We start from the raw sequence: 57,671 nt of genomic DNA on the forward strand, positions 1-57,671 counted from the left end.
AACTGCCCTTGATCGACAGACAGAGCGATCCTCTTGAGGATGTGGATGTCTTGGGACTCTCCTTTTATTTTGACATGAATGTTCTCTAGTTTGAGCACTTTATGAAGTGCGTGGTCTGTTGATCATCATGACGATCAGAATGGCGGTTATGAGGTTAGTATCTGAGGGTTGAAGGCTGATAGCATGGGCGTTGAGAGCGAAACCGACGCCAATGCGATATAAGATGGAACTGAGAACACAGCCGATCAGCGTCAGAAGCAAGTTATCTTTTCCACAGATCGCTTCTCCGATCATCACAGCGGCTGAGCCTACGACAATGATATCTGTTCCCATCGAGATGTGACTAAACCCTTGAGCGATGGCAAAACAACCTCCCGTAAAGTTTACAATCGCATTGCTGAGGCTTAAAGCAGTCTCTTGCATGGTCTCTAATTTGATCCCATAGGCAGGGCATACTTTAGGGTTGATGCCGATCGCTCTAATCGCGAGTCCGAAATTAGACAAAAAAAGCCAGTACAAGAAAAGAATCAAAAAGAGAACAGCACTTGCGCTCAAGGCGAGCTCTTGGGAGCCGGTCAGCAGATCCATGTCGATGCTCACATTGGGCTTCCCCATAATGCGCATATTGATGGAGTACAGTCCAGTCGTGACGAGGATACTGGCCATCAGGCCTGGAATTTTTGCCTTCACATGCAGCAAAGCAGTCATCAGCCCCGCGCAGCAACTAGCTAGTGTCGAAAGAAATAAGGCAAGGACAGGGTGGATCCCAGCGGCTAAGGTGACTGCAGTGACAGCTGCTCCCAACGTAAAAGTGCCGTCGACTGTTAAATCAGGGAACTGAATGACTCGCAGTGTGATCCAAGCTGCCAAGGAAACAAGAGCGTAGAATAGTCCTGTCTCGGTCGCTCCGAGTAGCTGGGCTCCATTCATGGAAGGGTTGCGTGCAGTTGGTTGAAGTCGAGACGAATTGAGGTAGAAGCGCTTCGTTGATCCTGAGGTCATCTGCAGGAGCACCTTGAATAGGAAGGGAGACTTCTTGCCCCTCGAGTTGATCCGCCAACATTCTACCTAGCATTTCTCTGCTTTTGAAATAGTTGCTTCCCAGCGCAAGCAATATCCCTTTATCGAGGTAGGTAGGATCGTTGCTGAAGACGGGGAGATGACTTGCTGCAGCGACTTGGAGCACAGCTTCGATGGAGAACACAATGAGATTATCCTGAGGAATATACAGTAATTCAGCTTCGGATACGATCTTTTGCACGGCTGTTTTAATGTTGCTACTGGTATCGGCTGCAGAGGGGATGACTGTAATCTGGTGTTGTTCAGCGATATTCTGGAGTCTTTCGCAAGTGTTAATACTATATACTATCCTGAATTGAAAATGATCCCGATTTTCTTCTTTGTGGGGAAAACTTTCTTGATGGTTTGAACCAATTTCTCCACAGGGGGATGATCCGCCACTCCTATTACATTGGCTACATCGGCTAGATGAGCTGCAGAAGGATTGGTCACTGCTGCAAAAGCGATGAGGGTTGTTTGTTTTTGCCTTGCTCTGAGGGTGGATTGAGCGGACGGTGTTGCAATCCCAATCATCGCAATCGGCTTAAGGCTCGCTTGATGTTTCGCGATGTGGAAGGTTGTGGTGGGGCTCCCTTGGGCTTCATGTCGCTGGATTTCGAGGTTTGGGTGGCACTCGCGCAGAACTTTGATGATTCCTTCGGAAGCTGCATTGAGAGCGGGATGGTTAGTAAATTGGTTGATAGTCACAATCTACTTAGAATGTGGTTGGGTATAAAAAACCAACATAAGTCCACATACCAATACAATAGACCCTATCACTCTAGTTTTCTGGTTCGTTACCAATCTCTTGATTGTCCTTCTTTCCCTTTTGTTGTATTATAGGTAGATATAATCCTAATTTTTACCAGACCAGAATTGTGAAAAACATTTAAATATCTGTTCATTTATTCAGAATGAAGTGGTTCTAGGCTGTGGTTTGCAAGGGGTTAAGAAAAGATGGACAAAGAATTTTTGATTTTTCGCTGGTAATGTGTTAAGGGAGAATCATTCATTATTCATGAGTTTGCCAAAGGTACCAGAGATTGTTCTCTTCATTCCTCTTGCTCATGTTGAGTTATCGTTGGTTCTCTAAGTATGTATTGTTTCTTCGAGGGTGATTTTTTTAATTCCTTTGGCTTTTATGTACTATGATAGAGGAATCAGTGTCTCCGGAGGGGTGCAAGACCTTTACTCTGAAGAAGCGCAGGATTTTGATCTTGATGTTGATAAAAAGCTATGGAGAATAAGTGCCCATTCTCCTCCTTTCTTCTCTAAATCCGTTGCCGATATGTCAAAGTGCCTGTATGGATCCGCAAGAGGCTCACGCTTCTATTGATCGGGGTGTATCAGGAGGAAGAACACCAGAAAGGTTTTCATTGCAGCGGATACTCTCTCAAGCTGCTAAATCAACAGTTATATAACAATGAAGCGGGAGGATGCGTCTTACCATCTGATCAGAGCTATACAAATCTACCGCTCTAGGAAGTGATGGATCTATTCTTTTTCCCCCACAATTGTGATAAAGGGGGTTTCGTCGTCGATGATCCCCGGGAACGCGATCTATTGATAGAGCGACTGAGGGCAGGATTTATGGTTGGGAAGCGGAGGGTGGGGTTTTTAGTCTCCTAGGAAGCAATCGATATATGCGTGCAGTGGTTGCTTTTTTTCAGGGAGATGGCCAATTTCGGATGGTCGACTCGGTGGATGGTTAAGTGATTCCAATGGAAGAGTTGGATGGGGCTCTGAAACAGGTCTGTATCTGTGATGGACAGGGGAAATACATTCGGTTCGTGGGAACTACGTCAATACGCATATTCATATTCAAAAAGGGGGCAATGAGTACATATTCTTTTCTTCGCTCTATATTTACCATATGGTTTAGCGAGGTCTGGATGCATTTGGATGGGTGAATGGTGTGTTTGTATAAGGTCGGCTGAAGCAGTTTGGGGACTATGGCAATACGGCAGGTGCTCTTTGGATTGACCAGATGGATACCTATGGTCCAGAGGTTTACGAAGATTTTATGAAACCTGGATATATTGTGCTGTAGGGAGCAATTTAGAAGTATGAGGATTGGAGACAGTTGTCCATAGCCACTTTATCTGGGGTTATAGATGAATATATAGACGAGGAGGGGGGCAGCGCTGGACGCATCCTATTTTTGAAAGACACGATGGAAACATTCCGTTATTGGATTGGACTGTTCGAAATTCAGGTGAACAGTCGTGGATCGAGGGCCAGATGGATCGATACAAATACTTGATCAAATAGCCTCCTTACTTTGGTCTCGTTCCTGTTGCAACGTGTGAATTTTGGGCTGCAGTGATGGATCGAATGGGGAAGCTGCCATGCCTTTTGGTGTTTCTACCAGAAGGCGAGATTACCCTTGCTTGCTCTTCGCCTAACATAACATATAGAGGACTTTGGTGACAGCGCGCAACAGACAACCGTCCTCATCTTTTGCTATCCCAATTTAGAATCGACTAGTCTTGCTTGGATGTCTACATCACAGTGCTTTTAAGGATGATTTTTCATTTTCTCCACAAATTTCCTCTGGAGAAGTCGCTGTAGTTGCTTAGTTAATCTACTGGTCGAGCTGTGTCAGATCGGTACATGCGGATATTCGAGCTGCTGCTGATTCTGAGACGTGTATCCCTCTCGCACGGAGTGTTGTGAGCAACGCTTCAGCTTTTCCCTTGGCGTTTCCTTTGTTAATCAGTCGTCTGGCCAATAGGCTTTTGATTTGGGCTGGAAACTGGAACTTAGCATGATGTGATGAAGCGCTTGCTGTAACAAAGCACAATAAACCACCAGTACGTCTTTGTCGAGGGTTGACAGTGTTGGATATAGCGCTTGGATAAAGGCATGTCCGTGTTTCGGGCGCTCGTGTGCAGGAACGGAAAGGGGAGCGAGCTCCAGATTTTGTTGGACTTGAGTTGGGTCTACAATCATGGGGATATGATTTGGCCCTGGTGTCCGTGGGTTGGGTGTGAAGCTGGGACAGATCTCGATAGGATAGGAGTTAGGACTGCACGACTTTTGCGAAAGGGATTATAACCAATAGTAAGACGGATGCTTTTTCTGAAAGAAGCGGCGTAGTTAGATAATGAAGTTAAGTGAATCGTTTGATTGGGTGATAATTGCGTTGGACTTCTACAATCATGCTGAGGATCGGTGGTGCAGTGGGACCTTGAGGGAAAAGATAGACTACAGCGTCTGCCCGTAATTCAGTCGGTGCAATGATTGTGAAGATAGATGAACCTAATTCCACACGGTGTTAAGAAGGGAGAGGGGAGGACAGTTGCTGATCTGCCAAAAAGGGTGCGAAGTCAGGGCCATTGGAGAACAGCTCGAGCAGTCCTTCATGGAGAAGAGAGGGCATGAGACTCTTTCCTTAATTGTGGATGGCTCTTCCTTCAATAGGTGGTGTTTTCTCAAACTTTCTTGGAAGGTTTGCTGTCCCTCCTTTGTCTCGAACCCCTGTCAGATCATAGCGAATTTGATCCAGGACCCTGTCAGCCTCTCTTTTTAACTGTTCCATGGAAGCAGTATTGCAAATTAAAAAATCCGCTGATGCGACCTTTGAAGAAGAAGGAGCTTGTGTGTAAATCCGCTGATGGGCTTGAAAAGGGGACAGGCCCCTCACATGACAGAGGCGTTGCACTTGAAGGGAAACTGGTGAGGTCACAACGACCAATGGACGGAATCGATCCTGGAGTCCAGTCTCTACGATCAGCGGGGATTCGTAACAGGCCAGAGGTACTCCTAGAGAAATCAGCCGTTCGATTTCTTTCTGGAGGAGGGTTGCAATCTGGGGATGGAGGAGCGTGTTGAGGAGGTGGCGCTGGTAGGGATCGCTGAAGATGATGTGTCCAAGAGCAGAGCGATCGAGTGTCCCCTGGGGGGTAAGTACGGAAGGGCCAAAGGTGGCAATGACTTTCTTAAGCCCTTCTGTTCCTGAAGCAACGGCGGCTCTGGCTAATTGATCTGCATTGATCACAGTGAGCCCTCGCGCTTGAAATCGGCTTGCTACCTCTGATTTTCCTGAAGCAATCCCCCCTGTAAGGCTAAAAAGATGCATGATTCAACGCATCAACGTAAAGGAGATCAGATGGATGTTCAAGCCTCTTGTGTTTTTTGTGCTATCCTCCCTTAGTGATGTCAACCGAGTTTATCCATTTGCATGTCCATTCCCAGTATTCTCTTCTCGATGGATCGCTGAAGATTAAAGACCTGATCCATCAAGTGGTGTCTCATTCGATGAAAGCTGTGGCGGTGACGGATCATGGGAATATGTTTGGAGCGATTTCCTTTTACAAGGTTGCGAAAGCATTGGGAGTACAGCCTATCTTAGGGTGTGAGCTTGAAATCGCAACCAAGGGGCGCAGTTGCCATCTTCCTGTATTGGCTGCGACCAATGAAGGATATGCAAATCTGGTGTGGTTGGTTTCAAGAGGGCACGTACAGCCTGACCCTGAGGGATCTCCGGGGCTCCCTTGTGTTTCTTTGAGCGATGTGGTTGCGCATAGCCGTGGACTCATTGCCCTCACAGGATGCATGGGGGGGCTTGTCCCCCAAGCCATTCTTGAAGAAGGGGAATTTGCAGGAGCAAAGATGCTCGCTCACTTAAAAGAGATATTTGAGCCGGGTTCACTTTATGTGGAGCTTCAGGATCATGGGTTTGTGGAGCAACCTGTGCTTAATCGAATGTTGGTCGAACTTGCTGCTAAATGTGAGCTCCCTCTTGTTGCAACAAATGATTGCCATTTTGGTTCGCGGGAAGATGCAGACACACATCTCTATCTTTCTTGTATTAAGAGCGGCTATACATATGAAGAAGGGAAAAAGAGACATCACGGTGCTTCGGAGATGTATCTCAAGAGTCCTGCTGAGATGGCTCAGCAATTTCAGCAGTTCCCTGAAGCGCTTAAAAATACGCTTGAAATTGCAGAAAAAACACAACTCAAGTTGGTTTTAGGAGAGCCAATTTGGCCTACGTTCCATGTCCCTGAAGGATATACCAGTGAAGAATATTTTCGTTATATCGCTCAGGAAGGACTGAAAGCGCGTTTTCGAGAATGGAGTGCGATCAATCGTTCATTTGATGCGGATGCCTATGAGCGTCGTCTCGCATCTGAGTTGGATGTAATTAGCTCCATGAAATATACTGATTATTTTTTGATTGTTTGGGATTTTATCCGTTTTGCCAGGGAACAGAGCATTCCGGTGGGACCAGGGCGGGGTTCGGGGGCTGGTTCTTTGGTTGCTTATGCAATGCAGATTACCGATATCGATCCATTAGAATATTCTCTTTTGTTTGAGCGTTTTCTGAATCCGGAACGCGTTTCCCTTCCCGATTTTGATATCGATTTTTGTATGGATCGCCGTGATCAGGTAATTGCCTATGTGCAGTCTAAGTATGGGGAGCAGAGCGTGGGGCATATCGCAACATTTGCAGAGTTGAAATCGAAGAGCGTTGTTAAAGATGTGGCGCGATGCATGGGGATTTCACCCTCGGAAGCCCAGGTCATCGCGAATTTAATCCCTCGCAGAACACCTGCAGAGACCTATTCGATTGTGGAGAGTCTTGACATTGAACCAAAGCTCAAAGCCCGTTACGAGCTGGAGCCGCAAACCAGACAGCTTTTGACGCAAGCGCAAAAGCTAGAGGGGTTAACACGTCATGCTGGTAAGCATGCAGCTGGGATTGTTGTCAGCCAAGGGCCGCTTTGGAATCATGTCCCGGTCTTTAAAGATGAAAAAACAGGGGCTTACATTACGCAGTACTATAAAGATGATGTAGAACTGGCAGGGCTGATTAAGTTTGATTTCCTTGGTCTCAAGACATTGACGGTGCTCGATGTAGCCCAACGTTTGATTAATGCTCGGCCGGACTATGTACAGCGTCATTACTCTCTGGATCTCGCAAAGATCCCTAAGGAAGATAAAGAGACATTTCGACTTCTTGCATCTGGGGAGACCAAAGGTGTTTTTCAGGTGGAATCGAGCGGGATGCAGCAGCTTTTTAAGGACCTGAAGGCGGATTCGTTCGAGGACATCATTGCTGCAGTGGCGCTGTATCGTCCTGGTCCTCTTGGGACGGGGATGGTTACAGATTTTATTAATCGCAAGCATGGACGCGTCTTTATCGGGCAGATGCATCCCTTGGTTGATTCTATTCTAGCGCCGACGTATGGAGTCATTGTCTATCAAGAGCAAGTGATGCAAATTGCCCAAGCGCTTGCGGGTTATTCTCTGGGAGAGGCTGATTTATTGCGGCGTGCGATGGGGAAGAAAAAGCCCGAGGAGATGGCCAAGCAAAAAGATGCTTTTGTGCAGGGAGCTATCAAAAGGGGGGTGGCGCATGCCGATGCAGAGCGCATCTTTGGCTTCCTCGAGTATTTTGCAGGGTATGGTTTCAACAAGAGCCATTCGGCGGCTTATGCATTGATTACCTATCAAACTGCTTATTTGAAGGCTCATTATCCTGTTGAGTTTTTGTGCGCTATCATGACGAGCGACAAAGATAAGATCGATAAAGTTGTCCGTACCATAGCAGAAGCTCGATCGATTGGGGTGACCGTGCTCCCCCCTGATATCAATGAGAGCGATACAGATTTTAAGGTTGTCTATACGCATCCGGCTGGGGATCGACCTATGGACCGCGCGACGAAAATCAAGGATCCTTTAGGCCCTCAGATCCGATTTGGTCTTGGAGCTGTTCGAGGGCTTGGTCAGGCGGCTTTGGAGGCTATCTTTGAAGCGCGTCAGGTTGGAGGACCTTTTATGGACATGTTCGATTTTGCGGCTCGTGTGGATGTGCAAAAGGTAAACAAGGTAGTTTTTGAAGCGTTGATTCAATGTGGTGCATTTGGTGCTCTCTTGGACCCGCTCGGTGTCTCGAGGGCCTCTGCATTCGCGTCGATCGATATTGCGTTGGAACGATCTCGTGCGGCTACGCGTGATAGGAGAATCGGACAGACCAATTTGTTCGGTCTTTTAGATGCGCCGATGGCTTCAGCGAAGGTCCCCTTTACGTGGAGTGCAGGAGATTATGTGGCCTGCGAACCGTGGGATAGGCGGGAGACGCTCCTTCGGGAAAAACAATCGCTTGGGTTTTATATTTCGGGTCATCCACTGGAGAGGTATTTGCGAGGGGAGCGAGCCCTTGCTCAATTGAATACGATTTCTATTGCGGATTGCGCTCAGAGAGAGGATTGGGAGATTGTGCGCCTTGTAGGGATGGTGGAAGGGTATCGGGAAAAGGTCTTCAGAGACCGTGGTGGGCGGGTTGCTTTCTTTGAACTTGAGGATTTAACCGGTCGGATTAGTGTTAAGGTTCGTCCCCCTCAGATAGAGGCGTGTGCTGCTCTGCTGACTTCGGAAGAGCCAATTCTTGTGACGGGACGAGTCAGTTTCCCTCGTCGAGAGGAAGACTCGACGGAAGAAGGGGTAGAAAACAATCGAGAGCCCACGTTGACCCTGAATCAAGTACAGCTTCTTTCAGACGTTTTACAAGGGAACACACGCCATGTCATAATTTGCTTGCGAGAAGATGAAGTGAATCCGGTAAAAATTGATGAGTTGTATCGGATCCTTCAGAATTCCGAGGGGAACTGTCCTGTTTTTTTTAATGTTTTTCTTCGAGATGGGACGGAAGTGGTGCTTTCTCTTGGAAAAGAGTCAGGAGTGGAAATAGGCGATCGCTTTCTTGCTGATTTGGAAAGGGCGTTTGGTTATCAGATTGCGGAATTAGGATAGGGGAAAAGGGGCAGTAGGGCCCTTACCTTACTTAGTGCAGAGACTCGAAGGGGACAGGAAGCGGAGAAGGGGAGCGAGCGCGTGCGATCTCGTAAAGGGCAATTGCTAATGCGACGGAGACGTTGAGAGAAGCGAGTGGGCCTTGCATCGTTAAATAGGCTGTTTTGCTACAGGCCCGCTTGACGCTTTTGCGAAGTCCTTTCCCTTCTGCCCCAGCGACTACTGCAATAGGATTTCTGGATGTGGGGAGCGCACGCTCTAGCGGCAATTCTCCATGGGTATCTAGTCCTATCACAGTGATCCCTTGTGCTTGTAGTTGAGTCAGTGCATGCGGCAGGTTAGGGACTCGACAAAGTCGGGCATGTTCAATAGCTCCCGCTGAAGCTCGAAATGTAGTTGGAGAAAGAGGTGCTGAGTAGTGTTCTGGCCAAATGACGGTGGGGGAGCCGAGAGCTACAGCGGAGCGAATGGCAGCTCCGAAATTTTGAGGATCTTCTAATTCATCTAAAATGACCAGAGGAGTTGTCAAAAGTGAATCGATCGCCTCCAAAGAGAGGAAAGAAAACGGAGGGGCGTAGGCAATCACACCCTGGGTCTGGATCCCTTTTCCCATCTGATCCATCCGAGAACGAGGGATCTGTTCAATAGGGATTCCGTGAGAAACGGCGAGGGAGACAAGCTCTTTGAGCTTGGGGGAGAGCATGTGCTTGTGTTCGACAAAGAGCTTGCGGATTTTTTGTGTGTGGGCACGAATGGCTTCTCGCACGGGCTGGTATCCGCATACAAGACGGGAGTCAGTTGAGGGGGTAGCTTCTGGGCGTGACGAGGGGCGAGTCAAGGAGTAAGCGTGTCGTTTTGGTGCTGAGTGGCAATTGCTTGGGAAAGCTCGTGGGCAAACCGTTGAGCAGCAGATTGTGGATCAGGTGCGTGAGAGATTGGCCGTCCTATCACAAACCAATTCGCTCCTTGGAGAAATGCCCTCTCAAGCGTTGCAGTTCGCTTTTGATCTTCCTGTCTGTTTGCTTGAGAAGGAAGAGCATTGCGGATGCCTGGGGTGATTAAAGTGACATCAGGACCAAATTCTTTTCGCAATAGACTGGCCTCTTCAGGAGAACACACAAAGGCTCGGATCCCCTCTTGGCGAGCAAGACGGGTCAGATGAAGAACAAGTTGTTGCGGATTGGAATGGGCAAAGCCGAGTTGTTGGAGATCGTCACTTTCCATAGAGGTTAGGACTGTGACTGCTGCAAGAAGAATAGATGATCCCTCTCTTTCAACTTGTTTTACAGCTTGTTGAAGCATGCGCGCTCCCCCTGCTGCGTGTAGCGTTAAGAGGGAGGCTCCTAGGTGAGAAGCCTGAGCTACAGTCCGTTCGATCTGATGGGGGATATCGTGGAGTTTAAGATCCAGAAAGACAGGAAGTTGAAATTCCTGTCCGAGTTTAATAGCTTCTGGGCCGACACGGGTAAAGAGAGACAACCCCACTTTGAGCAGTCCGATCGATTCACGTACTTGAGCAGTCAGGCGATGGGCAGCAGTGAGATCTTCTTGGTCTAGAGCCAGCGCGATCCCGTAAGGGGGGAGGGGGACTACAGGCATGAGCATAGCGGATCACCGGGTGGACAGTTGCAGCTGCGGGAGCCTTCTTTTCCTGAAGAAGCCCCTTTTTTATGAGGTGGATGAGCATTGGCTGCAGGAGCTTGTTTGGGAGCACCTGCTTTCGTCGGAGAGGATGGGAGAATGGTTTTCTTGTTTGCGGAAGCTGTTGGGGAAGGAGCTGCTTTCTCAGGAATGATCGGTATATTTTGCTTGGTTGACAGATGAGCGCCTGTCTCTTGGACTGGGTGGGATTGTGGTTCTGCTTTTAGCTCTGATGTGGCAAGTGGAACAGCTGCTTTTGAAGGAGAGGCCGATTGACCATCGGCTTTAGATGGAGATCCTTTCAGGAAGAGTCCACCAATTGCTAGAAGTCCTACGAGCGCAGCTCCCATTGCAATTACACCCCCTTTCCTTTTTTTCTTAAAAGGAGACTGTACGCTGAGAGGAGTTGTTTGCCATGGTATTGGTTGTTGGATAGAAACGGGGAGCTCAGGAACGGGCATCTCTTTCTCCTTCTCCGTGATGTCTCGTTCTGCATATTCCGATGGAGGAGGTACCTGGCTAGTATCACTGTTTCTCCTTCCATGGATCGGTTGTTGGATTGGAAGAGGTGGAGCGGATGGAAGAGGGATGGGAGGGAGACGAGGAGGTTTCCTTGGAGTAGGGGCAAACGATTCCTCTTCCATGGAGCAAGAAGTAGCCTCTTTGAAATTTTGTTCGCCGAATTCACTGTCTTCTTGATAGCTTATCAGTTCATTGAGTGAAGTGATGACAGAGCTTTCTTTTTGATTGCCCATGTTCTCCCTTTCTGAGCACTTTTAATATGTTGGAACTCATTCGATTTTGATGAAACGACAAAACCGACCTAGCTAATAATAAAGTATGACTCTTTCTTTCACAATTTGCAAACGTGTTTCCTGTTTGGTTTTGAAGTTGGGTTATACTTGTAAACCGGTTGAGCGTTGCAGTGAATTCGGCTAGGGAAACAGCATGAAGGCAGAAGTTTATGCACCTATTACAGGAACCGTATGGAAAGTACATGTTCAAGAAGGGGAGCTTGTAGAACAAGGACAAACCTGTATCACTCTGGAATCGATGAAGATGGAAATCCCTGTTGATGCCCCTCATCGGGGCCAGATCACTACCATTCTTCATACTTATGGAGCATTTGTATCGCAGGGGGATGTTCTTTTTACATTATTTTTGGAATAATTCATGCTTGATAGGATGAAAATGACAAAATTGTTTCAAGATGATTTTTATCGAGAGGGTCTCTTTTTATTTGAAGTCGTATAAAATCAAAGTACAATTTAAAAAGTAACAGTTCTTTGTGTTTATATTTGAGAAAAAAACCTTACTGAAATCATCAGTTTACTTGGTTGTGCAAATCGAATGTTTTCACCTTTACATCGAAAGTGTAAGTGAAAAACGGAGAGTTGCAGTGACACAAAAAAGATAGATAATAGTGCTGTTATACGATTTGGGTGGAAGGTTCATACCGTTTGAAGGTTACTTCCATCTTCTTTTAGGGTTCGTAGTGATAGTGGAAGTAACCGGCAGTATTCTTCGTAAATACAATGCTGTTTGGCATGCCTTAACAAGCCTGTTGATTGTTCAATTATAGAAAGGGCACGCGAGTGTTCGCGTGGGACTAATCTTTATCTTGTCGACTCCATTTACAAACGCTATTTCTATATTAAATGATCGAGTGATCCGCCGTCTTTTGGGTGCTCGTTCCTTTTTGCGTGGCTACAATTATGTGCGAAGACGAGCAGTTAGCCAAATCAAAATTGAGGGGGCTTCAGCTCACGCTTTCGTGTGCGGATCGCAGACGGAGCCCTATGCGGTTCAAATTCGATTGACCTCTGCGGGGATTTCCTCCGAGTGTAGTTGCCCTGCGTCATCTAAAATTCAGGGTCATTGTAAACATGTGGCTGCATTGCTGATCGCTTTGCGCGATCAGGTGTGGAGTACAGGGGCAGGATGTCAGACTCCACCCTTTGCAGAACACAGTTCTGGTGCTGTTGCTGGAAGTCCTCAAAATGGTCATGGTTTTTTAGTGGAATCTCACGCTTCTTCTTCGTTGGCCCATGCGAAGAGAAATAAACGCTCCCGTTTGCGAACATCGCGGGGAGCAAGTTCAAATGGGGGGAGAAGTGGTCGCGCAAGAACAGAAGGTATTTTGTCCTCTTCCACACCCTGTCCTTCTGGGGTGCATGTGTGGCTTCCTCATCAGGGAGTTGTGTTGCCGCAATCTATCGAATACCGCCTGCAAGTCAAGCCTGGTGTATTGACTGTGACTCTCTTGGATCCAAGTGCGCGCACCCGGCTTCTTCCCAGTACGTTGTTGGTTGCTCAGGATGAAACTCCCACGCCTGATCGAGATGCGATTCGGCTTCTGGCTCGCCTTGAAAACTCAGGGTCCCGTCGCATCGGGATTGAAGTGCGAGGGGAGGATGCCAGTGAGCTGTTGTCCCTGCTCAAAGGACGGAAAGTCATTCTAGAGCCTGCTATGATGGAGTTGCGTTTTGGTGAGGAACCTCTTAAGGCCCGTTTTGATTTAGACCTTTCAGAAAATGGTGCTCATGTTTTTGTCAAAGTCAGCTTTGCGAGGTCAGATGATTCACGTCGCTTTACGCTTACTCAAGGGGCTTGGTTTGAAGGGGATCCGGGTTGGCATGTTGATCCGCAGGAAGGGGTAGCGCGTCCTATTGAACGCCGTGTATCGCCTGCAACCATGCGGCGACTATTGAGGACGCCTGTATTGCAAGCACCGATGGAAAATCTCTCCGCGTTGATTGCGGAAGGACTTCCTCGTGTTGTTCTTCAAGTGGGTGCGGAATTGCCAGAACTCTCTCAGGTTGCCGATGTTGTGGATGTTGTTCTTACATTTCGCGTGTGGGCGACGGGGACTTTGACAGATGCTCGTGTTTTTTTGCGTGCTGCTTATGAGGACATGGAAGTTGATGTGAGGGCGGACGGTATGACGCCTCCTGTCATGGTAAAGCCTCCGGATACTGCATCTCCAACCAGGAGGGCCCGTTGTATTCGATGTGATATTGCTGCTCAGCAGGAGGCTGTTGAAAAGTTGCGCGAGCTGGGGCTCACTCCTGATGAGGAAGGGAATGGGTTTATGGCATCAGGAGACGATGCTGTGCGGTTCTGGACGGAGGGGATCAGCACTCTTCCTGAAGAGTGGGATCTTTTTATTCCTGACGATTTGGTTGATGTCCATGTTAGGACAGAGGTGTTGGGGGCTCATGCCCGTGTCTTTAGCGGGGTGGATTGGCTCTCTTTACGTCTCTCCTTTGAGGCGGAAGGGGTTGCGGTTACACAAGAAGAGTTGGCTCGCTGTTTGGCTGAGGGGCGTCGGTACGTTCGCTTGTCTGAAGGCTCATACGCCCGTGTTGATATTCAAAAGGTGCGCGAAGTGCTGCAACGTCAGGCTGAAATTCTGGCTACTAGCAATGCTTCGAATGGTCGACTCCCCCTGTCGCAGGCGGGACGCCTGCAGGATCTGCTTGCCTGTGTGAATCATTCCACTGTAAGCGATGAGACCCGTGAGCTTTTTCATAAATTGAAGCATATTGAAGAGATTCGAGGAACACGCAAGCCGCGTAATCTCAAAGCCTCTCTTCGCCCTTACCAAGAAGCAGGATTTCATTGGCTTTGGTTTCTACATGAAATTGGTTCAGGGGGAGTGTTGGCTGATGACATGGGGCTTGGTAAGACCCTGCAGACGATTGCTCTTTTATTGGCCGTCAAGAATGCGGATGAGAAGGAAGCGTCAGTTTCCAAGCCGTTCAAGGCGCTTATTGTAGCCCCTACCAGTGTTGTGACGAACTGGATGAGAGAAATCGATCGTTTTGCCCCCTCGCTTCGGCATGCGGTATGGCATGGAATTGATCGGAAAGAGCGTACGGATGAATTGGAAAATGCTGAAGTGGTCATTACCAGTTACGCTTTGTTGCGGCGTGATGAGGGGCTACTTTCAGGTATCTCATGGCGGTATGTCGTGCTTGATGAAGCTCAGAATATTAAAAATCCACTTTCAGCGACAGCTCGTGCTGCTAAGTGCTTGCCTGCTGATCGACGTTTGGCTCTGACAGGTACTCCTATAGAGAATCGGCTCTCTGAAATATGGTCTATCTTTGATTTTGTGAGTCCAGAGCTATTAGGTTGTCTCGACCGTTTTGAAGAAAAGTACTCCAGGCCTATTGAAGCGGGTGATACAAAGATGGCAGAGCGGTTAAGGGCTGCTATCCATCCCTTTATCCTGCGCCGTACGAAGGGGGAGGTTGCCAAGGATCTGCCTGAGAAGATTGAGGCTGATCAATTCTGTGAGCTGACGGGAGAGCAAGCTGCTCTCTATGCGGCTGTACTTAGGGAGGTGCGGGCTCAGGTGATGGGGGAAGTGGAGCGGGTTGGTGTTGCGAGGAGCCATCTCCAGATTTTGTCAGGGCTCACGCGGCTTCGCCAGGCTGCTTGTGATCCTCGTTTGTTGGGGCTTCCACGTGATTTTACAGATGAGGATTCTGGAAAAATTATGGCTTTGCGTGAGTTGATTCAAACCTGTGTAGCGGGGGGACATCGGGTACTGGTGTTCAGTCAGTTTGTATCGATGCTTCAGATTATTTGTCGTCTGATGGAGCAGGAACAAGTCCTGTATGAATATCTGGATGGTGCTACCAAAGATAGGCTGGCGCGTGTAGAAAATTTTCAGAGGGAAGATGGCCCTCCTGTCTTTTTGATTTCGCTCAAGGCAGGGGGCAGTGGTCTCAATTTAACTGCTGCAGATACTGTTATTCACTTTGACCCTTGGTGGAATCCTGCTGTTGAAGACCAGGCTACAGATCGGGTGTATCGATTGGGACAGACTAAGGTGGTGACGGCTTACCGTTTGATTGCGAAAGGGACGATTGAAGAGAAGATCCTAGAGCTTGGGGGGAAAAAGCGGGAGCTTGTGGGGACTGTGCTTAGTGAGGATGTGGGAGGTGCGAAAAAATTGACAAAGGGTGATTTGGAGGAGCTGTTCCGATTCGATGGGTGAAGGATTCCTTTTGGGTTAATATGGGTAGCTCTTCTCGTCGAGTTTGCTTTGGCTTGAGCAAGGCTGTAGTGGTGGGTGCTCTGAAGGGTAATAGGGTATGAAGGGGAAGGGGGTAAAGCATGGAGGAAGGGAGGAGGAAGAGAAATAGGAAACATCCGTCAGAGAGGACGAGGGCCCTTCCCCCAGTTTGCTTCGCTCAAGCATGGTTCCCTCCCGTCCTCTCTGACGGATGTTTCCTATTTCTCTTCCTCCTCCCTTCCTCCATGCTTTACCCCCTTCCCCTTCATATATTACCTTTTTTCTCTACGCTCTTTTTTGGGGCTGGTTCACCAACCATAAAGAGAACAAGCGTGCTGACGGAAAGTAAAAAGTGTTTGATGTTTCGCTATGACTTATAATCATTGCTTTTGTTTTTACCTGTTTGGAAGAAAACTTATCTATGATCAGATCACGAAAATCAGTATCTTATGGTTTATTCAGCTCTTTTTTGATTGGCTCCATGTCTTTATTGAGCGCCTGTGGAAGTAGCAGAGTTGATACATCCCCTTCTTCAGAGGGTGTTATTAAGGGTGGAGGTTATCAGGAAGGTGGGAGTGATGGTGGACCTCAAGTGGAGTGAACAAATTACGTAAGTTGTGAGAGCAGTTATTGTGTTGCTGTAACCCATGCCTGTGCTTCAGTTCTTTTTGTTACGAAAACAATAGGAGGAGCCAAAGCTACAGTGGCTACAGGTAAAGAGGATGACTCTAATCCTTGTGTAAAGGGAGGGTAGAGATATTAAGGATGCAACAGGTAACTCCCTCAAATTCAAACCTCCTATGTCTATGGATACTTTAAATGTGAAGGATATGCTCCTCAACTATAAGGGTCCTGTTTATCTCGCTGATTTGCAAACGAAAATTTTTGACAGTACGGGTGATAGTGCTGGTGGGATGCTTGCTCCAAGTAGTAAACCAACTGAGTCCAGTTTTTAGATAAATCACAGTTATATGCAGGATTTGATGTGTGAACTGGCAGTCACAGAGACGGTACAAAACACACGACGTGTGCTCATTTGACTTCTGAGCAATAATGTCTATGGTACTTATGTTGGTTTGAAGGGGCGATCCGGGAGGGTGGATGTACGTTGGCGTGGGTATCGAACAAATTATAAGGCAGCTGTTTATTTCATCTCAACCAAATAGATGGTTGCTCTTGTTAGAGAACGAGGACCTGAGTGAGCAGAGTAGTGGGGGCAGGTTTCAATGAGGAACGACCTTCTGCTTGCTCTAGATATAGGTTGTCTGGGTGCGTGCCTGCGAAGTGAAGAGGGGAAATAATAGGGGATCAGCGGCATCTGACTAAATTGTGTGTCCAGAATTTTGGATGGATTGGCTCAAATGCATGGGGCAGTAGCGAGGGCCACACATGGAGCAGAAGTGTGCAGTTTTAGCCCCTTTGCCGGGGAGGGTTTCATCGTGGTAGGCTCGGGCGGTGTCTGGGTCGAGGGAGAGATTGAATTGATCATCCCAACGGAACTCAAAACGTGCGCGTGAGAGGGCGTCATCACGATTGCGGGCTCCTGGATGTCCTTTGGCTAGATCAGCAGCATGTGCTGCAATTTTATAAGCGATAAGCCCTTGCTTCACATCTTCGCGTGCAGGGAGCCCGAGGTGCTCTTTGGGTGTTACATAGCAGAGCATGGAGGTGCCATGCCAGCCGATGAGGGCGGCCCCGATGGCACTTGTTATGTGGTCGTAGCCAGGTGCAATGTCTGTGGCAAGAGGGCCTAGGGTGTAAAAGGGTGCTTGTTCGCAGTGTTTTTCTTCGAGCCGCACATTTTCTTCGATCAGATGCATGGGGATATGTCCAGGCCCTTCGATCATCACTTGTACATCGTGGTTCCAGGCGATTTTGGTTAATTCTCCAAGCGTTTTAAGTTCCGAGAATTGAGCTTGGTCATTGGCATCTGCAATGGAGCCTGGACGCAGGCCGTCCCCTAGTGAGAGACTGACGTCATATGACCTGAGGATATCGCAGATTTCTTCAAAATGAGTGTAAAGGAAATTTTCTTCCTGATGCGCTAGGCACCACGTGGCCATGAGCGCCCCACCTCTTGAAACAATCCCTGTGATGCGGTGATGCGTAAGGGGGATCCATCCCAGCCTGACCCCTGCATGGATGGTTACATAGTCCACCCCTTGCTCAGCTTGTTCAATAAGCACTTGTCGGTACAAAGGCCAACTGAGCTCTTTGGCTTTCCCCTGCGCGCGTTCTAGCGCTTCATAGATAGGGACTGTTCCTATGGGAACAGGGGAGTTTCTCAGGATCCACGCGCGTACTTCTGGAATACAATTGCCCGTAGAGAGATCCATGATGGTGTCTGCCCCCCATCGCAGAGCCCAAAGCATTTTTTCCACTTCCTTTTCCAAGGAATTCTGAACAGCAGAGAGGCCGATATTGGCATTGACTTTGACTAGAAAGTGTTTCCCGATGATCATCGGCTCTGCTTCAGGATGGTTGATGTTGGCTGGAAGGATGGCCCTTCCAGTGGCAATTTCATTCCGTACAAACTCAGGGGTAATCACAGCGCTATCGAAATCGCGCGTCAGGGATTCTCGGATGGCTACATATTCCATCTCAGGAGTGATGATCCCCTTGCGAGCGTAGTAGCGCTGGGTGACTGCTCTTCCCGGAAGAGCTCGTTTAGATGAGCGCATGCGCTGAGTGGATTGCTGGCTCGGTAGGGACTGACTGATATCCGATGTGCACGGATGGATTTCTACATCCCGTCGGGACTCAATCCAAGTGGCGCGGAGAGGAGGGAGCCCTTGATTAAGACAGATGGATGAAGTAGGATCCGTGTAAGGACCTGTTGTATCGTATACGAGAAGGGGATAGGTTGAAGTTGTAATTTCCCGCATAGGAACCTGAATGTGGGGAGTGCTAGGACTCTGAATCAGCACTTTCCTCGATGCGGGGAAGGGAGGGATCGCCTTGTCAAGGGGGATCGTGAGAGAAATGGTGCGCGTTGACATCGAAACTTTCCTTTCGCCAGGATTATCTGGATCAAGTTGAAGGGTCGTTGGATCAGACTCCAACTTCTCAGCCACGTCGAGGGTGTAGCTCCCCTAGGTTTTTTTGTTAAATGAGATAAGCGGTCTATAGAACGAGAACGAAAAGAGTGTCAATACGAATGCACGTGGAACGGCTCCAGATCGGAAAGAGAGTAGAAATGGTGAAGCGGTCCGTGGCCTTGACCTAGTCGGATGGAAGCCCCTTTTTGAATTGCAGCAGTGACGTACTTTTTTGCTTGTTCGATGGATGCTGCCACGGTCCAGCCTTTAGCTAAAAAACATGCGATAGCAGAGGACAGCGTGCATCCTGTTCCATGGGTGTTCTGTGTATGGATGCGCGGCGCTTTCATCCATAGGGTGCGAATTCTGTTGTCTTCTCGGAGGCAGACGCAGTCCTTCGCTTTTGTCCCTGAATAATGACCTCCTTTGAGTACAACTGCTTTCGCTTGGGGACCTAAAGAGACTAACAATTCTGTGGCAGCTTTCTCTTGATGCTGAGGACTCTCATCCTTGATCGGGTAGCCAATCAACATTTCAGCTTCAGGGAGGTTAGGAGTCAGGATACTAGCAAGGGGAAATAGTGCCTCTCGAAGAGGGATGAGCGCTTTTTGCTGGAGGAGAGTTGCTCCCCCTTTCGCGGTCATCACGGGATCGACGACGATTGGGATCGTAGGATATCGTTTGAGCACATTTGCTACTTCTCGGATAATTTCAGGATGGTAAAGCATCCCTGTTTTGATTGCATCGGTGCCTATATCTTCTAGCACAGTTTGCAGCTGCTCACTGACAAACTGAGGGCTTACTTCAAAGATTGAGCGGACACCTTGGGTGTTCTGTGCTGTCAGCACAGTGATGACGGATGTTCCGAAGCATCCTAGAGCTGCAATTGTTTTCAGGTCCCCCTGAATGCCAGCTCCCCCCCCGCTGTCTGATCCGGCAATGGTTAAAACACGCGGTAAGCGCTGATAAGAAAGAGTCATTGGATTGCTCCTTTTGCTTCGTGTTGGGAGGAAGAAGTCATGTGTACGTCTTCTCCTCGCAAACGATCGATGAGGTATCTTTTCTTGATGTGAGCCGAAATATCTAGGAAAGAGACGGAAAAATTCCCTGGACCTGTACTTTGTTCAGCGGCCAGTTCCCCTACAATTCCTATCACGTTCATGGCAGATATTGTTGCGCGGAATAGATCGGGCTGGACAGCTAAAAAAGCGCCCATCAGGGAGGTGGCGACGCATCCCATTCCTGTCCCGTGGGTCATTAGCTGATGACCGTTGTTTATTTTAAATACTTTATCTTGGACGATGATATAGTCCTCAGCTCCACTGACGCAAACTACACGCGCGTGACGGATGGACAGATGACGGACCTCCTCGAGGACCGAATCGGGAGAGAGAGTACTCTCTACCCCTTTCGTGTTGTCCGTAAGGGCGTAGAGACCAGGGATTTCAGATGTATTTGCCTGCAGTGCACTGATCGCTTTCGTTTTAAGGAAGGTGAGGTCTGTGGTTGTTCGGAGGAAGGCAGCCCCTGCTCCAACGGGGTCTAGCACCACTGGAATCAAGCTGGCTTGAGCTACTTTAATAGATTCTTTCATGTATTTAATCCACATGACGTTGAGTGTCTTGATGTTGAGGACGATGGTGTTAGAGAGGGACACGATCTCTTTAAATTGCTTCTGTTGAGCGGGCTCGTTCTTATTGCGAGAAGTGCGTTGGTTGTCCAGTACATAACAAAGCAGTTGGTGATGTTATGGATGGGCGGTTGTGTCTCTCTGGCTTTGGCCAGATCTTCTGCAGTGAGAGCAAGCAGGGGTTATTGATGAGGCAGAGATCGGTTGGGACATGGAGCGCCTCGTGATTAGGTTAATGGTGAGTGGATAGTGTTTCGTTTACCAGATATCTTCTGTAACGGAGAGGATGGTCTCGTAGATTGAGCGTGTGGGGTGGAACTTAAGAATGGTTCGTGCCCGCTCATCATCCACCATGCATAGATATCGGAGATAATCGAGCTCCGGTGCAGGGAAATTGGTGATTCGGAGAGACCAGAGCGATCGCATTAAGAGGGTTGCGAGCGAGTAAGGAAGAGAGAAAGTAGGTCGCTTGAGGATCTTGATGATGTGAGAGAGTGGTAGAGGTGCTGTGCCTGCGATGTTAAAGATTCCACGAATGCCCGGTGTGAGCGCTTTGAGGATCGCTTGCACGACGTCGGATTCATGAATGACCTGAATCATCGGATCAAATCCGAGCAAGGTGGGGATGATGGGGAGACGCAGGAAATTGGAGAAAGCGTTATGAACTCGTCCAAGAATGTGTGTAGGACGAAAAATAATGGTTTCAATGTCGGGCAGCTTCCAAAAGAAGCTCTGTGTCAACATATCAATTTCAACCAAATCTCGGATCTCGGGGAAGTTTTGTCCCGCTAGCAGGGGAGATTCTTCCTTTAAAAACTGAAGATTATCGAAGTGGGGTCCGTACACATTGGCGCTCGAAAGCACAATGAGTTTGGGAATGTGAAAGTATGCGACATAATCCAGCAGTTTTTGATAACCGATCACATTCCACGAGTAATGCTCTGCGGCGGATACTCTCGGATCGTGCATAATTCCTAGATGGATTACGGCTCCGATCGTATGCATGCGAAAGATATCCTTAATTTTCTTGCGCCGGATATCTAATGAGTAATGCAGAACATCTTTCGGACTTTCGTGGAAGGGACGCTGATCGATCCCGATGACAGGATAATGCCGATGGAGTTGACGAACGACCTGCTTGCCTAAACGTCCACAGACTCCTGTGACAAGGATGGCAGGCTGATGCTGGGAAGTGGGAGCTTTTGTAATGACCATTGTGTGTAAAATCATTCACCAAAAAATATGCTGACGCGATTGAAGGCCCTGATCGAGGAGGGATTGAATTTTCTTTCGAACAAGCGAAACTTTTTCTTCTACGGTTGCGTCATCTTCATCGGGATCTCCAAAAAACATCATTGGTTCTCCAAAATAGAGGCGGTATTTGGTGGGAAGTGGGAGCTGCCCTCCAGGGATCAAGAGTTGAGGGATGATCGGGAATGCGGGCATTTGGAACAGACTGGCAACTCGAGTTAAGTTGGCGACGGAGATGTACTGCTCTTCGTTCCCAATGACGGCGACAGGAATGATAGGGGTTTCTGTCTCAATTGCAAGGCGCATAAAGCCAAGCCCGAATTCTTGGAGTTGGTAGCGCTTATCGAAAGTCTTGGAGATACCTTTGGCTCCTTCCGGAAATACGAGAAGGGTTTCCCCCTGCTGAAGTAGTCGTTGAGCATTTTCTGGAGCTCCTACCACCTGTCCCACACGCGCGAACAGCGTCGAGATAAAAGGGAGAGTTTGGGTCCACTTGTCGACCATCGTGCGGACGAGTCGAGGGGGCTCTGCATCCATCACGAGGGTTGTGGCAATCAGGGCAGCATCGATGGGGATCTGGCCTCCGTGATTGCTCACGAGGAGGAGACGACCTGGAAGAAGGCGATCAGCACCGTGCACTTCTGTCCGGAAATAATACCGATGAAAGAACCCCATGAAGGCAAGCGTGTATTTGGTCCACTCCGGATCGAGTCCAAACGGATCAACGCCAGTCGGTGTGAGGTGGAGGGGAACGCGGGCGAGCTTAGCGGGGAAGTCTTCTCCCAGAAAATTGATGAGCCATTCGTCCAGCGTTTGGTCAGTGCGTTTCCTAATTTTTTGCCAAATGGGGTGGAGTCTGACCGATTTGACAAGCTGTTTGAAGAGATGTAAGGGTTCTTGAGGTGTGTACATTGACCAAAGCATGAAGCCTCTTGAGGACTGGGTCAATACTTCGTGAAACTCTTTTGAAAGAGCTGGGCTGGAGGGAAGAAAGTCACAATGTCCTTTTGCTACCCCTCTCCTTTGTGTCCAGGCGATCGGGTCGCTCTTGTCGCCCCTTCAGGTCCCTGTGAGCCTAATCTATTTTTCCAAATGTTGGGTTGGATACAGGGGCGCTATCAGGTTCAAGTACAACCAGGGATTCTGGCTCGGAAGGGGTATTTAGCGGGGGATGATCAACGGCGTCGAGAGGAACTGTCTTCCGCTTTTTGTGACCCAGGTATTAAGGCGGTGATTGCAGTGCGGGGGGGATATGGAGCTACTCGGATTGTGGATGCTCTCCCTTGGGAAGAGCTTAAAAAACATCCTAAGTGGCTAGTGGGCATGAGTGATTGTACAGCACTCCACCTGGAAGTGAATCGCCGCAGCATCACTTCTATCCATGCTGGAGGGACCATGCATCTTTGTCAATCTCCTTATGCTTCTGTTCATCGAGCGGATCTGATGAGATTGCTTGAGCACCCTGATGCGTCTTATCAATGGCCAGCTCTTTCTATCCTTCATCCAGGGGGTGCACAGGGGCCCTTGATGGGTGGAAATTTAGCTCTTCTTGAGGCTACAGCGGCGGCGGGGCGGCTTGCTTTCCCCTCTGGAGTGATTCTTGCGCTTGAGGATGTCGCAGAAGCCCCTTACCGGATCGATCGTATGTTAACAGCCCTTCGCTTGGGGGGATATCTAAAGAAGGTGGGTGGGATTGTCTTCGGTAAATTCACTCGCTCGAAGCCTGGTAGGTATGGTGTTTCTACTGAAGAGGTACTTATTGAATGCACCCGAGATCTAGCTATTCCCGTTTATGCCGATGCTCCTTTTGGACATGGAACTCGAAATCGAGCTTTTATACTAGGCTCGTGGGTTACTCTCCGAAAAGGAACTGTCACTTTTGAGCAAAAAAAGGGAGAATAACAGTTTTCGCTTGAGGAGGATCTCTGTTTGGCAATCTTTTGATGATGTACGGGCTAGCGGTGGAATCTGTCAAATGATAAAAACGCTACTGTCAGCTGGAAATTCGTGTATAAAGAAAGATGATAACTTGATGAAATGCAAGAATCAAACAGGGTCGTAGCGCCTCAGTGTCGATTCAACTGTTTTTGTCTTGAACAACGATCCCCTTGATTTGGAGGAGAAAAGCGATGACGGGCCTAAGGAAAACACTTCTTGCGCTTTTTAAAGCAGAGCAACAGGTGCGTCAACTTCATCATGAGCTTGCCCAAAGTAAGCCAGAGGAGATCAAGCCTCTCCTACAGGAAGCTGTTCAGGAAGCGAAGGGGCTTGAACATGAAGAACAGAAAATTCTGAGGCTTGTGCGGCTTGCCTTTCTCCTCGGTGAATTTCACGGTGAATGGGTTGCTCATCAGCTGATCGATATTTTGGATAGCGATTCTCCTGAAATCCGGAAGGCTGCGGGTGAATTCTTTGAGGAGTTGGCTTACGAGCGTTTTAAAGAAGCGGCAATTGCAGTTGAACGGGCTCTCAAATGCTTGGATCCCTCTAGCTTGGCGTTATTGGAGCTGCCGTATATTCTCGTCCGGATCGGAGAACCTGGAACCATCAAACTGCTCGAGAAGTTTTTGGCTTCCAAGAATCCAGAGGTGGTTTCAGCTGCAATGGAAGCTCTTGTGGAGGGTGGGGATACGGAAGCTGTCTCCCTTTTGGACCCTCTGCTGAAGGATAAGCGAGAGGTGATGATTGAGGATGATGGGGGGGAAGAATGTGCAGTTCCGTTGGGGGAGCTTGCAAAAGAGGCTCAACAAATTCTGCGCGACCTTTGAGGATGGATGTTCTCTCTGTCTAGAAGCATTAGGAGGATCGGTGCGATAGGGTGTGGGATTTTATGGATGGTAGAAGGGGGATGTAGGGGGCGCCCTTTATCCTTTTCGGCTCATCCTTATTCTTCGGTTGCCGTAGAAGAAGCAGGAAGATCAACGAAAGGGATCATTGCCCAAGTTGATCTGACTGCGGGGATTCCAGAGCAAGGTGGTGGGAGTCCATGGGCTCTTTCTCCCAGCCGAATCAGTTTTGATGCTTTCGTGAAACGCATGGAGGAAGTGTTTGCTCGTTCTGATGTTCGGGGCGTGTATGTAAATTTTGGAGATGCCCAGTTTGGTTTTGCTCGCGCTTTGGAGGTAGGAACGCTTCTCGGGCAGATCCGGAAAAATCATGTTCCTGTTGTTTGCTATGCCGAGGAATTAACCAATGCTACGATGATGGCAGCGGCAGAGGGGTGTACCCAGATCTATGTGTCTCCAGCAGGGACTGTAGGGACGGTTGGAATCGGTGCACAGGTGGTCTATATGCGCCGTCTTCTTTCGGATCAATTGCATCTCTCAGTGGATATTTTGCAGGTAGGTAAATTCAAAGGAGCTGAGGAGCCATTGACACGGGATGGACCAAGCGAGGAGGCTCAGGCGACCCTAAGGTCTACGCTGACGGATATACGCGTTCAGTGGCTCGATAGAATTCAGAGAGGGCGCTCTTCTGAAAAGACTGTTGCTGCAGCGGAGGATGGTCCTTATGCTCCTGATAAGGCTATGGAACTTGGCCTTATCGATGCAGTGGGGTACAAACAGCAGGCTCAAGAAGCGATTCAAAAGCTTGCTGGGGTGACGCGTATGGAGCCCTGTTTTGGAACAGACCGCAACGATAACCGCTTTGATTGGGGAATCCTAGTTCAGATGTTGACCAATAATAAGGGGTTGAGCTTGTCAGCTCCTGTTGCTCTTGTTCGGGCAGTTGGCAATATCTCTATGGGGGAAACCAATGGCCTGTCCACGGGTGGCATTTCGGAAAAGGAATTGAGCCGAGTGCTCGCCCGACTGGAGCAGGATGATGCGGTCAAGGCCGTTGTCCTGCGGGTTGATTCCCCTGGGGGTAGTGCACTTGCCAGCGACTTGCTCTGGAATCAAATGATGAGGCTCAGGCGCAAGAAGGTTCTTGTCGCTAGTATAGGGGATATGGCTGCCAGTGGGGGGTATTATTTAGCGTCTGCAGCTCAGTGGATTTACGCATCTCCCACTTCAATTGTGGGCTCGATCGGGGTGGTTGGTGGAAAAATCGGGATTGGAAAAGCCCTGGAGCATTTAGGGATTCACACAGAGACGTTTGTCCCTTATGGCGTTAGCCTTCAAGCGATCAACCGCTCTGTGTATATGTCTCCTCTTGTCGAATGGGATGATGCGACGCGTATGCGTATATTAGAAGGGTTTGTCGCTACGTATACCCTTTTCGTCCACCGTGTTGCGACGGGGCGTGAGCTCCCACCTGCCAAGATACAGGAAGTGGCAGAAGGGCGTATTTTTGGTGGGAGAGAGGGGAAAGAAAAAGGTCTCGTCGACGAATTGGGTGGCCTGCGCGAAGCGATTGCGCGCGCTCGTATGGAAGCAAAGCTTCCTGCCGATGCGGTGGTCGAGACGGTTGAAGTGGGATCTCCTCTCCTCCAGATGATGACTCTTGTCGGAGGAGGTGCCGACGAATTTGCCCATGCTGTGAATGTCAAAACGACAGCGCTCGAGCTCTTTAGCAAATGGCTTCCTCTGGTTTCACTGGAGCCCTTCGCGCAGCGAGACGAGCTTGTAATGACTGTCCTTCCTTACTTCCTTCAAGTTCGCTAAGGTGAAAAGTTCGATATGAGGAAGTGGAGCGGCGTTGTTGAGCTATTCGTTGCACTTCTTCTTTCATTACTCCTCTTGCTTGCTGGGGGATGCGTGAATGGATCCGCCTGTTCCTCTTTTGCGTATCCTGTGCTCTTGCATGGCTCGACGACACTTCCTCTGGACCGGATAGTCAGCCAGATCCCTACAAAACAGTTCCTATTGATGTCAGCGATATTAACACTGCGTATGAATGGCAGGTATTTGTTGATGATAAGTGGATGAAGGGGCTAGCAAGCTTGCCCAAAATGCGAAGGTCGAAACCGGCTGATCGATTTTAGGCTCAATCCCCTGAACACGCTCCCCGTGTCCTCCTTTCGTTCGTGTCGCATGATTATCCCGTTATGGTTGCTGTAAGATTTAATTAGATCGCGATCCAGATGAGAAAGGGAGCGGTGCAGCGAGTTGGTTTTTTGCCCCAGGAGGAGATATCAGCGGATGTCCTCTCTGCCGTGAAAAGAGTGAATAATATCACCATAAAAGTTGTCTGTATCCGATGGTTATTGCGCTTAAGTTGATTTTTTTGACACCCCTTGCTTTTTTGCTGCATGTGGCTCGGAGGTGTCTTCTCCAACTTCCTTTCTGCCTATGAATATTTGTCCTACGTATTCTTGTAGCTCCTACAAGGGGCTCAGCCCAGAGAGAGATAAAGCAACATGAATGGGGGGGATGCTGCAAGATTCAGATGTCCACTACACTGTACTGCTTCGAGAGACTTCTCTTCGTGTTTTGACGGAGGGGATGGTGAGTGCCCATTACTTGATCTGTCAAGAGGTGATTCACGTGGAGATCGTGTATCAACTTGTGGAGGATTACGATTGGGCTTGGCATGCTGGGAACAGCGCTTGGGGATCTAGAACTGAGCTCAATGATACATCCCAGCGAGATCGAGAATGTGAATCTTGTGTTTCAAGTCGATGCGGAAGGGCGTCCCCATTCTCGATGCAATCGGGCATCACATTTGGTTCCCTTGGGAAAGTGAGCCTTAGATCGAAGCGCTCATTCAATCTGTAAGCAGATTTGCGATCGGTATCAGATCTCCCCCCCGTGTGTGTTTGGACATGCGGATATAGCTCCTGGTTGGAAATGGGATCCAGGTCCTCTATTCCACTGGAAGAGACTCTACGATCACGGGATCGGTGCCTGGTCTGATGAACAAGAAGTCCCTTCTCTTATAGCGGGGAAAAGCCCTCAGCAACTGATTCGTGGGGAGGAAAGACTGCGGTCGTTTCAAGAGCACCTCAAACAATGGGAATATCTCCTTCAGGTTACAGGGAAGCTCGATGAGCAGACCGAACATGTTGTGAACGCTTTTCACATGCATTTTTTGGGTGAAGAGAACACAATCCCCCCCGAAGAAACAAAAGCTGTTCTTCATGCCTTGATCAGAAAATACCCGACAGAACGGACTTGATTTTCTCAAAATTGGCTTATCTGTTTTTTGAAAAGTGTAAAATCAGGCAAAATAAAGTGAGTCCATGTCTTTTCTACTTGAGGTTGTATTTCATTTAAGTATGAAGTAAATTGACCTTGCCGTGCGTGCCATGTCGAATTGAAATAAAATAGCCTGTTTGTGACAGCGTCACTCAGAGTTTTTTAGTGAGTCAGAGGAGTCAATTATGACGGATGTGGTTTTCAAAGGAAGAAGTGTATCCCGATTCGTGAGCAAGTATGTTGGTATGCTGGGTGTTGTCGCTTCGCTTGCCCTCGTACAGACTGCGCAAGGTGCGGATACTTATGGTCTTGGCACGGGGAAGGATGGGGATAAGGCTATTTCGGGCGTTGCTGAAACAGTGCTTCATCGCTATGCGCAAGTAACAGCGATTATAGATAATAAGGCTCTTACAGTTACAGAGCGTGCGGATAATGATGCAATTGCTCCAGATGCTCCTAAATTTGAGCCTGGAGTCATGGTGTTGTTAATACAATCGACTGGATATGGCAAGGATTTTGCACAGTTACCTGTTCCACGAAAGAACAGTGTGGATCCGTGGTTAAAGTCACCTCTTTCCATGACGGGTACCAGTGTCGGTAAATTCGAACTCGCTAGAATTAAAACAGCTTCGAATGGAACCATTGGGCTCACCAAGCCACTCGAACAGACCTTTGATCCCATTGTGACCCAGGTGCTGACGGTTGGTGAATATCAGAATATGATGATTGATACGGGAACTAGACTTGTCCCCTTACCATGGAATGGAGCAACAGGAGGCGTTGTTGCTGTATTTGCAGCGCAAAAGCTGACGAATAATGGGTCCATCAGTGCTGACGGAGCTGGTTTCCGAGGAGGGGCTCCCTCTGCCAACCCAATCTATCAAGGAGCAAGAACAGCAAAAAACTGTAATGAAATGTATGGTGCTCCCCATAAAGGTCGCTTCGGATATCGTGGAGAATCGTTCGAGCTCAGTGCCTTTACTGTGGAGAACGCAAATAAAGAGAAAGACGATAAATCACATTCTCCTGTTGCATCGCAAGTTTGGGCGCATGGAGGATATGGAGTACTCCTGAGTGGCGGTGCGGGCGGTGGCTGCCGTGGCTCCGGAGGTGGGGGAGGGGGAAACGGAGCTGCTGGAGGCCGGGGGGGAAATGCTCATGATCTAAATAAGGCGAATATGCGGGCAGTAGGTGGAATGGGTGGTGCCAAGGTGGATGGTGACTTCCCTGCAAGTCTCTTCATGGGAGGTGGGGGAGGAGGGGGACATCAGAGTCATAATTTAGGTAGCGCAGGTGGTTCAGGGGGAGGAATTGTCATTGTGCGCGCAGGGGAGATAGATGGGAATGGTGCTATCTCGTCAAAGGGAGTAACTGCAAATGCTAACAACCCTTCTTCAGGAAATAACAATGATGGTAAAGGAGGGGGTGGTGCGGGGGGTAGCGTCCTCATTCAAGTAGCTGGAAATTATGCTGCTGGTGGGACTGTCTCTGTGAATGGAGGGAGTGGTGGTGCGGTTGCTACTGTGGAACCCGACAAATATGGGTCAGGGGGAGGGGGTGGTGCGGGTAATCTCTGCATCAGCGCTGCTGCACTTCCTAACACGATTGAGGCTAAAGGAGGACAAGCTGGCAATCCTGGCATACGAAATGCTCAGCCTGGTGGAAATGTAGATCCAGCCAACAATGCTGCATGTTCCGGTGCATTTGATGGTGCTCCTTGTACGGGTGACGATAGGAAAAGTGGGAAATGCGGGGGATGCGAGAACGATAACCAGTGCAAGAAATGGCTTGGAGGGGATGATACGGCCACATGCAACGCGAATGCGCAATGCGAAGGGCAAGGATACAAGCCACCACCTGCAGATGCTGACGCGGGGGCTTCTGGTGAAGATGGAAGAAAGGACAAAAAAGACGCTGGAGATGCAGGGGATGGGGGGGATACAGGAGAGGGTGGTAGCAGCGAGAGTGGCTGTGGCTGTTCATCGAGCGGGACGGGGTCTGGTCCTGTGGCTGGATTGATGGCTCTGATTGGAATTGTGGGTAGCTTTGTTGCACGCCGTCGTCAACGCAACGGAACATCCGCCTAACACATTGCTCGTCGTTGAGTCGTGAAAGAGCTCTTTGGCTCCCAAGGAGTCCTCTTTAACGTTCCATTCTTTGGTTCCTTGAGAGAAAAAGCTTCGTTTGAGGTCTTTTCTTTTTTAACCTCTTGTCTGGTTGCAATGTTTAAGGGATGAGGAGGCTTTGATAGACTTGGTGGTACAGGGCAGCTTCTTGAGGGCGATGGTGGGTGCGGGAGATCTCTTCGAGGTTTTGGAGTGTGGCTAGCGTATGAGGGAGAAGAGTGGTCCGCCGCTCTTGATCGGCTTCTTCGAGACGTGCACAGAGCAGAGCCAATAACTCATGAGTTCGCTGCCGACGCGTAAGGAGAGCGATCAACTCATCAGTGATAAGGTCATCGGTCGGGTTGGCTTGGAGCTGTTCTCGCAACTCTTCAATCCGTCGATTTTCTCTTTCTTCTTCCGCTGTTTCTTCTGTAGAAAGGGGTAAATGCTCGATATCGGCTAGAGGAGAAGGGACGGAAGGGATTTCTTGTTCCAGTTCATGATGTAAGGCAAGTGCTTGAGGATCGTGTGGCATCCAGTGGAGCAGCGTTTTGAGGTGGATGCGTGCGCTTGTTAGATCGCGCTGGATATCTCGCGCAAACATTACGGCTTCTAGCAGGAGATGATGGAGGCTCTCTTCTCTCGTCTTCCACAGAGAAGTCCTTTCTTCATGAATTCTGGTGTGCATTCGGTTAAAAGCTTGTTCGGCCCCCTCTGTATCTCCGAGGGAGGCTCTCCACCGCGCTTCAAGGCCTCGCGCAATGGCAGCTTCTTCAGCAGAATCAGGGATATTTTGGATGCGTGCGATGGCGGATGCTAGGTCGTGTAACTTTTCTGCGAGCGTCCAGGCGAGTGTCAGGAGAAGGGAAGGAGGTGGGGAGGCGGAGGGTGAAAAGGTATCAAGAGCACGATAGAGCAGGGAAATGCCTTGTTTGGATTGCCCCTGTGCGATGAAACAGGTGCCTAATCCGATGAGAGCGTTTAAGTTCTGGACATCGAGGGTGAGGGCTTGCTCATACAGCGTGGCTGCCTGTTCTGTTTGATGGTGTGTTTCCCATAAACTGGCCAAGAATGACATTACGCGGGCTTGCCTAATGTTTCCTTCTGTTTGGGCAATTAATGTGTCTGTGTCCTTGAGCGCTTGCTCCCATGCTGCTGCCTCGAGACATCGGTGGAGTCGAGTCCAGAGGATAGAAGAAGCTTGAGGAGTCCAGTCCATGGCTCGCTCAAACCAGAGGAGGGATTGGGCAAAGTTCTTCTCACGTTCTGCGGCTCGCTGGTAGGCATAGGCTGCTAGGGGGGGAATGCGCTCTTGCTCTCCTGCTTGGATCCATGCGGAGAGAGCGTCCTCTGGAAATTCTAAGCGGTCGTAAAGACTTGCAAGGAGAAGCCATGGGCGGGGAGGGTGACTTGGATGGCAGGCTATCAGCAGATCGATCGCTTCTTGCAAATTCGCTTGATGATGGAGGGAAATTTCGGCAATCCGCCGGCTTATTTCAGGATGATAGGGGGCTTTTGAAAGCGCTTGTCGATCAAATGCTTTTGCCTTGTCTAGTTCTCCACGGCTTCGCGCGAGATCACCTGTTCGTGTCCACTCATTGGCCTCTTTTGCGTAGATAGCTTCTTTGTTTGTGGAAGGGATGGATTCTCGAGAGGCTGTTTGTAAGGTCCATCCTTGTGAGGAGGGGAGGAAAGAGATCTGTGGAATTCTGTCATCTCTGCATGGTGCTACGCCGGCTTGGTGGAGAATCCAATGTGTGAGCGATCGGATGCTTTTCTTAAACAGGAATGAGGCTCCGTTAGGTTGCCCAAAAGGGTGTGTCATCGCTTGGAGGGTGGCGATCGCGAGCTGTGTTGGGGGGGCAGTTAGATGAATCCCTCTTGCGTGGTAAATCTCGAGGGTCAGATCACTTTCTTGTAGAAATACGGCAATTTCAAAAGCGAGGAGCGGTCTTTCGATGGGGGGGATTAGGGGTTCTTCTCCCCCTAATCCTACGGTGGCTCCCATCTCTCGCGGAAGGATCCAAAGTTGGGGAGGAGTCGGACCGATAATTCCTGCCAACCGCGGACGTATCCATGAGCAGAAACGAGCGATATTGAACTCTACCTGAATCCGTTGAAGTTCTCCCTGGCAGTGACGGAAGCGTGCCACTCCTCCCGACACGTCGAGAGGAAATTTAGCGGCACCTAAAAATAAGAACAGATCCACGAATTCAAGAAAATGGATCGAAACGGGTTGTGTTAATTCAAGCCCCACTCCATTTCTCGCTATGGCGAGTTGAAATTCGATTGGGGGTGATTCTTGCTCGAAAGCAGAAAAGAGACTTTCCTCTTGAGAACTGGTATGGGAAAAGGGCGGATGAATCATCGAAGCTGACCTTAATAATCGTACAATCAACTACTGGAAGAATAGCATAGGTCCTAAGAGTTCTGCTTTCTTTAGACTTGTCTTGTTCTTTAAAGGAGAACTACAATGAGTGAGATCAGAAGAGTGCACGCGCGTGAAATCTTAGATTCGCGTGGGAATCCCACTGTTGAAGTGGAGATATATACTCAAAGCGGTGTGGGGTACGCTGCAGTTCCTAGCGGGTGTTCTACAGGGAGCTATGAGGCTGTGGAACTCCGTGACCGAGAAGAGAACCGATTTGCAGGGAATGGGGTTAGGCAGGCAGTCCGGCATGTGCGTGAAACGTTAGGCCCTGCTCTTGTGGGGGTGAGTGCCTTCGAACAGACGCAGATAGATCAGCTTTTGCTTCAGCAGGATCATACACCCGATAAATCCAGACTCGGGGCAAATGCAATCTTGGGGGTTTCTCTAGCGGTTGCCCGTGCTGCTGCGGATACACTTCGCGTCCCTCTTTGGCGATATGTAGGAGGGGTCTCTGCTCGTACGTTACCAGTTCCCATGATGAACATCCTCAATGGGGGAAAGCATGCTGACAATGGACTTGATTTTCAAGAGTTGATGATCGTCCCCTTTGGATTTGATCACTTTCACCTCGCTTTGCAGGCAGGCGTTGAGATTTTTCATCAGCTGCGGTTTCTTCTTCAGCAAAAAGGGCTGGTGGTCGCTGTAGGAGATGAAGGGGGATTTGCCCCTCGCCTCTCTTCTCACGAGGAAGCGTTCGGATATATTCTGCGAGCGATTGAAGGAGCTGGTTATCGCCCTGGTGAGCAAATTGGTTTGGCAATCGATTGCGCTGCGACGGAATTCTTCTCTCCTGAGAAAGGGACCTATCGCTTTGAGCGGAAGGAGAGGAGTGGATCAGAATTGATCGCAGCCTATCGAGCGATAGCAGATCGTTTTCCTCTGATTTCATTGGAGGATGGTTGTGCGGAGGATGATTGGCAAGGATGGAAAGAGCTTACCCAAACGTTAGGAGGGCGAATGCAGCTCGTGGGGGATGATCTCTTTGTGACCCATCTTTCGAGGCTGGAACAAGGAGTTCAACAGGGGTGTGCCAATGCGATTCTCATTAAACCCAATCAGGTGGGTACATTGACGGAGGCGCTCGAAGCTATCCAGTATGCTAAGAGAACGGGATACGGCGTGGTGATCAGCCATCGTTCAGGAGAGACGGAAGATACATTTATTGCTGACCTCGCAGTCGGGACACAAGCAGGCCAAATTAAAGCAGGAAGTCTCTGCCGATCGGAGCGAACGAGCAAATACAATCAACTGCTTCGCGTTGAGGAAGCGTTGGGGGTGGGTGCTGTCTATGCGGGTAAGTTTTTTTCTCCTTAAGGTTTCTTGAGCAATAGACAATGAACCGGATTGGTTAGTATCTTGTCTGCTTTTCTATCCATTCTGAATAGGTCCCAGGGAAATCGGTAGCCTTTCCTGGTTGAAGGGAGAAGATTCGCGTTGCGAGCCGTTCTACAAAATGGCGATCGTGGCTCACAAAAAGAACTGTCCCTTTGAACAGCAGAAGACCTTCGAGAAGACCTTCGATTGATTCAATGTCGAGATGATTGGTGGGTTCGTCCAGAACAAGAACGTTCGGTTTTCCTAAGACTAACTTAGCCAGAAGTAAACGGGCTGCCTCACCTCCTGAGAGGGCATCTGTCTTTTTGAGCGCAGCTTCCCCTGAGAATAAAAGCCGCCCCAAGATCCCGCGAATGGTCTCTTGTGCGGCTGTCGGATCAAACATGTATAACCATTCAAAGGCTGTTTTGCCCTTTGCTGTTTCTCCTAGGGCTTCGTGGTGATCCTGAGCGAAGTACCCCACACTAGCATCGTGCCCCCATCGGATCGTCCCTGCATTCGGGGTGAGCGTGTAAGGTTTGGTTTCTGAATCGAGCCGTTCGTACGCTCCGACAAGCATTTTGAGAAGGGTCGATTTCCCGATCCCGCTTGGACCGATCACAGCGACGCGATCCCCGCGGTTGAAATGAAGGGATAGATTCTCGAAAATCTTTTTCTGACCGAACGATTTATACACCCCTTCGATGCGAAGGATATCGCGCCCGCTCGATTGTTTGAATTCAAACCGAACAAAAGGGCGAACGAGACTGGAACGCTTGGGCCCTTGTGTTTTGATGCTTTCTTCTAATTTTTCGATTTGTTTAATCCGTGATTGCGCCTGCTTCGATTTCGAAGCGTGTGTTCCAAACCGCTGAACAAACTCTTGAAGTTCTGCAACTTTCTTTTTGTTGGCTGTGGCCTGCGATGCAGCGCGTTGCTTTTGCTCATATTTTGCTTGCACAAAGCTAGAATAATTCCCCGTGTACAGGGTGATCGTTTGATAATCCAAATCTGCGATATGAGTGGCAATCGCATTGAGAAAATGGCGATCGTGCGAGACGACGAGGGCAGTGCCGGCATATTCGATGAGGAAGGCCTCGAGCCAGCGGATCGAATCGAGATCGAGGTGGTTGGTCGGTTCGTCTAGAAGAAGGACATCGGATTTGCCAAAGAGCACTTGAGCGAGAAGAACGCGTAACTTGTATCCGGGAGGGAGGGTGCTCATTGCATCTTGCTGTTTTTCGGAGGGGACTCCAAGACCCACCAACAGCTCTACAGCTTCGCTTTCAGCAGTGTAGCCATCCTCTTCGGCGATGATCCCCTCTAACTCGCCCAGACGGAGACCTGTTTCTTCATCAATCTCCTTGTGTAACAATTTCTCTTTTTCTGTTAGTGCATTCCAGAGAATTTTATTCCCCATCATGACCGTATCTACGATACGTTCCTTTTCGTATTCGAAATGGTTTTGTTTTAGAATTCCTATTCGCGTTGAAGAAGGGAGCGTGATGGAGCCCCCATCGCTCTCCTCAACTCCTGCTACAAGTTTAAGAAAAGTTGATTTCCCGGCTCCATTTGCTCCAGTAATCCCATAGCGTTTACCACGATCGAATTGAGCAGAGACACCCTCAAAAAGAACTTTATGCCCAAAACGTTTTGTAACCGAATCTAGAACAATCACGGCAGTTCACTCAATAGGGGAAAAAGAGGCAAGTGAGAAAGCTGTTCTTACCATACCCTGGTCGCAGAAAGAAGCGGAACTCTCTTGGCAGTGAATCCGTCCATTATAAGGATGAATCAGTGAGAGATTTTACATTTTATTTGGAAGAGTTTATTCAGTTATCCGAAACACAGGATTGATCAGAGCGTCAAGCAGTTTGACGGAATCGATTTATGGGTCGGTTCCTTGGAACTAACGCTGGGATTTTTCTGGAGATGGTGACATGCATGATACATTCCCCTCAACGTCTCTTGGGAAGAGTAGGGGTTGCTCGGCTGGTGCTCGCGTTGGAACTCTCTTTGACGTGTGAAGTGAATACGACGAGAGTGGCTCTCGCTATTTGTTCACAGCGGGTGCTGATGCATGCATGGATCCTTGCCCCTTCTAAAAGCTCCCTCGCGACCCGCCGTTTCGCTGCGCAATTGATCGAGGGAGTAGGCCGCCAGAGAAGCGGCACGGGTGCACTGCAAGGGGACGAGTGCCCTTTCCGACTCTTCGAAGGGGGTGCGATTGGGTCGATTCTCAAGCGTTTGTTTGCTGATCGAGACCCCTCATGTTGGAGGTATGCCTCTGTGGCTCGGGGGCTTTTATACCCTTAGATACAGCAGGAGAAAGAGGATATCAAACGGATTCTTTCACTCGATACGCTTTCAGCGAAAGAATGGATGCGGGCAGCTGCTTCGGTGGCTGCGCTTGTAGCATTCGATCATGAAGCAGATGTTCGGTTGAGTCGATAAGTGCTCAATCCTTGCCTTCTCGAAAAAGATCGAGAGATTGCCATCGCCTTTGTTGGAGCTTTAGGGCGCACGCTTGAAACGGAACCCGAGCCCATCGAAGAGCTTTTCCAACGCATTGCTTATGTGGCTCCTGTGGAGATGAGTGGAGCGCTGATCGATCTGACATGGGAAGTTGGGATTCATCCCGTAATCGCAAAGACGGCAGCGCATCTTTCTGCGTTGATGGATGCTGCTCTGGAGGGAGTGAGCTCCTCTGGACGAATTGATCCGCTCCTTGGGGATCGGGTGCACTCTTCTCAGATGCGCCATCCCAAAGCCACGGAGATGCTGTTTAAACCGCTTCACACTGCGTTGCTCGCTTTTGTCCAGCAGCGGGCTCACGCAGCCTATGCGCTTACAAAAGGGACAATGCAAGAAATGACAGGGGTGGTGGGGGTACTCTGCTCCATTAGCCCCCCGAGGAAGAGGAGAAAGAAAATCGAAAGGAAGGGGGGGATCTGTTGCTATGCGCGCTACCCTCGGTCTGCTTCGCTAAGTGAAGCGTGGTTCCCTTGAACGCCCTATTCTTGCCTATCTTGTGCAGCTTGGTTTACAAGACCAACAGTTGCAAGTGTTCGAAGAAAAATTGCATCGCCTGCGTGAGCGTGTGGCTAACTGGATCCTGCAGCGAGAGGTATATTCCACCTCGGTGATTGAATCTCTCTCAGAGCACTCTTCAGAGGCTAAAGGAGGAAGACTTTCAACCACTGATCTCGCTCTCTATCGATTGCAGGCGCTTGTGTATCTTGTGGATGACGGATTGGAAGAAAAAGGCCAAAGCCCTTCTCACTCTGCGCTCTGCGTGGAGGCAGGGACAGTGGTTACGCATCGTGTCAATGCTCGTTTATTGCTTTGAGGGAGAGTCTCATCTCTTTAGCAGACTGTAGCGATCGCGCTAGCTAGAGCGCTTAAAGCGCTTTTGAGGGCTGAGGTTTGTAAGGCGGGCGCTCTCTTTCTGATCTTGGCTCGGTATGTGTGCCAACCAGGTGGGATGGAAACATTTGCAGAAGCGTTTGCGGGTTTGAGCGAGAGGCTTACGCTCGATCCTTCGAGCTCTCTTGAGTGTGTTCGAGAGGTGTTCGCCAAGATCGATGCAGCTTTGCGTTTGTTGAGCACTGTTTCCTCGCTTCGCTCTCTATCGAGTCTTGAGAATCCACAACAAGCGGATGCTGTTATCTCACTCGAAAATTCGTTGGAGTTACTGGCACGGTACAGTGTTCCTCTTTGAAGCAATTGATAGAGACCCGCGTGGGTGCCATGGAATCGATCTTATAAGGTGCTTGAAGGGATTCTTTCAGGGCTTGAGGCGATGCATCAGGTGGGGATCGGACACTTGGATTTGACACATGCTAATGTGATCATCGCCCAGCGGCAGCGGGCTGTGTTGGTTGATTTTGGATTATCCAGATATCAAGTGCGACAGGGCAGGATTCTGGACCGTCTGGATATAGGGTTCTCGCAGTATGGAAGAGCAGGGGGATGGTCGATCAACCACGGGCAATCAAGGCGGCTATCTATTCGTAGGGTTATCGCGCTTTTGAAGTATTGACTGAGCGTATGCTCTTTCCTATTGAAGATGAAATAGGGCAAGTGGTGATGCATATGCATCGCGATGGATTTCCCCCTCCTCTTCAGGCGCTTGCCAGACCAGGTGGAGATCGATGCGTTTGCGAAGTTGATCGCCTCCACACTTCACCCTTTCCTCGAGAAGAGGCCTTCTGCACAGACCTTATTAGGCGGCGCAGCAAAAGTTGGTTCCTTCTCTGGTTCAACACACTTGGCCTTTCACGTTGAGCAGGGGTTAAATGAGATTACCACCACTTGCAGGGATGCCAGCTGTAAGGTGGATCGGATTGCGTATCCTGCGGCTGATATTGTCACCACAGCTCTGAGCGGGTCTATCTGCTCGAGTTCGATGAGATCAGGATGGTTCCTGAACGGTTGGCTCAGCTGACTGTGCTCTGTGCTGCAAGACCGCTCCCCTTTTTTCCGCTTTATTATAAAAATCACGAGGGGCATTATGTAGCGCTCGATTAGTCCAACCCGGATCAGTTTCTGTTTTATTTATCCTGTGTGTCTTGCTGATTATCGGTGGGTGGAGCCTGGTTCCCCTTGCTGTCTTGGAGCGTGCAAGCAAGAATGGATAGGGGATCGTTTTACGGATCAAATCAAGCGGGTCCCCACTTACTGCTTGAACTCACTGAAAATTATTAAGCTGAGCAAGAATATCGTTTGGTGTGCTTTTTGGAAGGGGTTATAAATTAACCTACTACAGATAAGAAAGGTAGGCCCGTATGCGTGGTAAGTCATTTCTTGTTCGTTTGCGTGTTCCTCCTTTTTTGTGGTTGTTGACGCTCGGTTTCCCATTCTTTTCAGCCTGTGAAGATTGTCGGTTCGATCATGTTGACGATTGGTATGCAGATGATGAAGAAAGTCTCATTGACAGCATCGAGCGCGGGAAGGTGATTTTTGTATCTTCAGATGCCAAGGACGATGGGGAAGGGACGAAGACAAGTCCCATGACTCTCACAGCAGTAGTTCAAAAGCTGGCGAATAAAAGAAAAATGCTGGACCCACTGGAAGAAGATAAGTGGTTTCTTTTGTTGTGCGGTACAAAATATTCTGTCCCGCTGCGATTATGGGGGCAATTACATAGCTCTCTTGTAGTTAAAGGTAGGTATGATTGCGATACGTGGGAAGAATCTGATCAAATTAAGACGGAGATCCGAGTGGATGGAGCTGGTCCGGCGCTTTGGTTGAGGGGGGTTAAGAACGTACGCATACGTAATATTGACTTTTTTGTGGGGGATGGGGGGCAAGGGGAGTCGAGTATTGCTGGTTTTGTAGGCTTTTCCAGTCAAGTGGCCTTGATGGGTGTAAGCCTGCATGCTGGGCGAGGAGGAGATGGCTTGGATGGGAGGGAGGGGGAGAGTTATGACCCCCCCATCAGTCTTGGAGGGGGTGATGGAGTCGGTGTGCAAGGTGGAAAAGGTGCAATCTGTCAGGCGTGTAACGGGATATGCGTTAACGGTGGAGACGGTGGGAATGGTGTAAGTTCACAACAGCTACCTTCAAGTGGGATGGATGCGTGTGGAGGAGCAAAAGGGGGGGAGATGGATGATGATCACGGGAGTGGCCCTAAAAAAGGTGAAGATGGTGCTCATGGTGTCCCTGGTGCTGGTGGTAAAAGAAAGAACGGTACTTTAACGATAAACCAACATGGATTATTGGTCCTTCCCTCAGGTGCAGATGGAGAGGATGGTTCACCTGGGATGGGAGGAGGTGGGGGTGGTGGAACTTATATTAGTGGAAGTGGAAGCGGAGGGGGTGGTGGCTGCGGAGGGTGTGGGGGGAAGAAAGGAGAGGGAGGCAAGTCGGGAGGGTGGTCTATTGGTTTGGTTTCTTTCAAGAATACGGAACTTTCTCTGGATAATGTCAAGATAGGAATAAACAAAGCAGGGAATGGTGGCAAGGGGGGGGAAGGACATGATGGACAACAAGGAGGTCCTGGAGGCAATGGTGCGGGCAGCAGCATAAAGGGGGCGAATGGAGGTTCTGGAGGCAATGGTGGCAAAGGGGGCTCAGGAGCTGGAGGGCCGGGTGGTTTTTCCGTCTCTATTCTTTGTAATAAAACGAGTCAGCCAGCAATGCGCAAGGTTACCTATGAAGAAATAGGTGGATGGGCTGGGAAAGGAGGTCCTGGAGGTGAAGGGGCTGACAAAGGAGAGGACGGGCAAGTGTTTCGTGGTCTGTTCTCTTTTTAGAACGAGTGGGTGTCTTACCCGTCCCTTTAAGAAAGGAAATCGTTAGACCGATCTGTTGGCTAACGCTATGACTATACTATGAGGTCAGTTGGGTGCTGTCCTCTCCTCTCTTCTGGTTTCTACCCATTGGGCTACATGTTGGAACAGTTTGTGGAAATAGATGACGAAGAGATTGTTCCCTATCACATTTCCTGAGGTGGTGATAGGGTCCATGATCATGTAGAAAATAGTGATCAGCGCAATCATCTCCGGATTGAATCCCAAGGTCTTCTCGAGGACAGGGATCATGATTAAAATGCTCCCGCCAGGAACACCTGCCCCTGAAAACTTCGTGATCACGAAGGAGAGCGCAAACACTGCATATTGATTAATGCTCGGCATGGGGTAGCCAAACAGGGCGAGCATCAGCATAGCCATGCTGGGAATACAGAGGGCATCCCCGATCATATGGATGTTGACAGTGAGAGGCATCACAGAACTCGCTATCTCTTGGTTGCGTGTGTTTTGTTCTGCAGCCTTGATAGAAAAAGGGAGTGCTGCGGCACTGGACATGGTTGTGAATGCCGCGATGGCGGGGGGGAGTAGGTTTCGGCCGACGATTACAGGAGACTGCCGTGCCAAAAAGACAGATCCGCAGAAGAGCAGGATTTCATAGGAAGCCAAGAGCCCTATCATGGCAAGGACAGCTTGAGGGTAAAAAGAAAGCAGCCTACCAATCATATGGTCGTGCACCATTTTGATGATAAAGCCGAAGATAAAGAATGGCAAAAGGGGGAGAAAGATTTTCTTCAGGAAGAAATTGGCGCATTGTTCAGTACCTTTTGCTACGTGTAAAATCGATTTCTGAGCGCTGAACATCGCGAGGATAAAAGCAAGCAAAAGGGCGTTATGGCTCGAGATCAATTTAGGAAAAGAGAACTGCCACAGGGGTACGAGCAGATCAGCTTGGATATCGATTGTATTTTGGAAGGGGACTTCTTGAAAGACCATCCAACGGCTGACAGTTCCCGCGAGGATGACGCTGAACAGATTGGAGGAGACAATACTTATCAACAAGAGCACAGCGAGTAAAAAAGCGTGCCCTCGAATTTTTACAAAAGCGAAGAAAACGGAACTGAACACAATCAAAGGCATCATCAAGAGCAATAGTTCTTTTAAACTCAGACTAATTGCATAGAAGAATTGCTGCATCCTGGCTGGCATGAAATCAACTAGCCAGAAGGCGAGCACGATGGTGATCAGCAAACGGAATGAAAGGGAGCGGATGATCGGTTGCAACTTGGGCATTTTAGTTTATACTAAGAGGTGTACTTCGATCTTTTGATGGAAGGGATAAAAAGGGATCCTTGCATATGAAATGAAACAGGTCATGTATAAAGCAAGGACGTCTGGTGAGTCAAAAAGAAGTTGAGGCTGTAGGACTAGTTGATTTCACTTTCTCTCTTAGAGTCCCGCTTAGGTAATAGAATGATTTTCTTAAATAAACATTTTTGTGGCTGGGTATGTGCGATTAACTTTTTATGCCTGATGGGTGTACATTGTAGTTCTACCTCTTTGGGTGCTCCTGAGTCGGCGGATGGGGAAGAGGAAGAAGAGAGAGGTTCGGATTCGCGAGACCCTTCTAAAGGCGAGGGAGGCGGGAATAAAGGCCCCTCGGGCGACGACAAGACGGATCATAATAGTGGCGGCGATGCTGGTGGCGGCCGTACTGGTGGCGACAGCGCTGGCGACCTTGGTGGCGGCGATGCTGAAGGCAAGCCTACAACCCTTATTGTAACAGGGAAAATGGTTGCGAATGAGAAAATAGGTGGCTGCTTGCAGGGGCTTAGAAATAACGGTGTAACCAGGCATAAGAATGATGGTCTAGCGTATTCCTTTACTCCTGCCCCTATTTCTGCCAACTCTGAGGTTGCTCTTTGGTCTTTATTGCGAATTGGGGGTGTTCCTGTTTCAGATATGCAAGGGCTCATCGATCGATTGTGTCATACACCAGGCGGGCCTCAAACCATCTTTCTCGTGGTGGATAATAGGAATGACAGCGGTCTTACGAATTCTGTTCAACGAGATGGAAGGGTCATTGCTACTCTTAAGGCGGAGAGGGTCACACCCTTAGTGACAAGGCTTCAGACATCTGCTTCCGCTTATGTATTGACTTCAATGGCAGCCAATGTGCGTCTCCAATTGGGGCAATTTGTTCTTGGCAGATATCAGCCATGGAGGGTTCAAGAGGCCATACAAAAACTTGGCAAGGGGGCTTGTGGTCCTGTGTTTAAAATCCAGTCTCTCATCATTTCTCGGATGGACGGAAGCAATAAAACTCAGGTGGTTGCTTGCGATCTTCCCTCCACCTTTTAATTAGGGAGGAGGGGGATGATTTCTACGATGTAATAACCAGCAATCATACATTAAGTACTTATCTATAAAGGTTAAAATAAAAAATGCTTGCTTATCGAGATGCTTATTGGGGTTGTTTCACTGTGGCTCTTCTGCTCTCAACTCTGCAGGCCCAAAAGAGGTAAATGAACAGCTACAAGAAAACGAACCCAATAACAAAACAGGAGAGGGAGAAAGCCTCTAGACCACAAGCAAGACCCTGGGAATAACAATAGCCCTAAGAATGGTTCCGAATACTAGCCTGTATGTTGCTTGGGCTTTAATCGCTAGTGACGACATGATAGCTTGCATGTGTGATATTGAGAGCAAGCTGAAAATAAATCAAGTAAAGGATTCAACCCTAGTGACACTGGGATATTTGCTGAGGCTGAATTGCTATCAGAACAACCGCTTGCACAATTGAATTGTATTCCTTCCGATCAAGTGGATGCTATAAGTGATAAAACATGCAAATTAGCTCCTTTTCCTGTTTCCTTTATCAAGGAGGAGGATATAATGATAAATTTCTTTAGAAAGAGTGGGGATCGAACGATTCCACGTCCGCTTCATCAAAATGATCTAAGGTCTTTCTTTGATGATTTAGTAAAAAAAAAGTTTAGATACACAAAGGCACGATTTCGTTTTTGAAGATCGTGATCTTGAACTTGGAAGTATTAATTTGAATAACTCTGACAAGGATGTAGTTGCATCAAGATTGAAGCATGTTACAGCAAAGGAATGCGGCCTTATCTTTATAATATCTCGGTGCTCTGGTTATTTCCAAAGTAATCTTGGAGATACAGAAAAAGGAAGTGCGTACCTTGCAGTAGCCTAGATGAGGAAGCTCTATGATGATAGAGCTTCCTTATGGATTAGGGGGATTGATTTGCTTTGTGTGTGTGGGAGTGTGGGGATAGTTTTCTGGGGTACCTCTTCTGGTCAACATCAAGAGTTGGATGTAGACGAAGGCGAAGAGGAGAGCGTGGATGTAGACGATGGGGGTTCTGTACATTGTCCAAAGGATCCAAAAGTCAATTCTCTTCGTATTGAGGCACGCTTACGAGTCTAGGGAGACTGAATATGAGTCTCTGAGCAGATGCTTGCAGACCATCGAGAAGACGGCCAAAACAAACCCAAGAGTTTATGCAAAAAAAGAAAAGAGAACCTCTGCTCCATTTCGCGCTACAGCTATTTCTCCTCGTGCGGGGTGGTCTCTTGTCGAGCTGACTTAGGTTGCAGGAGGAATGCAGTCTATCATTCAGCGAACATGTGGAGGGGCTCCACCGGCTCAAGCTATTAATGATGGTAGGTAGCAGCGTATCTTTCTTGGGGATGCGCTTCAAGAAGAAAACTTGAGCCCTGTGCTTTCCTCCGAATGGATCGAGGGGTATATAACTCATCTGCTTAAACGATTTGCATCTTATTTCGCGATTTCATGGTGGACTGCGCTCTCTCTCCCGTTGGGGTATGTTTCATGGGGTAGTTCCAATCACGAGAAAGTTAGAAAACAACTCAACTTGATTGGGAGGCGAAAATAGGTGCTGTCCTTCAAATCTGCTCTTTGGTTGTCTATGGATGACGGAGGGGGAAGAGAAAGAGTTGGGGAGTTGTCATCTCCGGGCGAAAAGCCGATACGAATTCTTCTCTCAGAAGAGGAGTTCATTTAAGGTTAAGGATAATATCTGTTTTTAGTTATATGGTTGAATGCACGAAGGGCTCGGTTGGATCCATGAACTCTCTTTTTTCTCGTTTGAGTGTACCGTTTTTGCGGGTGCTGCCTCGTCGAGCGATTACCCGGTTGTTCGGTTGTTTAGCGGATTATCCATGGTCTCCCGCTTTAGGGAAAGCTATCGTCCGGTGGTATGGGCAGGTTTATGGTGTGGATTTGAGCGAATGTGTCCAGCAAGAAGGGTGGTCTTGCTTTGATGCTTTCTTTACTCGAAAACTTCGGCCGGAAGTTCGGCCTGTAGACTTGCATCCCCATGGATTGGTGAGTCCTGCAGATGGGTGCCTTGAATCGATCAGTCGCATTGAAGGGGAAAACACAGTCTTTCAAGTGAAAGGGCAGCCCTATCGGGTGAAAGATTTGATCGGAGATGAACAAGGAGCGAAGCGCTATCGAGGGGGGATAGGATGTGTGATCTATCTTTCTCCTGCTGATTACCATCGGGTCCACGCCCCTGTAAGCGGATGCTTGCGTTCAGTCCATTCACTGTCTGGGGACTACTATCCCGTCAATTCGTGGGGAGTTCGATCAGTCAAGCAACTCTTTGTTCGGAATCGTCGGGTGGTATTTACCCTGGACACGCTTCCAGAATCCCATTTGGGATGCGTGACGCTCATTATGGTAGCTGCAATGATCGTAGGGCGTATTACTATGAGGGCTGTTCACGGGCGCGATGTCCCTTTTGGCCTTCACCGGTTTGATCCCCCTTTGCTTTTTGAAAAAGGAGACGAAATTGGGGTTTTTCATCTCGGGTCTACTGTTGTCCTGCTTGGGGAACAATCCCTTGCGGAAGGGTGGATCGCCAAAGGAGGGCCCATCCGATGGGGTACGCTGCTCGCCTACGATGCTGGTTCTGGTGCTCGCTTATAGCCACAGCTTTTGTGGATGCACATTATGGATGGTTTGGTTTTTGTACCCCCCTGGATGAGGAGAGGAGTTTGGCATTGAGGGCAAGCTTCTGGAATCGGCTTTTGCCAGATCTTAAATGTGCACTTTGTTGTCTCGTGGTTGTACTGCGAGCATCCATAGAAAGTTCTTCCCCCTTTCTTTTTGGGTTTTACCTCGATTAATTTCCCACCGCACTCCGGGCATTGAACCCCTAAGGGAATCGCTCGGGTGCTTTTGCATTGGGGATATCCCGTGCAGGACATAAACTCTCCGAATCGACCAGCCCTAATCATCATCGGTTTTCCGCATTGATCGCAGGCAATATCGTTGTGTTGTGCAAGGGTAGGAGTCATGATCTCATTACCATCGGGGCCTAAATTGCGGGTATGTTTGCACGCTGGATATTGTGAACAGCCCAGAAACCACCCGTTCTTAGCCCATCGCTTGAGCATCTCTCCTTTTCCACAAACCTCACATAGTTTTCCCGTCGGCTGAGGTTCCGGGTTCCAACGCTTCTCTTTTTTCCCTTCTTCGAGCTGCATCCGGAAGCGCTCGTAAAAGCGTTTGAGAAGAGAGGTGCGTTCCAGCGCTCCGGATTCGATCGCATCCAACTCTTCTTCCATATGTGATGTAAAGCTCGGATCCATAAAGTCCAGCTTGCTTCGGATCAGTCCATCGACAACAAACTTTCCCAGCGCTTTTGGTTGGAATCGACCCCCTTCTATCTTTTCCACGTAATCTCTCGCCTGCACTTTGCTGATGATTTCGGCATAGGTGCTTGGGCGTCCGATCCCCCGCTCTTCCAGTTCTCGGACGAGAGACGCTTCTGTATAGCGTGGTGGTGGTTGGGTAAATTTCTGTTCGGTTAGCACTCCTGGGGGGGTGATCAGCGTTAAAGCCTCCCTTTCCTTAAGAGGAGGGAGGGGGGTGTTGCTATTATTCTCTGAAGAGGATTGAAGTTCCAGAGGATCTTTTTTCTCTTCCTCCTGCATTTCTTCTTCTCCAGCCAATTTAGGATCTACCGGTTCCTTTTCCCCCTGTCTATAAATCTCAAGCCAACCAGCGAATTTTAAGATTCGGCCAGTCGCTCGCAGTCCGTACTGATCCCCCCCTTTTTGGGGAGGGATTGCTGTAATTTCTACTGTCGTCTGATGGTCACTCGCTTCCTTCATCTGGCTTGCGAGGAATCGATCCCAAATCAATTTGTACAGCTTATACTGCTCTTCCTTTAAATACTTTCGAATGGCTTCTGGAGGGAATTCGAGAGAAGTGGGGCGGATCGCTTCATGGGCATCTTGTACCCCTTTTTTGGTTTTAAAAAGAGGAGGGGTAGGGGGGATAAAGGGAGGGCCGTAGTGTTGTACGATCCAGGTTCGCGCCTCTTCGATAGCTTCGGGAGCAATGCGGGTAGAATCTGTACGCATGTATGTGATGAGTCCTGTCGTTCCGGCTTTTGGATCCAATTCAATCCCTTCGTAGAGCGCTTGGGCAATCTGCATTGTGCGCTTGGCTGCAAATCCAAGCCGATTAACAGCATCTTGCTGCAGTTTGCTCGTTGTGTACGGGGGAGGTGGACGGCGCTTGCGTTCGCTTTTGGTTACTTTAGAGACCTGGTACGAAGCCTTTTCGAGAGCATCCCGTACGGTGAGTGCTGTTTCCTCTTTAGAAACCGAGAAACGTTCTCCATTTTTAGTGTGGAGGCGTGCAATAAAGACAAAAGGCTTTTGAGGAGAGGTCTCTCCTTTTTTAGGAGGGGTATCTATCTCTTGAGGGGCGAGCGCTGCTGCACAATTCCAGTACTCAACTGGTACAAACGAATCAATCTCACGCTCTCGATCTACAATAAGGCGGAGGGTAACGCTCTGTACCCGACCTGCAGAAAGTCCAAAAGCGAGTTTGGACCATACAAGTGAAGAGACATCATATCCTACGATGCGGTCTACGATGCGTCGCGCTCGCTGTGCTTCATAGAGGTGCTTGTTGAGGGCGCGCGGGTGATTGACCCCTTGATTAATCCCTTTTTGGGTGACCTCATGAAACTCAACCCGCTTAGGTTTATTTTTTAAGGAGCGCAGCTCTTCTGCGATATGCCACGCAATCGCTTCTCCTTCTCGATCAGGGTCAGTCGCTAAGAGGACCAATTGCGCTTTTTTGGCGGCTGCTTTTAACTCATCAATAAATTTCTCTTTCCCTTTGATCAGCTCATAGGTTTCTTGAAAGTTGTTTTCAATGTCGATCCCCATCTTCTTGGGAAGGTCTTTAATATGACCTTTTGAAGCGATCACTTCGAATTGTGAGCCTAAGTATCGTTTGATGGTTTTTGCTTTCGTGGGGGATTCCACCACAATGAGTGTTTTTTGCATTCTGGGAATGTCCTTTAGGCAAAGCGCGCAGGATAAAAAGAAAAGGAAAGAAGAGCGGTTGTCTTACATGATGGAGGGGTTGATCACTTCGATGTGAGTTGGACAGATTAGCGGGATAATGAATGTTATGGCATATCGATGGAAAAGCGAAAAAATCCTTTAGGTTCCTCTAGTACTACGTACTCCAATGTCAACGTCAAGAGTATGCTAGCGACCACACTTGTGGGAAATCCAGATTGAACTATCATTTCATCTTTTTGTTGAGATGCATGGTGGGTAACACTGATGAGTTTTGCCTCTTTTGGCGACCAAGAGCGGTGAGTGGATCGGTGGAGAGAAGAGGATGGCAAGCGATTTGCCTGCTCCCTTTGGAAGTTTGGAAGGGCAGTGTGCTCGCTGGGTTGGGCAAGGAGAGGAGAGGAACAGAGGGCCGTTGAGAAACTTTTGATAGAGAGAAGAAGGCACGCAGCAAATTTCGTGAGAAGGGGTTTGTCATCCTTATAAAGCCTATTTCGAGGTATTGAGAGCGCCGGAGGGGTACCTGCTTGGAGCACAAGAACGACCTGTGTAAGAGCTGCTAAAATCCGGTTTCGATAGAAGAAATGAGACCGATATACCGAACTCTGGGGTAGATAAGCGAATACAGCGGCTCCTCCGTGCTCTACAATCTCTTGAAAGAGCGATTGGTGTTCTCGAGGGTAGGCACGTCAAGTCCTGCCGGGTGAAGCCACCCAGGTGAGCCCTTTTACTGCGAGCGCTCCGCGGTGGGTGGCTACATGAATTCAACACGCCCCTCCCGAAATGACGATCGCTCCCCCTTGAACCGATTGGCCTGCGAGATGCTATGTGAAAACTTCTGACTCATTTGTTGTGTTGCGGGTTCCTACGATCGCGACTCTCCATTGGGGAGAGAAGGCCCCTCGATACTATAAGCAGGGGGAGGTGGATGGAAGTCCAAAAGGGGGGGATATGCCTGTGTTTGTAGTTGTTGAATTGGGAGCAAGGTTGGTTGGGTAAGGAGGGATTACTGGCGCGCAAAGCTGAAAGGAATATCGACTGTAGTCGTTTCACCAGAAGCTGGGAACTTCCACGACCGAACCGATTTTGTGATACACTGAGCAACTACTGAGTTGTCTCCTGTCGCTGTAGTTTGTTGTACCTGTCCTCTCGGTCCGATAACTACTTTAATCACAATTTTGGCACTCGGAAGATCGCTTCCCAATCGCTCCCAACAGTTGCGTCGAATGGATAGTTTGTGAGCAGCGACAATCTCATTGAGCTGATCGGTGGTAAGGGGACCTGAGAATTGATGCGTGAGCGGGCCGCTGGAATTGGAGGCCGTGACACCTAACGATCCTGAGCCCTTGAAAAGATCGGAAGAGGTAGACGGCGAAGGTGGTGCTCTCCCCTGTTTCTCTTTCGTGTTTCGTGTGTGAACAGGATGAGATTCTTCTTTTACTCGCGTCTTGGTAGGGGATGAAACAAGGGGAGGAGGGGGGATCTGATCGAGTAGGTTTGAAGAGGGGGAGGAAAGGGGGTGGGTTGATGCCTTGGGGGCAACAGGAGGGGAAGAGAAAGAAGGAGGTGTGGAGATGGGTGCATTCCCTTTGGTTTCTTTTTGGCTAAAAAGGAATTGGGTGGCTGTGACGCCGAAAGCCCCTGCAAACACAACGAGAGCGATTCCAAGCCAGGAAGAGAACGCCATCCCCTTTTTGCGGATAGGGATTAAGGAAGAGGGAGGAGACGTTTCTTGGACAGAGAAAGGGGGGGGAGATGTAGAGATGGGTACTGCTGGTTGCTGGGCAGATACATTTCTGATGGACTGGGACTTGGGGGAAGAGAACCGTGAAGTCGCCTCTTGCTGCAGAGAGGGGTTGGCTCTCCGTTGTAGTTTGGCCAAGAGAGGTGAGAGCTCTTGAATGGAGTGGAGAGGAAGCCATTGTTCTTGTCCTTCACGCCACACAAGGGAATCCGCATGGACGAGAGAAAGCGCTGCTTTTGTTTGCAGCTCGGATAGAGTCAGCGGTCCTACGGAAGCCCCTTTGATGACAGTATACCACTGTTTTAGTTTGGAGGAAGAGGATGGGGCAACAGGGTGAGAGGGGGATTGATGGGGTGGTCTAGGGGTGGGATGAGGAGCAGAGAAGAAGGGTGAACGCACGGATGTTTGCTTTTTCGGAATTCTAACTGTGGGGGGAGCGATGCGAGATCCAACCAGAGGCGCAACGGGATTACGGACTGATGTGGTATTCACTTGTGCTGCTCGAGGCGGTTGCCCTCGTTTGGGTAAAGAAGGGGAGGTGGGTTCGAAATTCGGCTTTTTGGTGGGAAAAACTGTTGTTCTATCCCCAGCGCGAGGTTCTTTGACTACCATTAGCTGCTCATTTGGAGAATCGATACGGATATTAGGCAAGTCTTTCTATTCAATGACTGACAATGATAAATAATGCAACAAGAAATCGGGAGGAAAAAATCATGAATTCTATCATTGTGCATCGTGTTCAAGGCGATTTTTCCACTCTTGTTTAAAAGGAAGATAACGTTTTAAAGAGATCGCCTGTCTAGCTTCTGCCATGAGCTGTGCGTAGAAATGCAAGTTGTGCAAGGACAAAAGGCGCAAGACGAGAATTTCACGACTTAGGTAGAGGTGTCTCAGATAAGCGCGTGAAAATCCGGATCGGCAGGCTGGACATGCGCAGCGTGGGTCGAGAGGAGATGGATCTTGCTTGAAGCGTTTTTGTTTAATGGAAAGTTTTCCAGAGTGCGTGAAGACTTGTCCGTTTCGCGCGTTGCGTGTGGGGAGAACACAGTCGAACATATCCATTCCATGTTCAATCGCTTCGAGGAGATCCAGCGGGGTGCCTACCCCCATAAGGTAACGGGGTCTCTCGGCATCGAGGATCGGTGCGATCTGGGCGAGGGTTTCAACCATTTGTTCCATCGTTTCTCCGACAGAGAATCCACCGAGTGCTAGCCCATCAAAGCCTGGATCTAGAGCGGCCAGTTCTTCGGCATGTTGCTGGCGTAAGTCGGCAAAGCAACCCCCTTGCACGATTCCGAAGAGAGCTTGCCTTGGGGAGCGCGGAGTCGCTATCGCTCGCTTAGCCCATGCTGTGGTTTGGAGAACCGCTTGTTCTACCACGGGGCGTGGTGCATTTCCTGAGGGGCAGAGATCAAGAGGCATTTGGATATCACTTCCTAACGCTCCTTGAATGCGAACGGCCTCTTCGGGGGAAAGATGGTGAAGCGATCCATCGAGATGGGAGCGAAAGGTAACTCCTTCTTCTGTGATCTTAACTAGGGGTTGAGCAGACTTGCATGTATTTCTCAATCGGGATGAGCGTTGTTCCCCAAGTGAGAAAACTTGAAAACCTCCAGAATCGGTGAGGATGGCTGAAGGCCATTGCATAAAGTGATGGAGTCCACCCAGTTGTTGGATTAGCTGAGGTCCTGGACGGAGACTTAAGTGGTAGGTGTTTCCTAGGATAATCTGAGCGCCTGTTGCAAAGACTTCTTCGGGAGTTAATGTTTTAATGCTTCCCTGCGTTCCGACCGGCATGAAAGTGGGAAGATGAATGGGGCCGTGAGGGGTGATGAGGATACTTCGCCTTGCGTGGCCATCGGTGGCAAGTACGTGAAATGCAAATCCATCTGTAAAGGGGGCTACCATGACGAAGCAGAACGGCTAAGCAGCATAGCGTCTCCATAGGAATAAAAGCGATAACGTTGAGTGACCGCTTCACGATAAGCGGCGAGCACTCTTTCTTTTCCACCAAAAGCACATACTAACGCGAGAAGTGTAGAACGCGGGAGGTGAAAATTAGTGAAAAGCATATCAGCCATTCGAAAACGGTAGCCCGGTTGAATTAGCAACCTGGTTTCCTGCTCGATCGGTGAAGTACACTTCTCTCCAAGGATCGTGCTTGCAGCACTTTCAAGTGCTCGTACAACAGTTGTTCCGATTGCAACAATAGGGTTTTTCTCTTGTTTTGCCCGCAGGAGGGAGGTGATGGTATCGAGAGGAATATGAAGTCGTTCGGCATGCATGGGATGTTGATTGAAGTCATCCGCGGTTACAGGTTGAAAAGTGCCTAGTCCTATGTGAAGCGACAAGGACATTAGAGTGCATCCATGCGCGTGGAGTTGCTGGACGAGTGCAGGCGTAAAATGTAGCCCTGCAGTCGGTGCAGCCACTGCCCCCTCTGATTTGGCGAAGATCGTTTGATAATCGATTGGATCGTTGGGATGCAAAGGGCGCTTGATATAAGGGGGCAAGGGGGTTTTCCCATACGCTTGGATCGCCTGGGTTACAGTCATCTTCCCTTGGCTTTGTATCTTGATTTCGAGGACCCCTCCTGCCTCTTTTCTCTCGACAATGATCAGAAGATCTGGACTAATCTCGACATGCGTTCCGGCCTGAATCGGATTGGATGCTTTGCCGATCGCTTGCCACTTTTCTTCTTGGGGGCCTCTGAGCGCGAAGTCGTTTTTTTCAGTAGGGTGGAGGAGCAAGATCTCAACGGCCCCTCCCGTTTGCTTTTTTCTACCGTGGAGCCGCGCTGGTATGACGCGGGTGTCATTTGTGATCACGAGTGACCCTTGCGGGATGAAACGGGTCAGATCTCTGATCACACTGTGAACGAAAGGGCCACGAGCCGGAGGGATATACAGTAATCTCCCTTTTTCGCGCTCTGGGAGAGGGGTTTGAGCGATCAGATCTTCAGAGAGGTCGTAGTGGAAATCGCTTACGTGCATGGGCTAGTTCATATCTTCACAGGGGTGGAGAGCGGTCGTTTCGAGTGGAGAGCAAACCTAGGTGGATCGATTTTCGAAGACAATTCCTAACCGATTCATCTTGCGCCATAAGGTGGTGGAGGAAATAGAAAGCAATTCTGCTGCGCGTTCTCGATTCCCCTCGCTTTCTCGAAGCGCTTGTTCGATCGCTATTCGCTCGGCTTTATCCACAATATCGGTGAGTGCTTGGTGAAAGTGGGGGTGATGGGAGGAAGAAGAGGGAGAAGGCAACTGAGGAATTCTCGAAGATGTGCTTGATGGAAGTAGGAGATCATCAGCGGTGATCACCCCTTCTTGCACGACAGCTACAGCCTGTTCAACCATGTGTTCAAGTTCTCGAACATTGCCTGGGAAATCGTATTCTTGAAGCGCTGTGATCGCGTCTTGGTCAATCCAGGTTTTCCCTTCTGTTTGTTGGTTGTATTTATCTAGAAAAAGATTGAGTAAATCGGGTATATCTTCTTTTCGCTCTCGAAGGGGGGGCAATCGGAAGCGGACTACATTAAGGCGGTAATAGAGATCTTGGCGGAATTGCTTCGTCGCGATCGCCTTGGATAAATCTTGATTGGTTGCTGCGATGATCCGCACATCGACTTGAATCGGTTTATTTTCCCCGATCCGGCGGATCTCTTTTTCTTGAATCGCGCGTAGCAGTTTCGCCTGCAGGGGGAGCGGTGTTTCTGCAATTTCGTCGAAGAAAAAGGTGCCCCCTTCCGCCTCTTCAAAAAGCCCCTTTCGTGTCGTAATTGCTCCTGTAAATGCCCCTCGCGCATGGCCGAACAACTCACTGTCCAGCAGGGTCTCTGAGATGGTAGCGCAGTTGATCGAAATGAAGGGACGGTTGGCTCGGCGGGATTGAGCGTGTAACGCCTTCGCTACTAACTCTTTACCAGTTCCGCTTTCACCTGTGATCAATACTGTCGCGTCCGTCGGTGCAATGCGTGCGACGCGCGCCAACACACCGCGGATGGCAAGAGAACGGCCTACAATATCTTTGTTTTTAAAGCATTCTTGCGCTTTGTCTTTCCACCAAGGGTTTGGGTGGGCGCGCTGCCTGCTTTCGAGCGCTTGACCCACTTTTTTGAGAAGTTCTTGTTCTGTAAACGGTTTTTGAATGTAATCAAATGCCCCTAGCCGCATCGCTTCCACCGCATTTTCGATATTGCCGTATGCAGTCATCAACATGACAGCAGTAGAAGGTTGCGCTTGCTTGACAGACTGCAGGATCTGAAGTCCATCCATCAACCCATCCTTAGAACCCATGCGCAGATCTGTTAAAATGAGATCGAACTTACCTGTTTTCCCTAACTCTGAAGCTTTTTCTCCATCTTGTGCCTCTTCTACTTCATAACCAGCAGCCTTAAGCATTAAGCTCATGGTCATGCGCATATTTTTTTGATCGTCAACAATAAGTATCTTTGGCATCTGATAAGGTTAGCCCCTTCATTAGTATACAACTCCTAAGAAAAGACGCAAAGTGTAAGCATTGGAGGTGTCCCAGTTCGAGAGATTAGAGGTTTGCTCCAAGGGCAAATAGCCAAGCCCTCCTAATGGAAAGAATAATCCTGCTTGCAGAAGCCCGTAAAACCCTCCTATTTTGTTGGGATCATCATTAAGAGAACCATCTTTTGATTGATAGTAAAACTGAAAATCTAATTCTGCACCTAAATCTCTTTTGTGTCCTGGAGTTTGTACAAATTCACTGGCTCGGCTCCATATAAAGGCAGCCCCTCCACCGAGCTTTTGACCATCTGGGTGGCGCATGAAATCATAATCAATACTTGGGCGGAAGTAATAAGCCCCTTCGATTCGGGAAAGGATCCTGCGGAAAAAAATTAAATCCACTCGGTAGTCGGGGTGGAAGCGGAATGTGGAGAGAGGTCCTCGACCATCGTTCAGAGGACCTTGCCATCCACTTGAACTTGGATTGAGCGTACGGGCCCACGGATCTCCGCTTGCCCATCCAAATCCAAAGTTAAGGCGTAATTTTTCTTCCATAGCACGGAACTCAGTCTGGGTGGCTAGACCCCACTGACGGATTTTGACTGGATTATTGCGATCTTCAAGATCGGGTGTTTTTTCTACGCTCCCCCATAGGGTTGTGAATTCTGCTTCGAAGCGGAGCTTCTGCCACAGAAGTTGAAGCCAGACGTCAGGGTTGAGCCAATAGGCGCCGACGCGTTCGAGTCCATTGTTTGGGCTTGAAGGGCCTGGGGGAATAATGGGATAGGATAGAAATTGGTTCCGATAGAGAAACATCAGACCGGCATTGGTGACGAGTTTTCCTTTAGCGAGGGCGAGTCGTTGGAGCTCAGGCCCTTGCTTTTTAGCAATGAAAAAGGAGGTTTGGTTGACGTTGTCCAATCTCGACGTGTCGTAAGGGATCCCCCCATACACATCGTAAGGGCTGCCGTAAATTGCACCAGCATCCATGAAATCCCAGGAAAGACCTCCATAAAGGTCGAGCGGCTTGATTGCGCTTATGAACTGAATGCGGTCATAGGTCGTTTGCCAATCTGAATCGACCCCATCGCCTGCATTGTAGATCATCCCGAGGCCCCAATGAAAGGGCATGCGTCCGAAGCGCAATTGCCCGATCGGGCTCACGTACTCTGCCCACATGCGCTTAACATCAATCGAGCTGCGGGAAAGAGGGGGTCCTTGTGTACTCACTTGCCACGTTTGGGAGGCGTAAGGATTGACTCTCTGTTGCTCTTGGGGGGACAATCTCGCGCGTGAAATTCTTGTGTCTGGAGTGGAGCCTAAGACGAGATTATCCAATGCATCGATCTGAGAGAGGATGCGTAGGTTGTCGGAGATATGGAGTTCCGGATTGATACGGAAACGCATATTGGCCCCCCACTGGACTGGAGTATGGCAAGAGGCATTGTCCGGATCGCAGAGAGCCACTGCTCGCTCATTCCCTGACGTTTGCTCGTATGAATTGTCTAAGGGCTGTGGCCATAAATTGGGATTGTTAGGGTCTCCGGGACTATCGTGACGCCCTAGAGAGAAGTTATTGAGGTACTCTGTTCTTACTCGAAAATAACCGTGAAATTCAAAGATAGGTCTGGCGTTCCCCCACCAATCTTCACTGAAGATGTCAAACGGATTGGTTTCAAGCTTTTCGAAACCTTTTGGCTCTTTCCCTTGTGCGCGCAGTTTCTCTTTATCTTGATTAGGATCGATCTGGAGATCCATCGTTTGCTTCTTCGAGGGGAGTGGGGTGGATGAGTGAGTAGAATCCCTCTGGAAATCGCCAGAGGGAAGGGTAAGGGAAGGTTGAGTTCCAGAAGAGGGGGGTTCCTCCGCATATAGCTTGTCTGTCCGTCCGAGGATAGCCATGGTCAGAAAGGGAAAGAGGGATTGTAAAGAAGGGTGAAAACCAGACATATCCCTGTCCTTTAGCATGGGGGGGAAAATTTCTCCTCGAGTTCTTCTAGGAATTGTTGAATTTCTTCTTGGATACGAAGAAGCGATCCTTCCATTTCTTTAGGTATAAGAGCTCCCTCTCTCTCTTCTCCTTGCTCGTGTGCTTGCAGGTACTTTTTGGCTCCTGCAATCGTGAATCCTTCAACGTGAAGCAAGCGGTGGATACGCTGTATCTCCTTGACTTTTTCGGGAGAATAAATGCGCTGTCCACTTGTGTTTTTGGAAGGGCGGAGGTGTGGGAATTCACGTTCCCAATAACGGATAACGTGGGTTTTGATCCCCAGCAGTTGTGCCACTTGTCCAATGCGATCCATGCTGCAGTTAAGGTTCGTTCAGGAACGATTTTAAAAGTGGACTGGGTTTGAAGAGAACCACCCACCGCTCACTGATCCAGAGTAAATTTCCTGTCTGAGGCTCACGCCCTTTTCTCCTTTTTTTATGCCGGACGATAAAGTTTCCAAACCCTCGAATCTTGACCGTCTCTCCTTGAATTAACATCTCTTTGATCAAGTTGAAAGTAAGATCGACAAGCGCACTGTATTGTTGTTTGGACAAGCCACCTAGACGTGAATGAATTGTGTGAACGATAGCAGCTTTTGTCATGAGCCCCTTCTTTATTAAGAGCAATCAATGAGAGTAGGGCTTACGCAGGGGGACGTGCAGTGCACATTCCCATTTTTTGAACCTCTCTCCGGATAGAAACGACTGCCGATGTGGAACAGCAGATGAAACTCTCTAGTGCATGCAATAGAATCATTTAATAAAAACGGATTGAAGTATAAAGCAAAGCTGGTTTTAAATGGCAAGCTTTTGACTAGATCCCGTTGGGTTAGCTGTTTGTAGAGAATTGGCTAAGGGGACTTGAGATGAAGCAGTTGGGTGGAGCATTGGATTTTGTGGAAGATAGGAAGAGCGTCGACTCATTTGTTCTCCTACGATGGAACAGGTGACGTAGCCGTATCCACATGCAAAGAGGAGTGCAAAAGGAGTTGCAAACCAATGTTTGGTTTCAAGAGAAGCAAAGGTGCTCCCTACGGAGAAAAGACACAGAAAGGCCTCTAAAAAGGGAAATTCTGTTCGGCTTTGATATCGGCTTGAGCGTCCTCCCTTTTTGGGGGTTCGGACAAATTCTCCCGCTTGTGCCTGAAATCCCTTGAGAACCCCTTGAGATAAATGAGGAGCTAACCCTGCTCCGATTGCTAATAAGGCAGGTAATAGCCGCACCGCATCGCTAGCGCTTCTCCCTTGGGCTGTCTGTGCCAGCATGTAGAAACCCATCAGCGATCCGGTGGTGCCCACACAAAGGGGAAGATCGATCAGCAACATCATGGTGACGTTAGTTGCGGGCATCAGGATAAGCGCTGGGAGAAGCAGAAGGCTTAGGATCATCATCAGAGGATAGGCGAAGTGAGGGGTGAGATGGAAGAAAGCCTCCACTTTTTGAGAGCGCGTGAGATCAGAGTTCATAACGCGTTTAAGAAGTTTGCGCGCAGTCTGGACTGTTCCTTTGGCCCATCGGTACTGTTGAGCGCGGAATGTCGATAACTCTTCGGGGAGTTCAGCAGGTGTTACAATATCTGCGCGATAAATAAACTTCCACCCTGCAAGTTGGGCGCGATAGCTGAGATCGAGATCTTCCGTGAGTGTATCGTGTTGCCATCCCCCGCTGTTTTCGATCGCTTCTTTTCGCCAAATTCCTCCTGTGCCCGAGAAGTTGAACAGCCAGTTGGCCCCTACTCTCGCTCGATTTTCCACGAGGTGATGCCCATCGAGCATTAACGCTTCGACTCTGGTTAAGAGTGAAAAATCTCGGTTCAAATGGCCCCAGCGCGCTTGCACCATCCCTACCTTCGGATCTTGGAAGTGAGGGATCAGCACCCTGCAGAAAGAGGGATCGGGGAGGAAATCCGCGTCGAAAATAGCGATCAGTTCCCCTTTAGCGATGTGAAGCCCTGCTTCTAGTGCCCCGGCTTTGTATCCAATTCGGTTGGTTCGATGGAGGTAGATTGTGTTAAACCCTTGCTTGCGCATCTCCTTTAGTTGCTCTGACACGAGGAACCTGGTTTCGTCGGTCGAGTCATCGAGGACCTGAATTTCTAGTCGTTCCAGAGGGTATTCGAGTCGGGCTATGTATTCCAGCAGTCGCGTTGCCACAGTCGCCTCATTGTAAAGAGGGAGCTGCACGGTCAGCATAGGGCATTTGTGGATGTCTTTCAGTTCGTTTAGTGTCAAAGGGGAGACAGCTGTTTTGAGCTTATCGAGCTCTTTGCGGTGTTGCATGCAAGTGAAAACAAGATAGGAGCGATGAAAGCCATAACAAGCAAGTAGAAGGAGGACGGTAAAGTACATGGCGCATAGAATGAAATACATGGTCAGATGCTTGAGCACTCTCGTTAAATACTTGTGTCATTAAAATGTAATTTCTTGTATGAGAATGTCATTCTGTTTGACTTTCGGTTTTGAGATATTAAGCGTCCATCTGTTCGATCGATGGAGGATATT

General features: G+C 49.0%; 49 protein-coding genes, 2 pseudogenes and 1 riboswitch (1 of these 52 running past the window's edge). Of the genes and pseudogenes, 23 read left to right on the forward strand and 28 right to left on the reverse strand.

Annotation, left to right across the window (positions count from 1 at the left end; translation table 11 throughout):
• The 4 genes and pseudogenes from BCY86_RS09335 to BCY86_RS10500 all read right to left on the reverse strand — a co-directional run.
• Nucleotides 1-98: the 5' portion of an ATP-binding cassette domain-containing protein gene (locus tag BCY86_RS09335; RefSeq protein ID WP_083604152.1), read on the reverse strand. It extends 298 nt beyond the left edge of the window; only the first 98 of its 396 coding nucleotides appear in the window; the start codon lies at nt 96-98; its stop codon lies beyond the left edge, outside the window.
• 1 nt (nt 99) lies between these two features.
• Nucleotides 100-1,002 (reverse strand): ABC transporter permease, encoded by a 903-nt coding sequence (locus BCY86_RS03180; protein WP_083604153.1) that lies wholly within the window; start codon nt 1,000-1,002, stop codon nt 100-102.
• A 34-nt stretch (nt 1,003-1,036) separates the two neighbouring features.
• A pseudogene (locus BCY86_RS10715) lies at nt 1,037-1,435 on the reverse strand (ABC transporter substrate binding protein); the annotation flags it as partial.
• Entirely contained in the window at nt 1,366-1,767 is a 402-nt protein-coding gene (locus tag BCY86_RS10500; protein ID WP_075276424.1) for an ABC transporter substrate-binding protein, read from the reverse strand. The pseudogene BCY86_RS10715 and the gene BCY86_RS10500, both read right to left, overlap by 70 nt.
• Nucleotides 1,768-2,547: 780 nt before the next feature.
• Between BCY86_RS10500 and BCY86_RS10175 the strand changes: the two genes are divergently transcribed.
• A complete protein-coding gene (locus BCY86_RS10175) occupies nt 2,548-2,688 on the forward strand; it encodes a hypothetical protein (RefSeq protein ID WP_216636030.1) in 141 nt (46 codons plus the stop codon).
• A 1,086-nt stretch (nt 2,689-3,774) separates the two neighbouring features.
• Here BCY86_RS10175 and BCY86_RS09645 read toward each other — a convergent pair.
• The 3 genes from BCY86_RS09645 to coaE form a co-directional block, all read right to left on the reverse strand.
• On the reverse strand, nt 3,775-4,011 hold the full coding sequence (locus BCY86_RS09645) for a hypothetical protein (protein ID WP_156865027.1): 237 nt from the start codon (nt 4,009-4,011) through the stop codon (nt 3,775-3,777).
• Nucleotides 4,012-4,171: 160 nt separating this feature from the next.
• Complete coding sequence (locus tag BCY86_RS09650; RefSeq protein ID WP_156865028.1) at nt 4,172-4,330, reverse strand: hypothetical protein; 159 nt, start codon at nt 4,328-4,330, stop codon at nt 4,172-4,174.
• Nucleotides 4,331-4,453: 123 nt separating this feature from the next.
• Nucleotides 4,454-5,140: a dephospho-CoA kinase gene (gene coaE, locus BCY86_RS03200; protein ID WP_075276426.1), complete on the reverse strand. Its 687-nt coding sequence runs from the start codon at nt 5,138-5,140 to the stop codon at nt 4,454-4,456.
• Between the two features lie 77 nt (nt 5,141-5,217).
• Here coaE and dnaE point away from each other — a divergent pair, with 77 nt between their 5' ends.
• On the forward strand, nt 5,218-8,820 hold the full coding sequence (gene dnaE, locus BCY86_RS03205; RefSeq protein ID WP_075277548.1) for a DNA polymerase III subunit alpha: 3,603 nt from the start codon (nt 5,218-5,220) through the stop codon (nt 8,818-8,820).
• Nucleotides 8,821-8,851: 31 nt separating this feature from the next.
• On the opposite strand, the gene BCY86_RS03210 is transcribed toward dnaE, so the two are convergent.
• From BCY86_RS03210 to BCY86_RS03220, 3 genes are read right to left on the reverse strand one after another with little or no spacing between them, the layout of a single operon-like run.
• Complete coding sequence (locus BCY86_RS03210; RefSeq protein ID WP_075276427.1) at nt 8,852-9,658, reverse strand: TrmH family RNA methyltransferase; 807 nt, start codon at nt 9,656-9,658, stop codon at nt 8,852-8,854.
• Nucleotides 9,655-10,419: an orotidine-5'-phosphate decarboxylase gene (gene pyrF / locus BCY86_RS03215; RefSeq protein ID WP_075276428.1), complete on the reverse strand. Its 765-nt coding sequence runs from the start codon at nt 10,417-10,419 to the stop codon at nt 9,655-9,657. The genes BCY86_RS03210 and pyrF overlap by 4 nt, the downstream gene beginning before the upstream one ends.
• Nucleotides 10,410-11,216 carry a hypothetical protein gene (locus tag BCY86_RS03220; RefSeq protein WP_075276429.1) on the reverse strand — a complete coding sequence of 269 codons (807 nt, stop codon included), beginning with the start codon at nt 11,214-11,216 and terminating at the stop codon, nt 10,410-10,412. The genes pyrF and BCY86_RS03220 overlap by 10 nt, the downstream gene beginning before the upstream one ends.
• A gap of 193 nt (nt 11,217-11,409) precedes the next feature.
• On the opposite strand from BCY86_RS03220, the gene BCY86_RS03225 reads away from it, so the two are divergent.
• Together BCY86_RS03225 and BCY86_RS03230 are read left to right on the forward strand one after the other, a co-directional pair.
• Entirely contained in the window at nt 11,410-11,631 is a 222-nt protein-coding gene (locus tag BCY86_RS03225) for an acyl-CoA carboxylase biotin carboxyl carrier protein subunit (protein ID WP_075276430.1), read from the forward strand.
• A gap of 433 nt (nt 11,632-12,064) precedes the next feature.
• Complete coding sequence (locus BCY86_RS03230; RefSeq protein ID WP_245776259.1) at nt 12,065-15,469, forward strand: DEAD/DEAH box helicase; 3,405 nt, start codon at nt 12,065-12,067, stop codon at nt 15,467-15,469.
• A 1,340-nt stretch (nt 15,470-16,809) separates the two neighbouring features.
• On the opposite strand, the gene thiC is transcribed toward BCY86_RS03230, so the two are convergent.
• From thiC to BCY86_RS03260, 5 genes are all read right to left on the reverse strand, one after another.
• Nucleotides 16,810-18,486: a phosphomethylpyrimidine synthase ThiC gene (gene thiC / locus BCY86_RS03240; protein WP_075276433.1), complete on the reverse strand. Its 1,677-nt coding sequence runs from the start codon at nt 18,484-18,486 to the stop codon at nt 16,810-16,812.
• Nucleotides 18,478-18,591, reverse strand: a riboswitch (TPP riboswitch). (Overlaps the previous gene by 9 nt.)
• 44 nt (nt 18,592-18,635) lie before the next feature.
• The gene (gene thiD, locus BCY86_RS03245) at nt 18,636-19,505 is read right to left on the reverse strand and encodes a bifunctional hydroxymethylpyrimidine kinase/phosphomethylpyrimidine kinase (RefSeq protein WP_075276434.1); all 870 of its coding nucleotides are present in this window, start codon (nt 19,503-19,505) and stop codon (nt 18,636-18,638) included.
• Nucleotides 19,502-20,263, reverse strand: a complete 762-nt coding sequence (thiM, locus tag BCY86_RS03250) for a hydroxyethylthiazole kinase (protein ID WP_083604157.1) — start codon at nt 20,261-20,263, stop codon at nt 19,502-19,504. Before thiM ends, thiD begins: the two co-directional genes overlap by 4 nt.
• Nucleotides 20,264-20,413: 150 nt before the next feature.
• Nucleotides 20,414-21,385, reverse strand: coding sequence for an NAD-dependent epimerase/dehydratase family protein (locus tag BCY86_RS03255; RefSeq protein WP_245776260.1), 972 nt, complete (start codon nt 21,383-21,385; stop codon nt 20,414-20,416).
• Nucleotides 21,386-22,330, reverse strand: a complete 945-nt coding sequence (locus BCY86_RS03260; protein ID WP_245776261.1) for a lysophospholipid acyltransferase family protein — start codon at nt 22,328-22,330, stop codon at nt 21,386-21,388. It abuts the gene before it with no gap.
• A 75-nt stretch (nt 22,331-22,405) separates the two neighbouring features.
• On the opposite strand from BCY86_RS03260, the gene BCY86_RS03265 reads away from it, so the two are divergent.
• The 7 genes from BCY86_RS03265 (at nt 22,406) to BCY86_RS03295 (ending at nt 29,573) form a co-directional block, all read left to right on the forward strand.
• Nucleotides 22,406-23,308, forward strand: a complete 903-nt coding sequence (locus BCY86_RS03265; RefSeq protein ID WP_075276435.1) for a S66 peptidase family protein — start codon at nt 22,406-22,408, stop codon at nt 23,306-23,308.
• 227 nt (nt 23,309-23,535) lie between these two features.
• Nucleotides 23,536-24,174: a HEAT repeat domain-containing protein gene (locus BCY86_RS03270; protein WP_075276436.1), complete on the forward strand. Its 639-nt coding sequence runs from the start codon at nt 23,536-23,538 to the stop codon at nt 24,172-24,174.
• Nucleotides 24,175-24,180: 6 nt separating this feature from the next.
• Nucleotides 24,181-26,013 (forward strand): S49 family peptidase, encoded by a 1,833-nt coding sequence (locus BCY86_RS03275; protein WP_075276437.1) that lies wholly within the window; start codon nt 24,181-24,183, stop codon nt 26,011-26,013.
• Nucleotides 26,014-26,102: 89 nt separating this feature from the next.
• Nucleotides 26,103-26,333: a hypothetical protein gene (locus tag BCY86_RS09660; protein ID WP_156865029.1), complete on the forward strand. Its 231-nt coding sequence runs from the start codon at nt 26,103-26,105 to the stop codon at nt 26,331-26,333.
• A 388-nt stretch (nt 26,334-26,721) separates the two neighbouring features.
• The gene (locus BCY86_RS03285; RefSeq protein ID WP_156865030.1) at nt 26,722-27,066 is read left to right on the forward strand and encodes an N-acetylmuramoyl-L-alanine amidase; all 345 of its coding nucleotides are present in this window, start codon (nt 26,722-26,724) and stop codon (nt 27,064-27,066) included.
• Between the two features lie 37 nt (nt 27,067-27,103).
• A complete protein-coding gene (locus BCY86_RS03290; protein ID WP_075276440.1) occupies nt 27,104-27,466 on the forward strand; it encodes a hypothetical protein in 363 nt (120 codons plus the stop codon).
• A gap of 205 nt (nt 27,467-27,671) precedes the next feature.
• A complete protein-coding gene (locus BCY86_RS03295; protein WP_075276441.1) occupies nt 27,672-29,573 on the forward strand; it encodes an MYXO-CTERM sorting domain-containing protein in 1,902 nt (633 codons plus the stop codon).
• A gap of 139 nt (nt 29,574-29,712) precedes the next feature.
• Here the strand turns inward: BCY86_RS03295 and BCY86_RS03300 are convergent, their stop codons facing one another.
• Nucleotides 29,713-31,959 (reverse strand): tetratricopeptide repeat protein, encoded by a 2,247-nt coding sequence (locus tag BCY86_RS03300; protein WP_075276442.1) that lies wholly within the window; start codon nt 31,957-31,959, stop codon nt 29,713-29,715.
• 105 nt (nt 31,960-32,064) lie between these two features.
• Here BCY86_RS03300 and eno point away from each other — a divergent pair, with 105 nt between their 5' ends.
• Entirely contained in the window at nt 32,065-33,336 is a 1,272-nt protein-coding gene (gene eno / locus BCY86_RS03305; RefSeq protein ID WP_075276443.1) for a phosphopyruvate hydratase, read from the forward strand.
• A gap of 34 nt (nt 33,337-33,370) precedes the next feature.
• Here the strand turns inward: eno and abc-f are convergent, their stop codons facing one another.
• Entirely contained in the window at nt 33,371-35,014 is a 1,644-nt protein-coding gene (gene abc-f / locus BCY86_RS03310) for a ribosomal protection-like ABC-F family protein (protein ID WP_075276444.1), read from the reverse strand.
• A gap of 266 nt (nt 35,015-35,280) precedes the next feature.
• On the opposite strand from abc-f, the gene BCY86_RS03315 reads away from it, so the two are divergent.
• From BCY86_RS03315 to BCY86_RS03345, 7 genes are all read left to right on the forward strand, one after another.
• Complete coding sequence (locus BCY86_RS03315; RefSeq protein ID WP_156865031.1) at nt 35,281-35,652, forward strand: hypothetical protein; 372 nt, start codon at nt 35,281-35,283, stop codon at nt 35,650-35,652.
• Between the two features lie 138 nt (nt 35,653-35,790).
• Nucleotides 35,791-36,345 (forward strand): hypothetical protein, encoded by a 555-nt coding sequence (locus BCY86_RS03320; protein ID WP_075276446.1) that lies wholly within the window; start codon nt 35,791-35,793, stop codon nt 36,343-36,345.
• The gene (locus BCY86_RS03325) at nt 36,326-36,685 is read left to right on the forward strand and encodes a hypothetical protein (protein ID WP_075276447.1); all 360 of its coding nucleotides are present in this window, start codon (nt 36,326-36,328) and stop codon (nt 36,683-36,685) included. Before BCY86_RS03320 ends, BCY86_RS03325 begins: the two co-directional genes overlap by 20 nt.
• Before the next feature lie 135 nt (nt 36,686-36,820).
• Nucleotides 36,821-37,057, forward strand: coding sequence for a hypothetical protein (locus BCY86_RS03330; RefSeq protein WP_156865032.1), 237 nt, complete (start codon nt 36,821-36,823; stop codon nt 37,055-37,057).
• Between the two features lie 24 nt (nt 37,058-37,081).
• Nucleotides 37,082-37,378: a protein kinase domain-containing protein gene (locus BCY86_RS03335; RefSeq protein ID WP_075276449.1), complete on the forward strand. Its 297-nt coding sequence runs from the start codon at nt 37,082-37,084 to the stop codon at nt 37,376-37,378.
• The gene (locus BCY86_RS09665) at nt 37,375-37,623 is read left to right on the forward strand and encodes a hypothetical protein (RefSeq protein ID WP_156865033.1); all 249 of its coding nucleotides are present in this window, start codon (nt 37,375-37,377) and stop codon (nt 37,621-37,623) included. Before BCY86_RS03335 ends, BCY86_RS09665 begins: the two co-directional genes overlap by 4 nt.
• A gap of 500 nt (nt 37,624-38,123) precedes the next feature.
• The gene (locus BCY86_RS03345) at nt 38,124-39,593 is read left to right on the forward strand and encodes a hypothetical protein (RefSeq protein ID WP_075276451.1); all 1,470 of its coding nucleotides are present in this window, start codon (nt 38,124-38,126) and stop codon (nt 39,591-39,593) included.
• Between the two features lie 84 nt (nt 39,594-39,677).
• Here the strand turns inward: BCY86_RS03345 and BCY86_RS03350 are convergent, their stop codons facing one another.
• On the reverse strand, nt 39,678-40,880 hold the full coding sequence (locus tag BCY86_RS03350) for a cation:dicarboxylate symporter family transporter (RefSeq protein ID WP_075276452.1): 1,203 nt from the start codon (nt 40,878-40,880) through the stop codon (nt 39,678-39,680).
• Between the two features lie 180 nt (nt 40,881-41,060).
• Between BCY86_RS03350 and BCY86_RS03355 the strand changes: the two genes are divergently transcribed.
• The 3 genes from BCY86_RS03355 to asd all read left to right on the forward strand — a co-directional run bounded on the left by BCY86_RS03355 (nt 41,061) and on the right by asd (nt 44,562).
• Entirely contained in the window at nt 41,061-41,948 is an 888-nt protein-coding gene (locus tag BCY86_RS03355; RefSeq protein ID WP_172824787.1) for a hypothetical protein, read from the forward strand.
• Between the two features lie 853 nt (nt 41,949-42,801).
• A complete protein-coding gene (locus tag BCY86_RS10050) occupies nt 42,802-43,035 on the forward strand; it encodes a hypothetical protein (protein ID WP_075276454.1) in 234 nt (77 codons plus the stop codon).
• 660 nt (nt 43,036-43,695) lie between these two features.
• The gene (gene asd / locus BCY86_RS03370) at nt 43,696-44,562 is read left to right on the forward strand and encodes an archaetidylserine decarboxylase (RefSeq protein ID WP_172824788.1); all 867 of its coding nucleotides are present in this window, start codon (nt 43,696-43,698) and stop codon (nt 44,560-44,562) included.
• Here the strand turns inward: asd and topA are convergent.
• Both topA and BCY86_RS10720 read right to left on the reverse strand, forming a co-directional pair.
• Nucleotides 44,532-46,943 (reverse strand): type I DNA topoisomerase, encoded by a 2,412-nt coding sequence (gene topA / locus BCY86_RS03375; protein WP_075276456.1) that lies wholly within the window; start codon nt 46,941-46,943, stop codon nt 44,532-44,534. The genes asd and topA overlap by 31 nt on opposite strands.
• Before the next feature lie 125 nt (nt 46,944-47,068).
• A pseudogene (locus BCY86_RS10720) lies at nt 47,069-47,635 on the reverse strand (DNA-processing protein DprA); the annotation flags it as partial.
• Between the two features lie 154 nt (nt 47,636-47,789).
• Here BCY86_RS10720 and BCY86_RS09670 point away from each other — a divergent pair.
• A complete protein-coding gene (locus BCY86_RS09670) occupies nt 47,790-47,960 on the forward strand; it encodes a hypothetical protein (RefSeq protein WP_156865035.1) in 171 nt (56 codons plus the stop codon).
• Nucleotides 47,961-47,967: 7 nt separating this feature from the next.
• Here BCY86_RS09670 and BCY86_RS03385 read toward each other — a convergent pair whose 3' ends face one another.
• The 8 genes from BCY86_RS03385 to BCY86_RS03420 form a co-directional block, all read right to left on the reverse strand.
• Nucleotides 47,968-49,356: a GYF domain-containing protein gene (locus BCY86_RS03385; protein ID WP_156865036.1), complete on the reverse strand. Its 1,389-nt coding sequence runs from the start codon at nt 49,354-49,356 to the stop codon at nt 47,968-47,970.
• Nucleotides 49,357-49,428: 72 nt separating this feature from the next.
• The gene (tgt, locus tag BCY86_RS03390) at nt 49,429-50,613 is read right to left on the reverse strand and encodes a tRNA guanosine(34) transglycosylase Tgt (protein ID WP_075276459.1); all 1,185 of its coding nucleotides are present in this window, start codon (nt 50,611-50,613) and stop codon (nt 49,429-49,431) included.
• Nucleotides 50,607-51,698: a tRNA preQ1(34) S-adenosylmethionine ribosyltransferase-isomerase QueA gene (gene queA, locus BCY86_RS03395; protein WP_075276460.1), complete on the reverse strand. Its 1,092-nt coding sequence runs from the start codon at nt 51,696-51,698 to the stop codon at nt 50,607-50,609. Before queA ends, tgt begins: the two co-directional genes overlap by 7 nt.
• Nucleotides 51,699-51,755: 57 nt before the next feature.
• Nucleotides 51,756-53,162, reverse strand: coding sequence for a sigma-54-dependent transcriptional regulator (locus BCY86_RS03400; protein WP_075276461.1), 1,407 nt, complete (start codon nt 53,160-53,162; stop codon nt 51,756-51,758).
• 21 nt (nt 53,163-53,183) lie between these two features.
• Nucleotides 53,184-55,148, reverse strand: a complete 1,965-nt coding sequence (locus tag BCY86_RS03405) for a TIGR04551 family protein (RefSeq protein ID WP_083604161.1) — start codon at nt 55,146-55,148, stop codon at nt 53,184-53,186.
• On the reverse strand, nt 55,142-55,483 hold the full coding sequence (locus tag BCY86_RS03410; protein WP_075276463.1) for a MerR family transcriptional regulator: 342 nt from the start codon (nt 55,481-55,483) through the stop codon (nt 55,142-55,144). Before BCY86_RS03410 ends, BCY86_RS03405 begins: the two co-directional genes overlap by 7 nt.
• Nucleotides 55,484-55,490: 7 nt before the next feature.
• Complete coding sequence (locus BCY86_RS03415; RefSeq protein ID WP_075276464.1) at nt 55,491-55,772, reverse strand: integration host factor subunit alpha; 282 nt, start codon at nt 55,770-55,772, stop codon at nt 55,491-55,493.
• Between the two features lie 192 nt (nt 55,773-55,964).
• Nucleotides 55,965-57,557: a glycosyltransferase gene (locus BCY86_RS03420; protein WP_075276465.1), complete on the reverse strand. Its 1,593-nt coding sequence runs from the start codon at nt 57,555-57,557 to the stop codon at nt 55,965-55,967.
• Nucleotides 57,558-57,671: the final 114 nt, after the last annotated feature.

Source organism: Pajaroellobacter abortibovis, from assembly GCF_001931505.1.
GTDB classification, from domain to species: Bacteria; Myxococcota_A; Polyangia; order Polyangiales; family Polyangiaceae; genus Pajaroellobacter; species Pajaroellobacter abortibovis.

Excerpts from the sequence above, each read along its gene's own strand:
- BCY86_RS03180 (WP_083604153.1), bottom strand. The coding sequence starts at position 1,002 with ATGACCTCAGGATCAACGAAGCGCTTCTACCTCAATTCGTCTCGACTT.
- BCY86_RS10175 (WP_216636030.1), top strand. The coding sequence starts at position 2,548 with ATGGATCTATTCTTTTTCCCCCACAATTGTGATAAAGGGGGTTTCGTC.
- BCY86_RS09645 (WP_156865027.1), bottom strand. The coding sequence starts at position 4,011 with ATGATTGTAGACCCAACTCAAGTCCAACAAAATCTGGAGCTCGCTCCC.
- coaE (WP_075276426.1), bottom strand. The coding sequence starts at position 5,140 with ATGCATCTTTTTAGCCTTACAGGGGGGATTGCTTCAGGAAAATCAGAG.
- dnaE (WP_075277548.1), top strand. The coding sequence starts at position 5,218 with ATGTCAACCGAGTTTATCCATTTGCATGTCCATTCCCAGTATTCTCTT.
- pyrF (WP_075276428.1), bottom strand. The coding sequence starts at position 10,419 with ATGCCTGTAGTCCCCCTCCCCCCTTACGGGATCGCGCTGGCTCTAGAC.
- BCY86_RS03220 (WP_075276429.1), bottom strand. The coding sequence starts at position 11,216 with ATGGGCAATCAAAAAGAAAGCTCTGTCATCACTTCACTCAATGAACTG.
- BCY86_RS03225 (WP_075276430.1), top strand. The coding sequence starts at position 11,410 with ATGAAGGCAGAAGTTTATGCACCTATTACAGGAACCGTATGGAAAGTA.
- thiC (WP_075276433.1), bottom strand. The coding sequence starts at position 18,486 with ATGTCAACGCGCACCATTTCTCTCACGATCCCCCTTGACAAGGCGATC.
- thiD (WP_075276434.1), bottom strand. The coding sequence starts at position 19,505 with ATGACTCTTTCTTATCAGCGCTTACCGCGTGTTTTAACCATTGCCGGA.
- BCY86_RS03255 (WP_245776260.1), bottom strand. The coding sequence starts at position 21,385 with ATGATTTTACACACAATGGTCATTACAAAAGCTCCCACTTCCCAGCAT.
- BCY86_RS03260 (WP_245776261.1), bottom strand. The coding sequence starts at position 22,330 with ATGCTTTGGTCAATGTACACACCTCAAGAACCCTTACATCTCTTCAAA.
- BCY86_RS03265 (WP_075276435.1), top strand. The coding sequence starts at position 22,406 with ATGTCCTTTTGCTACCCCTCTCCTTTGTGTCCAGGCGATCGGGTCGCT.
- BCY86_RS03270 (WP_075276436.1), top strand. The coding sequence starts at position 23,536 with ATGACGGGCCTAAGGAAAACACTTCTTGCGCTTTTTAAAGCAGAGCAA.
- BCY86_RS03275 (WP_075276437.1), top strand. The coding sequence starts at position 24,181 with ATGTTCTCTCTGTCTAGAAGCATTAGGAGGATCGGTGCGATAGGGTGT.
- BCY86_RS09660 (WP_156865029.1), top strand. The coding sequence starts at position 26,103 with ATGCGTGAATGGATCCGCCTGTTCCTCTTTTGCGTATCCTGTGCTCTT.
- BCY86_RS03285 (WP_156865030.1), top strand. The coding sequence starts at position 26,722 with ATGCTGCAAGATTCAGATGTCCACTACACTGTACTGCTTCGAGAGACT.
- BCY86_RS03295 (WP_075276441.1), top strand. The coding sequence starts at position 27,672 with ATGACGGATGTGGTTTTCAAAGGAAGAAGTGTATCCCGATTCGTGAGC.
- BCY86_RS03300 (WP_075276442.1), bottom strand. The coding sequence starts at position 31,959 with ATGATTCATCCGCCCTTTTCCCATACCAGTTCTCAAGAGGAAAGTCTC.
- eno (WP_075276443.1), top strand. The coding sequence starts at position 32,065 with ATGAGTGAGATCAGAAGAGTGCACGCGCGTGAAATCTTAGATTCGCGT.
- BCY86_RS03315 (WP_156865031.1), top strand. The coding sequence starts at position 35,281 with ATGATACATTCCCCTCAACGTCTCTTGGGAAGAGTAGGGGTTGCTCGG.
- BCY86_RS03330 (WP_156865032.1), top strand. The coding sequence starts at position 36,821 with ATGGAAACATTTGCAGAAGCGTTTGCGGGTTTGAGCGAGAGGCTTACG.
- BCY86_RS03345 (WP_075276451.1), top strand. The coding sequence starts at position 38,124 with ATGCGTGGTAAGTCATTTCTTGTTCGTTTGCGTGTTCCTCCTTTTTTG.
- BCY86_RS03350 (WP_075276452.1), bottom strand. The coding sequence starts at position 40,880 with ATGCCCAAGTTGCAACCGATCATCCGCTCCCTTTCATTCCGTTTGCTG.
- BCY86_RS03355 (WP_172824787.1), top strand. The coding sequence starts at position 41,061 with ATGATTTTCTTAAATAAACATTTTTGTGGCTGGGTATGTGCGATTAAC.
- BCY86_RS10050 (WP_075276454.1), top strand. The coding sequence starts at position 42,802 with ATGAGGAAGCTCTATGATGATAGAGCTTCCTTATGGATTAGGGGGATT.
- asd (WP_172824788.1), top strand. The coding sequence starts at position 43,696 with ATGAACTCTCTTTTTTCTCGTTTGAGTGTACCGTTTTTGCGGGTGCTG.
- topA (WP_075276456.1), bottom strand. The coding sequence starts at position 46,943 with ATGCAAAAAACACTCATTGTGGTGGAATCCCCCACGAAAGCAAAAACC.
- tgt (WP_075276459.1), bottom strand. The coding sequence starts at position 50,613 with ATGGTAGCCCCCTTTACAGATGGATTTGCATTTCACGTACTTGCCACC.
- queA (WP_075276460.1), bottom strand. The coding sequence starts at position 51,698 with ATGCACGTAAGCGATTTCCACTACGACCTCTCTGAAGATCTGATCGCT.
- BCY86_RS03400 (WP_075276461.1), bottom strand. The coding sequence starts at position 53,162 with ATGCCAAAGATACTTATTGTTGACGATCAAAAAAATATGCGCATGACC.
- BCY86_RS03405 (WP_083604161.1), bottom strand. The coding sequence starts at position 55,148 with ATGCTAAAGGACAGGGATATGTCTGGTTTTCACCCTTCTTTACAATCC.
- BCY86_RS03410 (WP_075276463.1), bottom strand. The coding sequence starts at position 55,483 with ATGGATCGCATTGGACAAGTGGCACAACTGCTGGGGATCAAAACCCAC.
- BCY86_RS03415 (WP_075276464.1), bottom strand. The coding sequence starts at position 55,772 with ATGACAAAAGCTGCTATCGTTCACACAATTCATTCACGTCTAGGTGGC.